Origin of the sequence: Actinacidiphila acididurans, assembly GCF_016918855.1 — a bacterium.
Classification (GTDB): Bacteria; Actinomycetota; Actinomycetes; order Streptomycetales; family Streptomycetaceae; genus Actinacidiphila; species Actinacidiphila acididurans.
Map to the genome: position 1 here is coordinate 57,363 of NZ_JADKYB010000009.1, position 57,350 is coordinate 114,712.

At 73.0% G+C, this 57,350-nt stretch carries 47 protein-coding genes (1 of these 47 only partly in view); 15 read left to right on the forward strand and 32 right to left on the reverse strand.

Annotation, left to right across the window (positions count from 1 at the left end):
• The first annotated feature begins 2,170 nt into the window (after positions 1-2,170).
• On the forward strand, positions 2,171-3,136 hold the full coding sequence (locus ITX44_RS18090; protein ID WP_205358303.1) for an LLM class flavin-dependent oxidoreductase: 966 nt from the start codon (positions 2,171-2,173) through the stop codon (positions 3,134-3,136).
• Between the two features lie 1,145 nt (positions 3,137-4,281).
• On the forward strand, positions 4,282-4,506 hold the full coding sequence (locus ITX44_RS18095; protein WP_205358304.1) for a hypothetical protein: 225 nt from the start codon (positions 4,282-4,284) through the stop codon (positions 4,504-4,506).
• A 1,059-nt stretch (positions 4,507-5,565) separates the two neighbouring features.
• Here the strand turns inward: ITX44_RS18095 and ITX44_RS18100 are convergent.
• The 4 genes from ITX44_RS18100 to ITX44_RS18115 form a co-directional block, all read right to left on the reverse strand.
• Positions 5,566-6,324, reverse strand: a complete 759-nt coding sequence (locus tag ITX44_RS18100; protein ID WP_205358305.1) for an isocitrate lyase/PEP mutase family protein — start codon at positions 6,322-6,324, stop codon at positions 5,566-5,568.
• A gap of 571 nt (positions 6,325-6,895) precedes the next feature.
• On the reverse strand, positions 6,896-7,183 hold the full coding sequence (locus tag ITX44_RS18105; protein ID WP_307795365.1) for a DUF6193 family natural product biosynthesis protein: 288 nt from the start codon (positions 7,181-7,183) through the stop codon (positions 6,896-6,898).
• A gap of 6 nt (positions 7,184-7,189) precedes the next feature.
• The gene (locus ITX44_RS18110) at positions 7,190-7,375 is read right to left on the reverse strand and encodes a hypothetical protein (protein ID WP_205358307.1); all 186 of its coding nucleotides are present in this window, start codon (positions 7,373-7,375) and stop codon (positions 7,190-7,192) included.
• A 485-nt stretch (positions 7,376-7,860) separates the two neighbouring features.
• Complete coding sequence (locus tag ITX44_RS18115; RefSeq protein WP_307795338.1) at positions 7,861-8,322, reverse strand: DUF6228 family protein; 462 nt, start codon at positions 8,320-8,322, stop codon at positions 7,861-7,863.
• 835 nt (positions 8,323-9,157) lie between these two features.
• Here ITX44_RS18115 and ITX44_RS18120 point away from each other — a divergent pair.
• The gene (locus ITX44_RS18120) at positions 9,158-10,243 is read left to right on the forward strand and encodes a methyltransferase (protein ID WP_205358308.1); all 1,086 of its coding nucleotides are present in this window, start codon (positions 9,158-9,160) and stop codon (positions 10,241-10,243) included.
• Positions 10,244-10,426: 183 nt separating this feature from the next.
• Here the strand turns inward: ITX44_RS18120 and ITX44_RS18125 are convergent, their stop codons facing one another.
• The 10 genes from ITX44_RS18125 to ITX44_RS18170 all read right to left on the reverse strand — a co-directional run bounded on the left by ITX44_RS18125 (position 10,427) and on the right by ITX44_RS18170 (position 22,088).
• Entirely contained in the window at positions 10,427-12,088 is a 1,662-nt protein-coding gene (locus tag ITX44_RS18125) for an FAD-dependent monooxygenase (protein WP_205358309.1), read from the reverse strand.
• A gap of 477 nt (positions 12,089-12,565) precedes the next feature.
• Positions 12,566-14,323 (reverse strand): FAD-dependent oxidoreductase, encoded by a 1,758-nt coding sequence (locus ITX44_RS18130; RefSeq protein WP_205358310.1) that lies wholly within the window; start codon positions 14,321-14,323, stop codon positions 12,566-12,568.
• Positions 14,324-14,325: 2 nt separating this feature from the next.
• The gene (locus ITX44_RS18135) at positions 14,326-15,267 is read right to left on the reverse strand and encodes an aromatase/cyclase (protein ID WP_205358311.1); all 942 of its coding nucleotides are present in this window, start codon (positions 15,265-15,267) and stop codon (positions 14,326-14,328) included.
• A gap of 157 nt (positions 15,268-15,424) precedes the next feature.
• On the reverse strand, positions 15,425-16,264 hold the full coding sequence (locus ITX44_RS18140) for an SDR family NAD(P)-dependent oxidoreductase (RefSeq protein ID WP_205358312.1): 840 nt from the start codon (positions 16,262-16,264) through the stop codon (positions 15,425-15,427).
• Between the two features lie 11 nt (positions 16,265-16,275).
• Positions 16,276-16,542: an acyl carrier protein gene (locus ITX44_RS18145; protein ID WP_205358313.1), complete on the reverse strand. Its 267-nt coding sequence runs from the start codon at positions 16,540-16,542 to the stop codon at positions 16,276-16,278.
• 89 nt (positions 16,543-16,631) lie between these two features.
• Positions 16,632-17,846 (reverse strand): ketosynthase chain-length factor, encoded by a 1,215-nt coding sequence (locus ITX44_RS18150; RefSeq protein WP_205358314.1) that lies wholly within the window; start codon positions 17,844-17,846, stop codon positions 16,632-16,634.
• Positions 17,843-19,114 (reverse strand): beta-ketoacyl-[acyl-carrier-protein] synthase family protein, encoded by a 1,272-nt coding sequence (locus tag ITX44_RS18155; RefSeq protein WP_205358315.1) that lies wholly within the window; start codon positions 19,112-19,114, stop codon positions 17,843-17,845. Before ITX44_RS18155 ends, ITX44_RS18150 begins: the two co-directional genes overlap by 4 nt.
• Positions 19,111-19,440 carry a TcmI family type II polyketide cyclase gene (locus tag ITX44_RS18160; RefSeq protein WP_205358316.1) on the reverse strand — a complete coding sequence of 110 codons (330 nt, stop codon included), beginning with the start codon at positions 19,438-19,440 and terminating at the stop codon, positions 19,111-19,113. The genes ITX44_RS18155 and ITX44_RS18160 overlap by 4 nt, the downstream gene beginning before the upstream one ends.
• A 188-nt stretch (positions 19,441-19,628) precedes the next feature.
• Entirely contained in the window at positions 19,629-20,321 is a 693-nt protein-coding gene (locus ITX44_RS18165; protein ID WP_205358317.1) for an antibiotic biosynthesis monooxygenase family protein, read from the reverse strand.
• Positions 20,322-20,447: 126 nt separating this feature from the next.
• A complete protein-coding gene (locus ITX44_RS18170; RefSeq protein WP_205358318.1) occupies positions 20,448-22,088 on the reverse strand; it encodes an FAD-dependent monooxygenase in 1,641 nt (546 codons plus the stop codon).
• A gap of 292 nt (positions 22,089-22,380) precedes the next feature.
• Between ITX44_RS18170 and ITX44_RS18175 the strand changes: the two genes are divergently transcribed.
• Positions 22,381-22,809: a nuclear transport factor 2 family protein gene (locus tag ITX44_RS18175; RefSeq protein ID WP_205358319.1), complete on the forward strand. Its 429-nt coding sequence runs from the start codon at positions 22,381-22,383 to the stop codon at positions 22,807-22,809.
• Positions 22,810-22,932: 123 nt separating this feature from the next.
• Here the strand turns inward: ITX44_RS18175 and ITX44_RS18180 are convergent, their stop codons facing one another.
• The gene (locus ITX44_RS18180) at positions 22,933-23,352 is read right to left on the reverse strand and encodes a pyridoxamine 5'-phosphate oxidase family protein (protein WP_205358320.1); all 420 of its coding nucleotides are present in this window, start codon (positions 23,350-23,352) and stop codon (positions 22,933-22,935) included.
• A 153-nt stretch (positions 23,353-23,505) separates the two neighbouring features.
• Positions 23,506-24,735 (reverse strand): FAD-dependent oxidoreductase, encoded by a 1,230-nt coding sequence (locus ITX44_RS18185; RefSeq protein WP_205358321.1) that lies wholly within the window; start codon positions 24,733-24,735, stop codon positions 23,506-23,508.
• A 731-nt stretch (positions 24,736-25,466) separates the two neighbouring features.
• Here ITX44_RS18185 and ITX44_RS18190 point away from each other — a divergent pair.
• The gene (locus ITX44_RS18190; protein WP_205358322.1) at positions 25,467-26,243 is read left to right on the forward strand and encodes an alpha/beta fold hydrolase; all 777 of its coding nucleotides are present in this window, start codon (positions 25,467-25,469) and stop codon (positions 26,241-26,243) included.
• A gap of 149 nt (positions 26,244-26,392) precedes the next feature.
• Here the strand turns inward: ITX44_RS18190 and ITX44_RS18195 are convergent, their stop codons facing one another.
• The 4 genes from ITX44_RS18195 to ITX44_RS18210 form a co-directional block, all read right to left on the reverse strand.
• Entirely contained in the window at positions 26,393-27,121 is a 729-nt protein-coding gene (locus ITX44_RS18195) for an SDR family NAD(P)-dependent oxidoreductase (protein ID WP_205358323.1), read from the reverse strand.
• A 2-nt stretch (positions 27,122-27,123) separates the two neighbouring features.
• Positions 27,124-28,839 carry an FAD-dependent monooxygenase gene (locus ITX44_RS18200; protein WP_205358324.1) on the reverse strand — a complete coding sequence of 572 codons (1,716 nt, stop codon included), beginning with the start codon at positions 28,837-28,839 and terminating at the stop codon, positions 27,124-27,126.
• Between the two features lie 66 nt (positions 28,840-28,905).
• On the reverse strand, positions 28,906-30,444 hold the full coding sequence (locus ITX44_RS18205; protein ID WP_205358325.1) for a nitrosuccinate lyase: 1,539 nt from the start codon (positions 30,442-30,444) through the stop codon (positions 28,906-28,908).
• Positions 30,441-32,621: an FAD/NAD(P)-binding protein gene (locus tag ITX44_RS18210; RefSeq protein ID WP_236060970.1), complete on the reverse strand. Its 2,181-nt coding sequence runs from the start codon at positions 32,619-32,621 to the stop codon at positions 30,441-30,443. The genes ITX44_RS18205 and ITX44_RS18210 overlap by 4 nt, the downstream gene beginning before the upstream one ends.
• A gap of 1,035 nt (positions 32,622-33,656) precedes the next feature.
• Here ITX44_RS18210 and ITX44_RS18215 point away from each other — a divergent pair.
• A complete protein-coding gene (locus ITX44_RS18215; protein WP_205358326.1) occupies positions 33,657-34,919 on the forward strand; it encodes a ParB/RepB/Spo0J family partition protein in 1,263 nt (420 codons plus the stop codon).
• A 285-nt stretch (positions 34,920-35,204) separates the two neighbouring features.
• On the opposite strand, the gene ITX44_RS18220 is transcribed toward ITX44_RS18215, so the two are convergent.
• A complete protein-coding gene (locus tag ITX44_RS18220; RefSeq protein ID WP_205358327.1) occupies positions 35,205-36,035 on the reverse strand; it encodes a response regulator transcription factor in 831 nt (276 codons plus the stop codon).
• Positions 36,036-37,690: 1,655 nt separating this feature from the next.
• Here ITX44_RS18220 and ITX44_RS18225 point away from each other — a divergent pair.
• On the forward strand, positions 37,691-38,506 hold the full coding sequence (locus tag ITX44_RS18225) for an AfsR/SARP family transcriptional regulator (protein WP_205358328.1): 816 nt from the start codon (positions 37,691-37,693) through the stop codon (positions 38,504-38,506).
• Positions 38,507-38,671: 165 nt separating this feature from the next.
• Here the strand turns inward: ITX44_RS18225 and ITX44_RS18230 are convergent, their stop codons facing one another.
• On the reverse strand, positions 38,672-39,709 hold the full coding sequence (locus tag ITX44_RS18230) for an AfsR/SARP family transcriptional regulator (protein ID WP_205358329.1): 1,038 nt from the start codon (positions 39,707-39,709) through the stop codon (positions 38,672-38,674).
• 658 nt (positions 39,710-40,367) lie between these two features.
• Here ITX44_RS18230 and ITX44_RS18235 point away from each other — a divergent pair.
• Positions 40,368-41,189, forward strand: coding sequence for an AfsR/SARP family transcriptional regulator (locus ITX44_RS18235; protein ID WP_205358330.1), 822 nt, complete (start codon positions 40,368-40,370; stop codon positions 41,187-41,189).
• 156 nt (positions 41,190-41,345) lie between these two features.
• Positions 41,346-42,116, forward strand: a complete 771-nt coding sequence (locus tag ITX44_RS18240) for a thioesterase II family protein (protein ID WP_205358331.1) — start codon at positions 41,346-41,348, stop codon at positions 42,114-42,116.
• A gap of 212 nt (positions 42,117-42,328) precedes the next feature.
• Here ITX44_RS18240 and ITX44_RS18245 read toward each other — a convergent pair whose 3' ends face one another.
• From ITX44_RS18245 to ITX44_RS18255, 3 genes are all read right to left on the reverse strand, one after another.
• Entirely contained in the window at positions 42,329-43,087 is a 759-nt protein-coding gene (locus ITX44_RS18245; RefSeq protein ID WP_205358332.1) for an SDR family oxidoreductase, read from the reverse strand.
• A 172-nt stretch (positions 43,088-43,259) separates the two neighbouring features.
• Complete coding sequence (locus ITX44_RS18250; protein ID WP_205358333.1) at positions 43,260-44,141, reverse strand: sigma-70 family RNA polymerase sigma factor; 882 nt, start codon at positions 44,139-44,141, stop codon at positions 43,260-43,262.
• A gap of 227 nt (positions 44,142-44,368) precedes the next feature.
• The gene (locus ITX44_RS18255; RefSeq protein WP_307795340.1) at positions 44,369-44,776 is read right to left on the reverse strand and encodes a DUF427 domain-containing protein; all 408 of its coding nucleotides are present in this window, start codon (positions 44,774-44,776) and stop codon (positions 44,369-44,371) included.
• 181 nt (positions 44,777-44,957) lie between these two features.
• Here ITX44_RS18255 and ITX44_RS18260 point away from each other — a divergent pair, with 181 nt between their 5' ends.
• Both ITX44_RS18260 and ITX44_RS41105 read left to right on the forward strand, forming a co-directional pair.
• Positions 44,958-45,515 carry a cupin domain-containing protein gene (locus ITX44_RS18260; RefSeq protein ID WP_205358335.1) on the forward strand — a complete coding sequence of 186 codons (558 nt, stop codon included), beginning with the start codon at positions 44,958-44,960 and terminating at the stop codon, positions 45,513-45,515.
• A 316-nt stretch (positions 45,516-45,831) separates the two neighbouring features.
• Positions 45,832-46,056 (forward strand): DUF6059 family protein, encoded by a 225-nt coding sequence (locus ITX44_RS41105; RefSeq protein WP_205358336.1) that lies wholly within the window; start codon positions 45,832-45,834, stop codon positions 46,054-46,056.
• A 900-nt stretch (positions 46,057-46,956) separates the two neighbouring features.
• On the opposite strand, the gene ITX44_RS18270 is transcribed toward ITX44_RS41105, so the two are convergent.
• Positions 46,957-48,450, reverse strand: a complete 1,494-nt coding sequence (locus tag ITX44_RS18270) for an FAD-dependent monooxygenase (RefSeq protein ID WP_205358337.1) — start codon at positions 48,448-48,450, stop codon at positions 46,957-46,959.
• 772 nt (positions 48,451-49,222) lie between these two features.
• Between ITX44_RS18270 and ITX44_RS18275 the strand changes: the two genes are divergently transcribed.
• Positions 49,223-50,320, forward strand: coding sequence for a ScyD/ScyE family protein (locus ITX44_RS18275; protein ID WP_205358338.1), 1,098 nt, complete (start codon positions 49,223-49,225; stop codon positions 50,318-50,320).
• A gap of 160 nt (positions 50,321-50,480) precedes the next feature.
• Here the strand turns inward: ITX44_RS18275 and tgmC are convergent, their stop codons facing one another.
• The 6 genes from tgmC to ITX44_RS18305 form a co-directional block, all read right to left on the reverse strand.
• Positions 50,481-51,644, reverse strand: a complete 1,164-nt coding sequence (gene tgmC / locus ITX44_RS18280; protein ID WP_205358339.1) for an ATP-grasp peptide maturase system methyltransferase — start codon at positions 51,642-51,644, stop codon at positions 50,481-50,483.
• Positions 51,641-52,600: an ATP-grasp ribosomal peptide maturase gene (tgmB, locus tag ITX44_RS18285; protein WP_205358340.1), complete on the reverse strand. Its 960-nt coding sequence runs from the start codon at positions 52,598-52,600 to the stop codon at positions 51,641-51,643. Before tgmB ends, tgmC begins: the two co-directional genes overlap by 4 nt.
• Before the next feature lie 4 nt (positions 52,601-52,604).
• Entirely contained in the window at positions 52,605-52,865 is a 261-nt protein-coding gene (gene tgmA / locus ITX44_RS18290) for a putative ATP-grasp-modified RiPP (RefSeq protein ID WP_205358341.1), read from the reverse strand.
• A gap of 99 nt (positions 52,866-52,964) precedes the next feature.
• Positions 52,965-53,708, reverse strand: a complete 744-nt coding sequence (locus ITX44_RS42645; protein ID WP_307795341.1) for a helix-turn-helix domain-containing protein — start codon at positions 53,706-53,708, stop codon at positions 52,965-52,967.
• Entirely contained in the window at positions 53,705-54,172 is a 468-nt protein-coding gene (locus ITX44_RS18300; RefSeq protein WP_205358342.1) for an ATP-binding protein, read from the reverse strand. The genes ITX44_RS42645 and ITX44_RS18300 overlap by 4 nt, the downstream gene beginning before the upstream one ends.
• A 195-nt stretch (positions 54,173-54,367) precedes the next feature.
• Positions 54,368-55,552, reverse strand: a complete 1,185-nt coding sequence (locus ITX44_RS18305; RefSeq protein ID WP_205358343.1) for a helix-turn-helix domain-containing protein — start codon at positions 55,550-55,552, stop codon at positions 54,368-54,370.
• Positions 55,553-55,775: 223 nt separating this feature from the next.
• On the opposite strand from ITX44_RS18305, the gene ITX44_RS18310 reads away from it, so the two are divergent.
• The 3 genes in view from ITX44_RS18310 to ITX44_RS18320 are tightly spaced (each overlapping or abutting the next) and all read left to right on the forward strand, a layout consistent with a single transcriptional unit that may run on beyond the window.
• A complete protein-coding gene (locus ITX44_RS18310; RefSeq protein WP_205358344.1) occupies positions 55,776-55,988 on the forward strand; it encodes a hypothetical protein in 213 nt (70 codons plus the stop codon).
• On the forward strand, positions 55,985-56,650 hold the full coding sequence (locus tag ITX44_RS18315; protein WP_205358345.1) for a cytochrome b N-terminal domain-containing protein: 666 nt from the start codon (positions 55,985-55,987) through the stop codon (positions 56,648-56,650). Before ITX44_RS18310 ends, ITX44_RS18315 begins: the two co-directional genes overlap by 4 nt.
• A protein-coding gene (locus tag ITX44_RS18320; RefSeq protein WP_205358346.1) for a hypothetical protein crosses the window boundary here: on the forward strand, positions 56,647-57,350 show its 5' portion. Its footprint extends 253 nt past the window's final position; 704 of the gene's 957 nt are visible here — the first part of the coding sequence; it begins with the start codon at positions 56,647-56,649; its stop codon lies beyond the right edge, outside the window. Before ITX44_RS18315 ends, ITX44_RS18320 begins: the two co-directional genes overlap by 4 nt.

A 57,350-nucleotide genomic window follows, 5' to 3' on the forward strand; every position in this document is an offset into this window, starting at 1 on the left:
GTAGTCGCACGGTGGCGTGCCGGAGAGGGTGGCATCCACGGCCGACGGTCCCTGCCGCACTGTCAGGACAGCCGGACGCCCCTCCCGCGGGGCGGGTTTTCCCGGGTTCACCCGGCCGCGGTTCAGTCAGTGTGGGGACGGCCCGGCCCCTGCTCGCGTTCGGCTGGGGTTCGCCGCTGCCCGCAGGGGGTCCGGCCGGGGGCCCCGAGCGGCGTAAGCCGGCTTTCGGGCGTTTGTGCTGGTATGGCGGCGGTTTCGGCGGCACGTGGAACCCCGGCCCCCGGGGCTCCGGGCATCTCGTGTCGTGTCCGGGCTGCGGCATGGGGGGTGTTCTTCTCGGGTGTCCTTCAACGGTCGTGCGCGCCCGGGCCGGCGGTGCCTGTCCGGGGCAGCTGCGCGGGCGGTGTGCATGCCGGTGGGGCGGTGGGTGCCGCGGGGGTTGCCCCGGCTGCCGCGGGTGGTTTCCGGCCGGGTCCGGGCCGGGTGGCGCGTGCCCGGGCGGGGCTGTGCTCGCCGGGGGCCGGGGTTGTTGGGGTTGTTGGGGGTGTTCAGCGGTGGTCTTCGACGGTAGAGCATGCGGTGGCCGGGTCCGGTGCGCAATTCGTGGGCGAGGCAGCGGCCGGTTGACCGTGTTCGGCCGGGGCCCTGGCAGGCGTCCTTGATGCGGTTCCACCGTTCGGGGCGCCGGCTGTCGGTGGTGGGGCGGGGGCTGATGCCGCCGGCCTCGCCCCGTATCAGGGGTGGGCGCGGGGTCCTTGATGAGCCGGCGGACGATCCGCAGGTCCACACGCCCGCGGGTGCAGAACCCAGCAGGTCCCGTGTTCGTCGAGGAGCGTGAGGGGGCCGCCCGGACGGTCCGGGTTCGCGGGGAACGGCTTCTACCCGGAAGTCTCCCGGCCACCGCGCTCAGCAGGCGACGGGCTTGCACGGGGCGGCCTGGAGCCGGCGCGCCCGCACCCCCGGCACCCGGCCGGGCACCGTGACCGTGACCGGGGCCGGCTCAGCCGAGAACCCGGGGGGACCGCCCCGGAGAGGGATCACGGCACGCGGCCCGGTCCCCTCCACCCCCGCTGCCTACCGCCCCCCCTCGCCGCCCCCCTCGCCGCCCCCCTCGCCGCCCCCGTCGCCGGACCGGTGTTCGTGCTCCGCCCGCACCGGCCCGCACCGGCCCGCACCGGTCCCCGGCGGCCCGTGCCGGCCGGCAGCGGCCTGCCCGGCCCGGGTGCTGGTGCGGTGAGGGTTCTGGCCGGGGGCGGGACGGCCGGCGCGGGGGCCGGTGCCGGTTCCGGTGAGGTCGGCGGCGACCGCGCGGGGTGTGGGGGGTCCGGGCCGGCTGCCGGGGCACTGGCCGGGTTTTGGCCGGGGTCAGCCGGGTTCTGCGGGCCGGGGGCCCTGAGTGCCGGGTGCGGGTGTCGTGGCGCGGTGTGTTGCTTCCCGGCCCGGCCCGGGAAGGTCCGGCCTGGGAAGGTCCGGCCTGGTCCGGCCTGGCCCGGCCCGGGAAGGTCCGGCCTGGTCCGGCCTGTTCTGGTCTGGTGCGGCTTGTCCCGCTGCGGGGTGCTTGCCCTCCGCCTGGTTCTTCTCTTCCTGGTTCCTCTCCCTTCCCTCTGGTTGCCGCTGGTTCCCCGGGTTTTTTTTCTGGCTTCGTTCGGGGCCGGGGGGGTGTGAGTGTGTGCTTTTCTCGGTGGCTGCTGTGTTACCGCCCTCCCAAGGGGTGGGTGTTGGGCGGTGTGGGGGTGGGGGTTTGCCGGGGGGTGGTGTGGATTGCCGGGGGTTTGCCTGGGGGTTGCCGGGATTGGTGGGTGCGGTGGGTGAGGGAAGCGGAATGGGGAATTCAGGTTTTGGGGGTCGGCGGGTGCGGGGGGATTTGGCGGTGGTGGGGTTTCGGGGTGGTTCCGGGGATTTGGTCCGTGGGGGCGGGCGGAGTGCCGAGTAGGGATCGGGAGTAGGGATCGGGTGGGGTGTGTGGGTGCGGGTGCGGGGTGTGTCGGGGGATTGCGGCGTGGGGATGTGCCGGTATGTGTCTGGGGGTGTGGTGGGGGTGTTGGTGGTGCGGCAATTTCGGGGGTGGAGCAGGGGGTGGTGGGGATGGCTGGAACCGCATCATGGAAGAAGTCGGGTCCGGGAACGTGCGGTAATACTCAAGGAAACCAGGTGACGGGAGGAGTCTAGAGTGAATCCTGAAATTGGTGTCGCGCTGCCGGTGCGGGAATTGTCGATTCTGCGTCCGGACAGTGCCGCGGCTCCGTTGATCAAGCTGGCGCAGCAGGTGGAGGAGCTCGGGTACGACTCGGTGTGGGTCGGTGACTCCTTTGTGACGCGGCACCGGCTGGAGCCGCTGACGCTGCTGGGGGCGATTTCGATGGTGACGAAGAATGTCACCATCGGTACGGCGGCGCTGACCGCGGTGCTGCGGGAGCCCAAGACGCTGGCGCACGCGATGGTGACGCTGGACCAGCTCAGCGGCGGGCGGCTGAAGATGGGTCTGGGCATGGGCGAGCCGCTGCCGGTGAACAACGAGTCGGACCAGGTCACCATGTCCTACACCGAGCGCATCGGGCGGGTGGACGAGGCGATCGCGGCGTTCAAGGCGGTGTGGCAGGGCCGCGACGACGATCTGAAGGGCGCGTACTACAACCTGTCCGAGCTGCGGCTGCAGGGCCCGCCGATGACGCCGGGGGGCCCGGGGATCTGGCTGGCCAGCAACGGCAAGCCCAAGGCGGTGCGGCGCACCGGGACGATGTACGACGGGTGGATGCCGGTCCACATCGACGCCGAGCAGTACGGGCGTTCCCTGCAGGGCATCCGCCAGGCCGCCGAGGACGCCGGCCGGGACCCCGACCTGATCGTCCCGTCCCTGTATGTGAACGTCAACATCGGTGCGGACAAGGCCGCCGGGGAGGCCGCCCTCAACGAGTACACCACCCGCTACTACCAGCTGCCCGTCACGACGATGGCGAACTACCAGAACTACTTCGGCGGCACCGAAAAGGAAATGATCGCGTTCCTGCGCGAATACATCGACGCGGGCTGCCGCCACATCGTCCTGCGGATCAACACCTTCACCGACTACGACCGCATCCTCACCACGATCGGCGAGAACGTCGTGCCCGCCATCCACAAGCTCGAAGTCGACTGACCCACCCGGTCGACCCGGCCCGTCCGATCCGCCCGGTCGGCATGGTCCGTCCGGCCTGTCGGGTCCGCATCTGTTCCACCCGGTTCATCTGATTCACCCGGCCTTTCCGGTCCACCCGGTCCGTCCGGTCCATCGGGTTCATCCGGTCCATCCCCGGGCGGGCACCCACCCCTCCCGGGGCGAACCAGCCTCCCCCCACGCACACCTTCATACGAAACGTCCGAGCCGATCCAACATTGCGGATCGCTCGGACTTTTCGGATTCCCCCGGACCCTTCCCCCGGACTCTTCCCCCGGGCTCTTCCCCCGGGATTCCCCGGACCGCCCTCCCGGTTCCGGGGCCGTCCTGTTTTCCCCCGGGCCCGCTCCCCAGCACGTTCCCCGGCCCGTTCTCGCGCCCCTGTTTTCGCCGGTTCTCCCCGCTTCCCCCGCTTCTCCCGGTTTCCCCGGTTTTCCGGGTCCCCCGGCCTGTCCGGGGTTTTTCTGCGCCGTCCCGGGACCGTTCTCAACTGTTCATCGTTGAACGAATTGCGGTGCGTTCGGGGTTGCGCGCAGTCAGGGCAGTCCGGGTATTCCTGACACCCCGTTACGCCCTGACACCCCCGTTACGCCCTGACACCCCGTTACGCCCCGACACTTTGTTACGTCCTGACACTCTGTTGCGTCCGGCCGGTCTGTTGCGGCCCGTCATGGGCGTGTGGTGCTGTGGCGGCCTGTTCGCCTGTTGCGGTCCGTGGGGGTTCGTGGCGGGGTGCGATACGGGGGATGGGGTACGTGCCCGTACCGTCGGTATCCCACTGGGCACGGCCAGAAGGTGCTGCGTCCCGCGTGGAGTGGCGTCCCCGGCATACGTGGCGGTCGTCCGGCGGTTCCTGCGCGGCAGGTGCGGCAGCAGACCCGGTACCGGCGAGCGGGCCGGACGGTGAGGTTCCATCCGGGGGGACCGACTCGTGATACGGCCCGTCAGGTCCTCGGGCATCGCGTGCCGTTGTCCGGCGTCTACGCTGTGACCTGGGGTCACGGCGTGATCGTTCGCTGTCTTCACCAGCCACGATGATCTTCGGCGGGCCGCACCGGTGCCCGGGCGCGCGGATCACGGCTCCCGGCCCTGGGCTGCCTGTCCGCGCGCGAGGACGGAGAGTTCTCATGAGTCTTTACGAGCTGAACGAACGGCAAGCCTTCCTGGCCATGTCCCGGTTCGTGTGGCAGTTCGCCGACCGCGCCGGGGACGACCTTCTCACGCTCCTGGGTGACATCGGCATCGAGGCGGACGGCAGGACCACGGACCCTGCCGCCTGGGAGGACTGGATGACGTGTGTGCGTTCGGTGGTCGGCGGCGAACAGGACCCGGCAGGTGGGTCGGCGGGATGAGGGCCCGGCGAGCGGGCCTCGGCACCGCGACAGCGAGCACACCCCGGGCACAAGATCACGGTCGGCGACTGCCGTACCAGGTTCTGTCCGGGTTCTGTCCGGCCGATCCTGGGGTGTGGAAGGGTGCTGTTCATGACTGATGTCCGAATTTGACTCCGGGGATTGTGTCGGTTGCGCTGAGTGTGTGGTCTGTCCGCGTTCATGCCACCAAGCGCCGTTGGAGGTGCGGGGAGGCCGAGTTCACCTGTCCGTGCTGCGGTGAAGGCCGGGCTCGGGAGGTGCTGCACGAAGCTGTGCTCATGCTGCCGCCGGGCGCCGCTGCCGAACTGCGGGCACAGGTGGGTGAGTCTGGATGAGGTGCTGCTCGGGCGAACGCATCACGAGCCCATGCCGGACCGGGAGTTGGCCTGGTGGCATCGCAGGTGCTGACCGTGTACGTGCCGTCCGACCGGCCGCTGAACATCGCTCGGCCCCGTCGGCACTGGTGTTCTCCCCGGGGATCCTGCCTGCGCGCACAGTCGCGTCCTGGCATGCCGCCGTCCTGAGGGAACCGCCGTGTTGCCTCACGGGACCGTGACTGCGCGGACCCCACGTTTCGGCAGGTCAGCACGATCCGTCGGCAGGCCACCCGGGGGACGGACCAGTGGCAGGCCGGACCCTCGCCGGCCGGGCGGTGTGCCGGGGCGGGTGGGGCGGGTGGGTCGGTTGTGTGGTGTGCCGTCGTCCCCGGGGCGATGGTTCGCTGCCCGGGGACGACGGCCGTGAGGGTGCCGCCGTGGCGGCGGGAGAGGCTGCCCGCAGCCCCTCCCCAGTCCCGCCACCCCTTCGGCCTCGCAACCCCACAGTCCCGTGGTGCCGGGGGCCTCGTGGTGCCCGGTGGCCCGCGGCTCCTTCAGGCTGGCGGCCCCGCGGTCCCACAGTCCTGCGGCGCCAGCGGCCTCCCGGCCTCCCGGCCTCCCGGCCTCCCGGCCTCCCGGCCTCCCGGCCTCCCGGTGGCCCGGTGGCCCGGTGGTGGGGTGGGCCGGGGGTCCGAGGGGGGTGGCGATCCCGGTCGGGGGGTTAGTTGCGGAGGGGTTCGATGGCGGTTTTGAGGTCGGCGAGGGCGGCGCGGTAGAAGCGGGGGCCGTAGGTGACGCGGGCGACGCCCATGGCGCGCAGGGTGGGCAGGTCGAGTTGGTCGCTGCTGTTGCCGTTGATGGGGGCGGGGATTTCGGCGACGAGGGTGGCCAGGTCGTCTTTCTGGCGGACGCCGATGGGGTAGATGCAGTCGGCGCCGGCTTCGCGGTAGAGGCGGCCGCGGCGGATCGCTTCGGCGACGCGCTGGTCCTCGGGGATGCCGGAGGGGGGCAGGAAGGTGTCGACGCGGGCGTTGATGACCAGGGGGATACCGGCGTCGTCGGCGGCGGAGCGGACGTCGGCGAGCCACTGGGCGTGGGCCTGGGCGTCGCTCAGGCCGCCGGCCTTGTGGTCGGTGTCCTCCAGGTTGCAGCCCACGGCGCCGGTTTCCAGGAGCCGGTCGACCAGTTCACGCGGCTGCAGGCCGTAGCCGGCTTCGGCGTCCACGGTGACCGGTACGGGGACGGCGCGGGCGATCCGGGCGGCGGCGGCGAACATTTCCTGCCAGGGGGCGCCCTCGCCGTCGGGCCAGCCCAGCATCGCCGAGATCGCGGCGCTGGCGGTGGCCACGGCGGGGAATCCCGCGTCGGCCACGACCTTGGCGCTGGCCGCGTCCCAGGCGTTGGGCAGTACGAGCATCTCTCCGCTGTGCAGCTCACGGAGCTTGTCGGCCAGAGTTTTCAGGTCCGCCGCGTCAGCCATCGAAAACCTCCACGTCACAACAGACGGCACGTCATAAAAAGGGCCAGGTCACGGTTCCCGCCCCGGCCCGCCCCGCCGGCCCTCGGCGGCCGGTGGTGCGGCCGCTTGTGGGTGCGGGTCGTGCATGGGGGGTGACCTCCGGGATGGATGGACACCGCCGGTGCCGGAAAATCGTCGGCCCGCAGGCCCGTCTCCCGGTCCCTGTGGCCGCACCGGCGTGTCACCGGCCGCAAAACGGCCCGCCGCGCCCCTTGCAGGGGGTTCGGCGTGCCGGCGCCGCAGGCAAGGGGCCGGCCGCGTACGGGTGGTTGACGGACAGCCAGCCGCCGTGACCGTGAGTGATGCTAGCACGGTGCGGGGCCCCCGCCCCGGCCGGCAACCCCCGGCCGGCCGCATCCCGCCCGCACCCACCGGCCCGCGGCTCCGCACGTATCCGTGCCTGCGTCTGTTCCCGCGTCATCTGTGCGTATCTGGGCCCTGTGCCGGTGTGCGGGGGTGCTGCCCTCGAGGGGTGCTGCCTTCGGCCGGGGGGCGGGGGACGGCACGGCCGGCGCATCCGGCCCCCTTTTTTTCAGCAGGCCGGGCCGCGGGCCGGGGGGATGACCGGGGCGGGGCCGGGAGGCAGCAGGCCGACGGCCATGGCCACCGCTTCCCCGGCGGTGGCGGCCTGGCCGGCCGGGGTGAAGGGGTGGCGCCGGTGGACGGTGAAGCCGCCGGTGTGCAGGGGGCGGATCGCGCCGCCGTGTACGGCCCAGGGGTAGCTGGTGCAGCTGCTGAACCACAACGTGAAGTGGCTGGTGAACGGGTACAGGCGCCGCAACTGCGGGGCCGCGCTTGCTGCCCGGAACACGGCGAGGATGTCCGGTCAGGGCGTCCCGGGCCTTCGGATCTCGTGCACCTCGCGCCGCCACTGCCATATCAGGGCAAGGCTCTGCCACCGGGCGTCGACGGTGTCGGCCGGACCGCGTCCGCGGGCTGCGGCCGTGTCGGGCAGGACGGGCCGGGCAGGCAGCGGCCGCCCCGCGGCCGAGGGCTGATTGCTCGTGTCCACCGTCACAGTCTCCTGCGGCCTGCCTGTTAACGGGACCGCGGCCGGGGCCGGACGCGGCGAGCCGTTACCACGGGCCCGGCCGGCCGAAGGGAACTGGCCGGGGGGCTGGGCGTCCTGCGGATCCAGGAGAGCCCAGGAGCCCAGGAGCCCAGGTGTTCAGGTGTCCAGGCGTGTCGGGCCGAGGGCGGTGCCGGTGATCGTCCGCCGCGGCACCCAGCGCCGTCCCCGGCACGGCGCCCACCCCGGCGCGGTGCCCCCCGGGTTCGGTGCCGGTCCGGGTACGTACCGGTGGCCGACCGGGCGGGGCTTGGCCTGGCTGCGCGGCTTGCGTCGCCTTGCCGATCCGCGGGGCGACGGGGGGAGTCTGCGGGCCGGGATGCACGGGGCTTGCGCAGGGGCCTGCCTGCTGCCTGCCGGGTCGTTCTCCGGCCGGTCGGCTTGCTGCGCCGGCCGCCTCGCGGGCGACCGGGACGCATATTGTCGGCTCAGGGCGGCGGCTCGGCCTCCAGGAAGCCGCGGATCTCGCCGGCCAGGTTGCGCATGTCCTCACCAGGAGCGTGTTCCGTCGTCACCTCGAAACGCCACTGGTCGTCGGGGAACCGGTCGTGCAGTCCCCAGACCAGGCGGACGCGCCGTCCTGCGTGATCTGCCGTCAGCGTCAGATCCCCTTCCAGCGAGCGCCAGGTCCGCGTACCGCTCCAGCCCCGGAAGTCCTCGGCCAGCCCGGTCAGGAAGACATCCAGTCCGTCACCGCGCCAGGTTCTCACCACGACCTGGATCTGTACCGCATCGCTGCGGGCTGTCACAAGGAAGTCCCGCATCGGATCGTCCCGCTCCTGGGGGAAGGACCGCGTCAGCCCGTGAAAGCGCAGGCCGACCGCTCCCGCGCCGCCCCCGCCCACACGGACGGCCGCACCCGTCCCGCCCTCCTCCTGCTGCTGCCGCACGGGAGCAGGCTACGGACCCGCAGACGGTCACCACCAGGGAATATCACCCGCTTGCGGACTACCGCTTCACGGTTCGCCGCCGCAAGGCCCGCGTGGGAAAAACACCGGGCCGGAAAGGGCAACCGGGCCGTTCGCCGATTCTTTCGGCCCGATTGTATTTCGTGACGGGTGCTGATTTCACGGTCACTCAATTGCCCCGGGTGGCGGTGCCGGGCCCGGGGGTGGCCGTCGCCGTGGCGGTGGTGGGGCTGCGTGGGTGCCGGGTGCCGGGGGGCCGGGACCGGTCGGCCTGCATGTGGTGGGGCGTCCCCTGTGCGGTTCGTGCTTCGCTCCGCCCTGTCCTGCCTGCCCTTCCCTGCCTTGCCTTGCCTTGCCCGGGCCTGTTGTGCCCATGTCCCGGGCCCGGTCCGGTCTCGTGTCTGGCCGATGGTGTGGGCGGGCCGTGTGCGCCGTCTGCCGGGTGGCTGGCGTGGGCTGCGGGGGCGGCCCGGGGTGCGGCCGTTGTCCGCCGTTGCGGGCTTCCGGGGGCTGTCGGGGAGGAATAGGACGGGGGGGGAATTCGGGGGGTTGTCGGGGGTCGAGCAGGGCTCCAGGGGGCGTCGAGACTTTTGCCTATCGTGGGACAGCGGGTCCCTTTGGCCGGCAGGGACGGAAAAAGAGAGTTCACGTCGGTTCACGCCGGAAGTGCACGCCGATTCACCCGCTCACGCCCCGCCCCCCACCCAGTCCACGTTCAGCGCACGTTCGGCTCGCGTCGTGTTCCTGGGCCGGTGGCCGGTTGGTGCCGGGTGGGGGTTGTTCAGGAATGTGTCCATGTCGTCGTACCGGAGGAAACATGCCCGCTTTGCCGCCCCCGTCAGTCGTCCGGGCCGTGGACAGTGCCCGGGCGGATCTGCAACGGGCTTCACGGGATCTGGCGCCGGCTCCGTTCGCGCTGCTGGAGCTGGTGATGGGTTCGATGGTCACGCAGGCGCTGTATGTGGCTGCGGAGTTGCGGATTGCCGAGGTGCTGGCCCAGGGGCCGTTGCCGCCGGCTGCGATTGCGCAGCGGGTGGAGGCCAGCCAGGACGCGGTGGCGCGGTTGCTGCGGCTGCTGGCCAGTTACCAGGTCTTCGAGCAGCGCGCCGACGGTACGTATGCGCTCACGCCGATGGCCGATGCGCTGCGCGCGGATCACCCGGTGTCGATGCGGGACATCGCGGTGCTGATGGGCCACCCGATCCACTGGGAGGACTGGAGCCAGCTCCTGGAGGCGGTGGTGACGGGCGAGCCGTCCTTGCCGAAGCTGCGCGGGATGGGGGCGTTTGAGTACCTGGAGCACAACGCGGAGTACGGTCAGGTGTTCATCAAGGGTATGGGGGCGATCTCGGACACCGAGACCGGGCCGGTGCTTTCGGCGTACGACTTCGCCGGTTTCGGCACGGTGGTGGACTTCTGCGGCGGCCGCGGCGGGCTGCTGGCCGGGATCCTCCAGCAGGCACCGCAGGTGCGGGGGATCCTGTCCGACCCGCGGGTCGCCGGCAACGGCGCGGCGCAGTTCCTGGCCGAGCAGGGCGTGGACGGGCGGTGCACCACCGTCGACGGGGGCCTGTTCGACCCGGTGGTCACCGGCGGCGACGCCTACGTCCTCAAGCACATCGTCCACGACTGGCCCGAGGAGCAGGCCCTGCAGATCCTGCGCAACGTGCGGGCGGCGATCAAACCGGACGGCAAGCTGCTGCTGATCGAGATGGTGCTCCCCGAGCAGGGCAACGCCCCCCACTCCGGCAAGCTCGTCGACATGTGGCTGATGCTCCTGGTCGGCGGCAAGGAACGCACCCCCTCCCAGTACACCGACCTGCTGGCCCGGGCCGGCTTCAAGCTCGAACGCATCGTGGAGACCGCCGCCGCGGTGTCCATCGTCGAGGCCATCCCCGTCTGACCTGTCCCGGCTTTTGTACGGGGGCGGCATGGGGTGGGGTGCCGGGGGCAGGCGGGCGGGTGGGACGGCGGCAGGGCAGAAAAAGGCGGGGCCGGGGCCCGTTGCGGGTACGCGCATCCTCGTACCCGGGATCGGGGCCCCGGCCCCGCGGCATGCGGACCGCACGGCGGGCCTGGTGGTGTGTCAGACGGAGGGGCCGAACCAGCGTTCCAGGGCGGCGTGCAGGTCTTTCAGGCCCGCGCCCCCGGCGGCCTCGGGGGTGCCGGCCCAGGCGACGTAGCCGTCGGGGCGGACCAGGACGGCGGTGGCACCGGCCAGGATCCGCGCCCAGCCGTCCTTCCCGTCCTCGGAGGTGAGGGTGAGGGTGGTGGTGTCGACGCGGCCGTGCCAGCCGGCTGCTTCCCGGCGTACGTCCGCGTTGTCGGCCAGGTCGAGCAGCACGCCGCGGGCGGCGTGGAGGAGCGACGCGATCCGGACCCCGCCGGCACCGTCGCCACTGCCGGCACCGTCGCCCGCACCGTTGCCGCCGTTGCCGGTGTTGCCGGTGTTGCCGGGGGCGGGGGTGAGGGGGCGTGGGGGGAAGCGGCGGCCGGTCAGGGGGTGGAGGGTCTCGTCCGGGCTGTCGCCGGAACGGTCGCGGGGGCCGTCGGGGGTGTCGGGGGTTTCGGTGGTGGGGTCGTAGCGCAGGTCGGTGTGGCTGACGATGCCGGCGAGGTGGCGTTTGACGTCGTCGTACTGGATGAGTTCGCGGAACAGTTCGCGCAGGGGTTCGGATTCGGTGCCGCCGAGGTAGACGGTGCCCTGGGCGCGGGTGTTCATCAGCAGGCGGCGGCCGGCGGCGTGGCGTTCGGTGTGGTAGGTGTCGAGCAGGTCGTGGGGGGCGTGGCCGCCGATGACGGCGGCGAGTTTCCAGCCGAGGTTGGCCGCGTCCTGGACGCCGGTGCTCAGGCCCTGGCCGCCGGCGGGCAGGTGGATGTGGGCGGCGTCGCCGGCCAGCAGGACGCGGCCGCGGCGGTAGGTGTCGGCCTGGCGGGTGGCGTCGGTGAAGGAGCTGACCCAGTCGGCGCGGGCGGCGGAGATGTCCTCGCCGGTGATGTGCTGCCAGGCGGCGGCGACTTCGGTGAAGGTGATGTCGTGCCCGCGGTCGGGGGCGGGGGTGCCGTCGGGGCAGACGATGATGCGGTCGACACCGGCGGTGAGGGGGGCGGCCATGACCATGCCGCGGGGGGTGCGTTCGCCCAGGGGGCGGTGGCGCAGGGGGACGCCGCTGATGTCGGCGAGATACATGCCGCGGGTGGCGTCGGTGCCGGGGAAGGCGAAGCCGGCCGCTGCCCGTACCCGGCTGGAGCCGCCGTCGCACCCGACCAGCCACCCCGCGGCCAGGCGGCGGGTGTGTCCGTGGGGGTCGCGGACGGTCAGGTGCACGGCGTCGCCGGTGAGGAAGCCGTCGTCCAGGGAGAGGAATTCCCAGCCGCGGCGGATGTCGGCGCCCAGTTCGCCGGCCCAGTCCTCCAGGACCTTCTCGGTCAGGGACTGGGGGATGCCGCGGGCCCCGAAGTGGGCGTCGGGCAGGGCGGTGAAGTCGAACACGGTCCCGCCGAAGTGACCCATCGGGGAGGTCTCGACGCTGGGCCCCTGCCCGAAGCGGGGCAGCAGTCCGCGGGCGTCGAAGATTTCCATGGCGCGGGCGGTGAAGCCCAGCCCGCGGGACTGCCCGGTGGGCGCGGCCAGTTTGTCCAGTACGACGACGCGTGCCCCGCCAAGGCGCAGTTCGCCGGCGAGCATCAGTCCGGTCGGTCCGGCGCCGACGACGATGACGTCGGCGTCCGCCGCTGTGGCTGCCATGGGATGTCCCTTCCAAGGTGACGGGCCCAAGGGGATGGGCGAAGAACTTCTGATGCGGCGCGGTGGTACGGCGCCGCGGTGCGGCCCTGGCCTGGTGCGGCGTGGTGGTGGACCGCCGGCCCGGTGCACGCGTTGCGTACGCGTGCACCGGGCCGGCGCTCCACCGGGCCGTGGCCGTGGCAGGGGCCGTGGCGGGGGCAGGGGCGCTGTGGTGCTGCGGTCGCGGGTCCGGGCCGGTGGGTACGGGCGCCCGCACAGCGCCCGCACCCACCGCTCGTCCCTGCCGGTCCGCATCCCGGTCCGCATCCCGGTCCGCATCCCGGTCCGGGCCGGTCGCTGCGGGGCCCCTGCCGGTCCTGCCGGGTGCGACCGGATACGTGTGCCGTTCGGGATGCCGTCCGGGGTGCCGTTCGGGGTGCCGTTCGGGGGGCCGGTGGTGGCCGGCCGGGGGCGGTGCCTCGGGGGAGTGTGCGCGGGTCAGGGGGTGGGCGGTCCGAACCAGTGGGTCAGGGCCTGGGTGAGTCCTTCGTCGCCCTTGCCGGTCCAGGCCACGTAGCCGTCGGGGCGGACCAGGAGGGCCTCGGCCACCCCCTCCAGCCCACCGGCCGGCCCACCACCCGGCCCACCGGCCGGCCCACCACCGGGCCCGCCGGCCGGCCCGCCGCCCGGCCCGCCCGTTGTGGTTGCGGTGTCCTGGATGCGGGCGGTGACGGTGGTGACGCGGTCCTGCCAGCCGGTGCATTGCAGGCCGTCGTGGCCGCCGCGCAGGTCGAGGAGGAGTCCGCCGCCGGGGCGCAGGAGGGCGGCGGTGGTGGCCAGGCCGTCGGCGGTGTGCAGGAGGGCGTGGGGCAGGCGGGTGCCGAGCAGGGGGTGGGGTTCGGTGCCGGGGGCGGGGGTGATGGGGTAGCGGATGTCCAGGCCGCTGATCATGCCGGCCAGGTGGGTACGGACGTCCTCGTGGGTGATGAGTTCGGCCAGCACCGCGCGCAGGGGTTCGACCTCGGGGCCGCCCAGGAGCATCAGGGCCTGGGCGCGGATGTTGGACAGCACGCGGGCGCCGACCGCGTGGCGTTCGGTGTGGTAGGTGTCCAGCAGGCCGGGGCCGGCGTGGCCGCGCACGACGGCGGCCAGTTTCCAGCCGAGGTTGACCGCGTCCTGCAGGCCCAGGTTCAGGGCCTGTCCGCCGATGGGCATCTGCCGGTGGGCGGCGTCCCCGGCGAACAGGATCCGCCCGTGCCGGTAGCGGGTCAGCAGCCGGGAGGCGTCACCGAAGGAGTTCACCCACAGCGGGGTGCCGCCGGAGATGTCCTCGCCGGTGACCTTCCGCCAGGCCGCGGTGATCTCCGCGAACGACACCCCCGCACCGGCCCCCGCACCGGCCTCCGCACCCGCATCCGCACCGGTGTCGGTGCCGGTGCGGGGGGTGGCGGGGGTGCCGAAGGCGTGGACCATGACGCGGGTGACGCCGTCGCCGCGGCGGGCGGCGATGGCCAGGCCGTCCTTGAGGCGCTGGAAGCGCCGGTCGGGGACGGTGATGCCGTCCACGTCGGCGCGCAGCAGTTCCCGGGCGGCGTCCTGGCCGGGGAAGTCGGCGCCGGTCAGGGCCCGTATCGTGCTGTCCTGGCCGTCGCAGGCCACCAGGTAGCGGGCCCGCACCGCGAGCCCCCCGTGCCCGGCCCCGCTGCCCCCTGAGCCGCCGGTGCCGTCGGTGCTGGTGGTGCTGGTGGTGTCGGGGGCGGTGTGGGTGGTGGCGTGGGCGGTGATGTGGTCGGGTTGCTGGGTGAGGTCGGTGACCTGGTAGCCGCAGCGGATGTCGGCGCCCAGGGCGATGGCCCATTCCTCCAGGACGGCTTCGGTTTTGGTCTGGGGGACCTTCCACTGGCCGGGGTGGGAGCTGGGCAGGGTCAGGTCCAGGGGGATGCCGCCGAAGTGGCCGCGTGGTTCGTTCGGGGGGGTCCCGAACTGGGGGAGCAGGCCGCGGGCGTCGAGGATTTCCATGGTGCGGGCGTGCAGGGTCGAGGCGCGGGAGGCGGTGGTGTGGACGTGGCGCTGTTCCAGCACCACCACCCGCACCCCGGCGCCGGCCAGTTCCCCGGCGAGCATCAGCCCGACCGGGCCGGCCCCGACGACCACGACGTCGGTCTCCTCGGCGGCCCCGGCGGCACCGGCGGCCCCGTCGGTGTGAGCACCGGTCCGGGGGCCGGCCTGAGGTGCGGGGTGGGGGGTGGTGGTCATGGTCAGGCCTTCGCTTCGGCGTAGGACTTGGCGTGGCCGAGGGTGGCGCGGCTGTTGGCCGACAGGGCGTCGGTGACGTAGGCGCGGGCGTCGGCGACGGTGGCGTCCTGGCCCAGGACGCGGGCGATGGTGGCGGTGTTGAGGGTGACGGTGTGCTGGGAGGAGGCGGTGGTGCCCTGGTCGGTTTCGGTGAAGGTCCATTCGCCGGTGTGCAGGGTCATCAGGGCCGGCAGGGTGACCTGCTTGTAGGTGATGCGGTGGTGGGGGAAGACCACGCGGTAGGACTTGGTGGTGTGGACGCTGCCGTCCTTGGCGCGGGTGTCCATCTGGAGTTCCTGCAGGCCGGGGGTGTCCTCGGTCAGGCGGGCCTGGGCCACGTGGGGCAGGCGCCGGGACCACAGGTGGGCGTCGTTGATGAAGTCGAAGACGTCCTTGGCGCTGCCGGCGACCTGGACGGTGTCGGTGAAGGAGAACGTCAGGTCGCCGGTGTCGGCGGCGTGGACCTGCTCGACGTTGGTCTTGAGGGCGGCCAGTTCGGCGGTGCTGTTCTTGTCCACGGCGCGTTCGATCCACAGCAGGTCGTGGGGGTCGTCGCCGATGGCCCGGTAGTCGTGCAGCAGCCGGACCCGGGAGCGGCCCTCGCCCTGGGGCTCGATGATCCAGGTGCCGCCCATGGCCGCCACCGGCGGCGCGCAGACTTCCTGGCGGAAGGTGATCCGCAAGCCGTCGGGGTCCAGGGTGCGGCGCGAGGTCCAGTTCTTGGCCTCTCCGTTGGCGGTGGCCCAGATCCGGATGCGTTCGCTGTCCGCGCCGGTGGCCTGGCGGTCGACGAAGATGGTGGGCGGGAAGATCCGCGGCCAGTTGGTCACGTCCGCGAGCAACCGGTAGACCGAGGCGGCCGGTGCGCCGATCGTGATCTCGTGCTCGACCTCACGCGTCGTCATGACCCTTGACTCCTTTGCCTGTCTGGGAGGTCTGTCCTCGACAAGTGCCGGGGGTTGTTTCGCCGGGGGCCCGGCCGCCGTGGTGCCGGCCGGGCGTACCGCGGGTGTGCCGCACACGTGTGCCGTAGGTGTGTGCTGCGGTCGTGCGGGGGGTGTGTCAGAAGTTGCCGAGGCCGCCGCAGACGTTCAGGGCCTGGGAGGTGATGGAGGCGGCGGTGTCGGAGGCGAGGTAGCCGACCAGGCCGGCGACTTCCTCGGGGGTGGAGTAGCGGCCGAGGGGGATTTTGGCCTGGAATTTTTCCAGGACGGTGTCCTCGGTGGTCTGCCAGGCGGCGGCGTAGCCCTGGCGGACGCGCTGGGCCATGGGGGTTTCGACGTAGCCGGGGCACACGGCGTTGACGGTGATGCCGGTGGGGGCCAGTTCGTTGCCCAGGGCCTTGGTGAAGCCGACCACGCCGTGCTTGGAGGCGGAGTAGGGGGCGCCGAGGACGACGCCCTGTTTGCCGGCGGTGGAGGCGATGTTGATGATCCGGCCGCGGTCCTTGCCCCGCATGCCGCCGGTGGTCAGCACGGCGCGGGTGACGCGGAAGACGCTGTTGAGGTTGGTCTCGATGACGTCGCTCCACAGGTCGTCGGCCAGGTCGGCGGTGATGCCGCCGCCGGAGCGGCCGGCGTTGTTGACCAGGACGTCGACGGTGCCGAAACGCTGCACGCAGGCGGCCACGAACGCCTCGACGGAGGCGGTGTCGCGCACGTCGACGACGGTGCCGTCGACGTCGAAGCCGGCGTCGGTGAGGTTCTTGACGGTCATGGCGACGTTCTCGGCGCTGCGGGCGCCGATCCACACGCGGTGGTCGCCGCCCAGGATCCGGGCGCTGGCCAGGCCGATGCCGGAGGTGGCGCCGGTGACGATCGCCACCTTCTTCACCCCGGGTGCCGTGGCGGGGCGCGGTGCCGTGGCGGGGGTGGGTGCGGTGGGTGCGGGGGTGGGTGTCATGGGGGGTTCCTTCACGCCGTGGTGGAGGTCAGGTGGGTGTTGACGGCGTCGATGAAGGCCCGCGGGGTGCGGGCGTCGTTGACGGCTTCCTCGTCCAGGGCGATGCCGTATTCGCGCTCCACGAGGCTGCCGGCCTCCAGCAGGGCCAGGGATTCGTAGCCCAGCGCATCGAAGTCGGTGTCGAGGATGTCGCCGTCCAGGTCGACGCCCTCGGCCACGCCCGCGGCCTGCCGCAGGGTGCGCTTGAGGTCGTCCAGGGTGAACGCTGTGCCGGCCATGGAAGTCGGCCCCTTTCATTGGCGGGTCGGATCGGGTCGGATCCGGTTCGGGTCGGAGAACGGGGTGCGGTGCGTGGGCTGTGCGGGGGTCAGTGGGTGGCGCGTACGACCATCGCGGAGTTGAAGCCGCCGGCGCCGCGGGCCAGGACCAGGGCGGTGCGCAAGGTCGCGGGGCGGGCGGCGGTGATGACCAGGTCCAGGGCGTAGTCGCGGCAGGGGTCGATGTGGACGGTGGGGGGGATGACGCCGTCCCGGATGGCCAGGAGGGCGGCGGCCAGGTCCAGGGGGCCGCTTCCGGAGTACAGGCGGCCGGTCATGGTCTTGGGCACGGTGACGGGGACAGCGCGCTGCCCGAAGACGGCGGTGATGGCCTCGGCTTCGGTGCGGTCGGCGGCGGGGTCGGCGGCGCCGTCGGCGAAGACCACGTCGACCTGGGCGGGGTCGAGGGCGGCGTCGGCCAGGGCGAGGGTGATGGCGGCGCGCAGGCCCGGTTCGCGGCCGCTGCCGGGGCGGGGGTCCATGGTGGCGCCGTAGCCGGCGATCTCGCCGTAGACGCGGGCGCCGCGGGCGCGGGCCGCCTCGCCGTCCTCGGTGATGAGGATGGCGCCGCCCTCGCCGGGCACGTAGCCGGCCGCGTCGCGGTCGAAGGGCAGGTAGGCGCCGGTGGGGTCGTCGCTGGTGGACAGTTTCCCGGTGGCCAGTTGCCCGACCCAGCCCCAGGGGCAGATGGAGGCGTCCACGGCGCCGGTGACGATCAGCGGGGTGCCCTTGCGGATCTGCCGGCGGGCCTGGGCGATGGCGTCCAGGCCGCCGGCGCCTTCGCTGACCACGACCCCGGAGGGGCCCTTCATGCCGTGCCGGATGGAGATCTGGCCGCTGTTGACGGCGTAGAACCAGGCGAAGGACTGGTAGGCGGAGACGTGGCCCGCGCCGCGGGCCCACAGGTTGCGCAGTTCGCCCTGCCCGAACTCGAACCCGCCGGCGGAGGAGGCGGTCATCACGCCCATGTCGAAGTCGGGCAGGTCGGCCGGGGTGATGCCGGCATCGGCCAGGGCCCAGTCGGCGGCCACCAGCGACAGGCGGGTGACGCGGTCGGTCTGGGGCAGCAGCCGGCTGGACAGGTGCTGCTCGGCCTGGAAACCGGGCACCTGCCCGGCGAGCTTGGCGGGGTAGGCGGAGGGGTCGAAGCGGGTGATGCGGGCGATGCCGTTCTTGCCGCCGCAGGTCGCCGACCACCAGTGGTCGGTGCCCAGGCCGTTGGGCGCGGTCACACCGATGCCGGTGACCACGGTGCGGGTGCTCATCGCGGGCTCCTCCAGGGGGCGGCCAGCACCATGGCGCTCTGGAACCCGCCGAAGCCGCTGCCGACGGTCAGCACCGCGTCGGTGCGCTGCTCGCGGGCGGTGATCGGCACGTAGTCCAGGTCGCACTCGGGGTCGGGCCGGTGCAGGTTGGCCGTGGGCGGCACCACGTCGTGCTCCATGGCCAGCGCGGACGCGGCGATCTCGATCGAGCCGATCGCCCCCAGGGAGTGCCCCACCATGGACTTGATGGAGCTCATCGGGGTGCGGTAGGCGTGCTCGCCCAGGCTGCGCTTGACCGCGGCGGTCTCGTGCCGGTCGTTCTGCTTGGTGCCCGAGCCGTGCGCGTTGACGTAGTCGACCTCGCCGGCGTTCAGCCGCGCCTCGTCCAGCGCGATGCGGATCGCCTCGGCCATCTCCGCCCCGTCCGGGCGCAAGCCCGTCATGTGGTAGGCGTTGGAGCGGGTGGCGTAGCCGGCGATCTCGGCGTAGACGTGGGTGCCGCGGGCGCGGGCGGCCTCCAGCTCCTCCAGCACGAAGAACGCCGCGCCCTCGCCCAGCACGAAACCGTTGCGGGTGGCGTCGAAGGGCCGCGAGGCCCGCTCGGGTTCGTCGTGCCGCGGCGTGGTCGCCTTGATCGCGTCGAAGCACGCCATCGTGATCGGGGAGATCGGCGCGTCGGAGGACCCGGCGACCACCACGTCCGCCGAGCCCTCCCGGATCAGCTCGGCGGCGTAGCCGACCGAGTCGATCCCGGAGGTGCAGCCGGTGGAGACCACCGTGCTGGGGCCCTGCGCGCCCACCGCCCACGCCACCTCGGTCGCGAACGAGCTGGGCACCATGTGGTTGTACAGGTGCGGGGGAGCGTAGGTGTGGTCCACCAGGTCCAGCCGGCCCCCGTCGGAGACCACCCGGTACTCCTGGTCCAGGCCCATCGTGGCACCCACCGCGCTGCCCACGGCCACCGCGACCCGGTACGGGTCCAGCGCGTCCAGGGACAGGCCGCTGTCGGCGACCGCGGTCCGGGCGGCGACCACCGCGAACTGCGCGGCCCGGTCCATGCGCCGGATCTCCTGCGGGGTCAGGCCGTGCGCGTACGGGTCGAAGTCGGCCTCGGCGGCAACTTGCGACCGGAACGGGGAGGGGTCGAAGAAGGTGATGCCGCGCGTGGCGGTGCGGCCGTTGCTCAGCAGGTCCCAGAAACGGTCCTTGCCGACACCACCGGGCGCGATCACCTCGATCCCGGTGATGACCACGCGTCGCCGGTTCAACGCGACGCCTCCCAGTGGTAGAAGCGCGTGGCCATCGCATCGGCCGGCGAGCGCCAGGTCGTGGGGTCGTACGCCTCGATGTACGGCTTGAGGTCGTCACTGATACGGATGAACCGCGGGTCGGTGCGGGCGGACTCGATCCGCTCCCCGCCGTCGCTCTCGTCGAAGTCCTGCAGGTGGAAGTACAGGCCCCGGTAGGAGAACAGCTGGCGGCGCCGGGTCCCCATACGGCCGGGCATCTCGGTCGCGTCGAACGCGGAGAACAGATCGGCCACCTCGGTACCGGAAGCCGGCGCCATCCGGGCGACGATCAGCGTGCTGTGCATGCGGTTTGACTCCTCAACGGTTGCGTGTCACAAGCGGGCCCGCGCGAACGCCGCACACCAAGAACAGGCAACGGGCGCACATCAACGGCGCACATCAACGGCGCACATCAACGGCGGATGTGTACGGCGGATGTGTGCGGCGGGTGTGCGCGGCGTCCGCGCGGGCCGCCGGGGGCAGGGTGCGGGTGTCAGCCGGCGGCGCGGGTGAGGACCACCCGGTAGGTGTTGGAGTCCACCGAGGTCGCCACCGCCTGGATACGGGCCTCGGCCTTCTGCCGGCCAGAAGGCCACTTGTCCTTGGGCAGCGCGAGGTGCGCGTCGTAGGACTGCTTGCTGTCCCACTGCTCGTAGCGCACCACGAACGCGCCGTCCACGCCGCGGGCCCGCAGGCCCTTGAAGACCGCCAGCGACCGGAAACCGGGGGCGTCGGTGATCCCGGCCTGGGCCGGGCCGAGCGCGTCGATGAGCTCGGCCTGGTTCTCCTGCGCCACCCCGTAGACGGTGATCGCGGTGTAGTCGTCACGGTCCGGGCTGACCTCCAGCACCCCGCCCAGCGACGGGTGGGTCAGGGTGTAGGCGATCTCGTTCTGCAGCAGCCGGATCGAGGTGGTGATCTCACCGAACACCGGCAGCGTGCGGTGCTTGAACTCCTCCCCGGCGTACCGCTTCTCCAGGTCCTCGCCGCTGCGCCACTGGATGAGGTTGGCCGTGCCGGGAGCGTCCACCCCCGAGTGCACGGTGGAGGACATCCACCCCTCGTACGCCGCCGCCTGGACGATCTTGGTCATCTCCTGGATCAGCGTGTCCTGCTTGTCCGGCGCGTCGGTGGTGAACAGGTTCAGAACCGTCAGGTGCTCGGCCTGAGTGGAGATGATGGGCATCGATACGTCTCTTCCTGTGAGGCCCCGGTGGGGCTGCGGGGTGAGGCTGTGCGGTGAGGCTTCTTGCAGGGCGTGCGGTGCGGTACGGGACGCGGGTTCGGCCCGGCGCCGCGCGCCAGGAACTGTTCAGGCGGTGGCGGGGCCGAACCAGCGGGCCAGCGCCTCGCCCAAGCCCCCGGTCGGGTCCTCGCCCAAGCCCCCGGTCGGGTCCTCGGCGTCGGCGTCGGGGCGTGCGGCCCAGGCGACGTAGCCGTCGGGGCGTACCAGCAGGGCGGCCGTCGGCGCCGCGTCCCCGGCACCGTCCTGCGAACCGTCGCCTGCGCCCTGGCCGTCGCCCTGGTGGAGGGGCTGGTCGAAGGGGTGGTCGAGGCGGTCCACGGTGACCAGGTCGACGCGGTCGGCCCAGCCGGCCGCGGCCCGGGCCAGAGCCCCGGAAAGCCCGCCGGAAAGGCCGCCGGAAGGGGCGCTGGTGCCGGTGAGGTCGAGCAGGACCGCGCGGCCGGGGTGGAGCAGGGTGAAGGCGGTGGTCTTCTCGCCGGCGACGACCAGGTCCCGGTCGGGCAGGCGCCGCCCCAGCAGCGGGTGATCTGCCGCACCGTCGGTGCCGTCCGTGCCGGTGACGTCGTGGCGGATGTCCAGGCCGGTGACCATGCCGGCCAGGTGGCGCCGTACGGCGGGGGAGATCTCGACCAGTTCGGTGAAGACCTCCCGCAGCGGGGCGACGTCCTGCCCGCCCAGATACAGCAGGCGCTGGGCGAGGGTGTTGGCCAGGATCCGTGCCCCGACCGGGTGGCGTTCGCTGTGGTAGGTGTCCAGCAGACCCTGGGGGGCCTGGTCCTTGACGGTCAGGGCGAGTTTCCAGCCGAGGTTGACCGCGTCCTGGACGCCCGCGCTCATGCCCTGCGCGCCGATGGGCAGGTGGATGTGCGCTGCGTCCCCGGCCAGCAGCACCCGGCCGCTGCGGTAGGTCTCGGCCTGCCGGCTGACGTCGGTGGTGGAGCTGACCCACAGCGGCCGCGCCCCGGACAGGTCCTCCCCGGACAGGCGCTCAAAGGCCTCGCGGACCTCCTCGAACGTGATCGGGGAGCCGGCCGGGCGCAGCGGGGCGGCGGCGTCGAAGTAGATGATGCGGGCGCGGTCCGGGCCGATCGGGATGACCATCACCATCCCGCCGGGCACCGGCTCGCCGCTGAACCGCGGCCGCAGCCGCACCCCCTCGACGTCGGCGAACCGCAGCTCGATGGCCGGCTCGGTGCCCGGGAACGCGATCCCGGCGAGCTTGCGCACCGCGCTGCGGGCGCCGTCGCAGCCCACCACGTACCGGGCCCTCAGCTCCGTCTCGCCCGCCGGGCCGCCCGCCCGAACGCTCACCCCGTCAGGACCGCTCCGAAGGCCGGTGACCTGAAGGCCGCGCCGTATGCGTGCGCCCAGGCCGGCCGCCCAGCCGCCCAGGACGGCTTCGGTGCGCGACTGCGGGATGCCGCGCGCGCCGTAGGAGCCGCCCTCGATGACCTGGTAGTCCAGCGGCACCCCGCCGAAGTGCCCGGCCGGGATGACCGCGATCTCGCCGAAACGCGCCGTCAGGCCGCGCTGCGCGAATTCCTCGATCGTACGTGCCGAAAATCCCAGGGCCCGCGAGAACTGCATCGGCTCCGGCAATGTGTCGAGAACCGTCACCGAGACTCCGTTGAGTCTCAATTCCCCCGCGAGCATGAGTCCGGTGGGACCTGCTCCCACCACCACGACATCCGCGTCAAAGGAGTTCATCTGCCCCTCTTCTCGCCTGCGTCCAGCCAGTATTGCCACCGCCGGCCGGGGCCGTAAATAGCGTTCGGTACAGGGTTTCGACGGGTAATGCCAGAGCCTTCGCGGGCACGTCAGACATTCGACAGACGCCCTTGCCGCACCCCGTGCCCCAGGCAGCATCCTGGGCGGCATGACCTTCACCCGGACACCCGAAGAATCACCCGCGCACAGCACCCGGGAAGCAACGGAAACACAGACGCAAACCCCGGAAACGGCAACGGAAACCGCGGCGGAACCTGTGGCGGAATCAGTGATGGTTGCGCGTGCCCTCGTGGCGGGGCTGCTCGACCGGTATTTCGTCACGCTGGACGACGAGGAACTCGACGACGCGTGGGCGGCGGGCCTGTTCACGCCGGAGGCGGTCGTGGCGTTCCCGATCAGCCGGCACGAGGGCCTTGCGGGCATGGCCGCCTACCACAGCGGCGCCCTGTCGGCGTTCGCCGCAACCCAGCACCTGGGCTCCCCGGCCGTGGTGGACATCAGCGGCGATCACGCCTGCCTGCGCGCCAATTTGATGTCCACCCACGTCCACCACGCCCGCAGCGACACCGGCGCCCCGCAGCTGTTCACCACCGGCACCTTCGTCGACGGCCGGGCGCGCCGTACCCCGGCCGGATGGCGCCTGTCGGAGCTGGTCTTCCGCCTGGTGTGGGCCAACGGCAGCCCCCAACGCGCGAACTGACCCCTGCCCGTACGCCCGGGCCGCGCGGGACCGTTCCCCGCGCGGCCCATTGCCGCACCCGCCGCACCCGCCGCACCCGCCGCACCCGCCGCAACGCAGCCGGCGCGGTGAGGTGTTCGGGGGTCAGGTGTTCAGGCTCAGGACGCGGTCCACGGCGATCTCGATGAGGACGCGGCCGGGGCGGTTGGGGGGCGCGGACCAGTAGCGGCGGGTGTAGCGGGTGACGCCCTCGTCGATGCGCTGCGGGTCCTGCACCACCTGGGCGGTGCCTTCCAGCGTCGCCCAGGCGAAGCCGTCGACCTGGCACAGCGCGGCCCGGGTGCCGGGGGCGGCCAGCAGGTTGCGGGCCTTGCGGGAGGAGAGCACCGTCAGCACCCGCGCCAGGCCGGCCTGCGCGTCCCAGGTGAACCGCACCGGCGCCACGTGGGGCGATCCGTCCGGCCGCAGCGTGGTCAACGCGGCCACGTACCGGGCGTCGTTCAAGAACGCCTCGAGCGACGCGGACACCGGTACGGGAGCCGGGGGCGGCGGGGGCAGCGACATCGTGGGCGCATTCCTTACGTGTCAGCGTGTGCCGGAACGTACAGCAGCAGCGTGCATCAGCACCGTGCAGCAGCAATGTGGAACAGCAGCGTGGAGCAGCAGTGTGCGTCGGGCCCGCGGGCCGGGTGTGGTGACGTGTACCAGGTCCGCGGGTCAGGCGTGGACCGTATCGGGGGCCGTGGCCGCGGTGACGGCCGTGACGGTGGTGTCCCAGTCGATGCGGTAGCCGAACTGCCAGGCCATCTTCTCGGGTTTGAGCATCTTCATCGCCACCGGGGTCAGCAGGTCGCGGACCTTGCGGGCCAGCGGGCTGGCCTTGCCGCGGTTGGTGCGGGTGGCCCGGGCGATGATCTTCTCCACGCGTTCGCGGCGCAGCTGCTCGTAGGCGGCGAACGCCTGGGGGTGGGGCAGGTCCCGCAGGCAGCGGGCCAGTTGGACCGCGGACTCCACCGCCAGTGAGGCGCCCTGTCCGGAACTGGGGGAGGCGGCGTGGACGGCGTCGCCGACCAGCACCATGCGGCCGCGGCTCCAGGTCGGCACGGTCGGGATGGTCTCCAGCGGGCCGGTGATCAGCAGGTCGGCCGGATCGGTGCGCTCCAGCATGCCCAGCGCCGGGGAACGGTCGTCGGCGAACGCCTCGCGCAGCACCGGCAGCCAGTTCCCGTTGCCCACCGCCCGGGCCTCGGCCACGGTCATCGCGGTGCGGTGGGGCAGGTTGGCGAACCATCCGCCGGAGCCGTCGGGGTGCACCAGGTGCCCGAAGGAGGCGCGTTTGCCGTACGTGACGTGCAGCCGGCCCTCGGTGGAGGGCAGGCCGGTCGCGGCCAGCGGCGCGGCGAAGCCCAGCAGCCCGGCGTAGTGCGGGCGCGGCGCGGCCGGATCGATGAGGCCGCGGACGCTCGAGCGGATCCCGTCGGTGCCGATCAGTACGTCCGCGAACGCCTCGCTGCCGTCGGCGAACCGCGCCCGTACCCCGTCGGCCTCCTCCTGCGCGGCCACCAGACGCCTGCCGTGCACGGTGGTGATGCCGCGGCGGGCGGCCTCCTCGTGCAGCACCCGGTACAGGTCGCCGCGCCACACGAACTGCGCGGCCGGCAGGTCCGCCGGGCCGGACAGGGCACCGAGCACCCTGCCGTTCCAGGTGTGCAGGACGGTGCCCTTCATCGGGGTGCCGACCGCGCGCACCACGTCGGCCGCGCCGATCGCCTCCAGCGCGTTCACGCCGTTGGGGGCCAGGCTCAGCCCGCCCCCGATGCCGTCGGCCGTCACGTCGTACGCCTCGAACACGGTGGCCTGGATGCCGGCCCGGCGCAGCGCCATCGCCACGACCGGGCCGGCGATGCCGCCGCCGATGACCAGGGCGGTACGGGTTGGGGAGGTCATAACTCCTGCCTTCGCCGGTAGCGGACTTGACCGCCGGACCGCCCGGATACGGCCGGGCCGGCACGAAAACCTCGGGAAGCTCTGGGAACGGCTGGAAGGGCCGGACCGCTGGGAGGGGCCGGGGGCCGTCAGGGCCCGGTGGCCGCGCCGTACGGGCGCCGGGCCGGCAAGGGGCCCGTCCGCCGCGGGGTACGGCCGGCTCCGGTGAGACTAGGCGGGCCCGCAGCGGGCCGACAACCGATCACCGCCCCGGCCTGAACACCCCACCCGCACCTCGCCCGCACCCCTCTCGCGCCCGGCCCGCGGCCCGGGGTCGGCGGTGTGCGACTGCTGCCTGGCCGCACTTGCACATCCGCCCCCCGGGCGGGCCGGGAAAACGCCGGAATTCCCTCTGGAACACGCCGGATCCGGGCAGCGGGGTGTCCGTCCGGGCCCGCCCGGGCGGTGTTGACACCCGCTCGAATCGGCGGGTACTTTCAGGTGGAATTATCCCGGTGCCGTGCTGTCGTACGGCTTTCCCCGACCAGAATTCCCGGCGATTCCGGAGTCCGGAACGTTTCCCGGTTTCCCGGTGTTCCGGGGCCGGCCGTCCCTCCCGCCGGCTCCCGCACCAGTTCCTGCACCAGTTCTGCACCGGTTCCGCGCCTGTTTCCCGCCCGCCGTATCGCGTGCCCTCTTTCCCGAAAAAAGGGGGCGTGACGCAATCACTGACATGCGAACAGGAGAGTGTGATGCGCAAGGTCGTTTCCCGGGACGGCACGACGATCGCTTACGAGAAGGCCGGTGACGGTCCGCCGGTCGTGCTGCTCGGCGGCGGATTCCGCGATCACACGGTGTTCACCTGGCTGGTGCCGCACATGACGCAGTCCTGCACGACCTACATCTACGACCGGCGCGGGCGCGGGGAGAGCGGGGACGCCCCGCAGTACGCGATCGAGCGGGAGGTCGAGGACATCGAGGCGCTGATCGCGCAGGCCGGCGGCGAGGCCGCGGTCTTCGGCGGGTCCAGCGGCGCGATCCTGGCGCTGGAGGCGGCGATGGCGGGGGTGAAGATGAGCAAGCTGGCGCTGCTGGAGCCGCCGTACCGGATGCCGGGCTTCCGCCGCCCGCCCGCGGACTTCCCCGTCCGCCTGCAGGCCCTGCTGGACCAGGACAAGCGCGGTGAGGCCGCGCAGTACTTCCTGGCCGAGCTCGTGGGCTTCTCCCAGGAGGAGATCGACGAGTGGCGGGCCAGTCCCATGTGGGCGTCCAACGAGGCCATGGCGCACACCCTGGTCTACGACACGGTCCTGTGCGGCGACGGGCGGCTGCCGGTGGAACGGCTTGCCCGTACCGACGTGGAGACCCTGGTCGTCTACAGCGACCACACCGGTGACTGGCTGTCGGCCGCCGCGAAGGCCACCGCGGCGGCGCTGCCGAACGGCCGGGGCGTGGAACTGCCCGGGGTGTGGCACAAGGTGCCCCCGGAGGTGCTCGGCCCGGCCCTGGTGGAGTTCTTCACCGCCTGAACCGGCCGCGGCCCCGCACCACACGGGCGCGAGACACCTGCGAGACGCACGTACGCCAGACACGTACGGGAAAAGGGGGGGGCGGGGACGCCGGGTGACCGGGCGTCCCCGCCCCCCCTTTGGTGTGTTGCTCGGGGCGGGGCAGGGGGTTACCAGGGGACGGGGCCGTTCTCGTCCTGGTTGGTGCCGGTGGGGCCGTCGGGGCCGAGGGTGGCCAGGCGCACCGCGATGCGGGCGCCCTGGGCGGCGGTTCGGGTGCCGCGGTGGCCGTTGAGGTCGGTGGCGGTGTAGCCGGGGTTGGCGGAGTTGACCTTGATGGCGGTGCCGCGCAGTTCCTTGGCGTAGGCCAGGGTCAGGAAGTTCAGGGCGGTCTTGGAGGACTGGTAGGTGACCTGGTTGTAGTCGGCGAAGCCGCCGTCGGGGTCGGCGTTCAGGGCCAGGGAGCCGGCGGCGCTGGAGAGGTTGACGATGCGGGCTGCGGGCGAGCGGCGCAGCAGGGGCAGCATGGCGTTGGTGACGGCCAGGACGCCGTGGACGTTGGTGTCGTACACGGCGCTCAGGTCGCCGGGGGTGGCCCCGCTGGGTGGGCCGAAGAAACCGCCGGTGACGCCGGCGTTGTTGACCAGGACGTCCAGCCGGCCGAAGCGGCCGTCGATGTCCTTGGCCGCGGCGGTGATCGTGGCCTGGTCGGTGACGTCCAGGAGCAGCGGCACCGCGGTGATGCCGGCCGCGGCAAGGTCGCCGGCCGCCGCCCGGCCGCGCCCGGCGTCGCGGCAGCCGAGGACCACCACGGCGCCCAGCGTGCCGAGTTGGCGGGCGATCTCCAGGCCCAGGCCCTTGTTGGCGCCGGTGATCAGGGCGATCCGTTGCCCGGACATGCTCATTCCTCCCCGTCCGCGGCGGTCTGGTCCCCGGCGGTCCCGGCTGCCCGGCTCGTGGTGGTGGGGTGGCCGAACCAGCGGGTGAGGGCGGTGGTCAGGCCGTCGGTGGGGTGGTCCTTGGTGCCGACCCAGGCGATGTAGCCGTCGGGGCGGATCAGGAGGGCTTCGGCGCCGTCGAAGGTGTCGGGCACGCCGGCGGGCAGCGGGGTGGCGCACACCGTGTCCACGCGGTCGGCCCAGGGGGCGGCCGCGGTGGCCACGTCGGTGGTGCCGGCCAGGTCCAGGACGACGCCGCGGGCGGTGTGCAGCAGTTCCGGGGTGCGGCGGCAGGAAAGGGTCCCGGAGTCGTCGACCAGTTCCCGGTCCGGCAGCCGCCGCCCCAGCAGCGGATGGTCATCCTCGACACCCCCACCGCCGCCCCCATCAGCACTGCCGTTTTCGTCGGTGCCGGTGACGTCGTAGCGGATGTCCAGGCCGGTGACCATGCCGATCAGGTGGCGGCGCACGTCGGGGTAGGCGGCCAGTTCGGCGAACACCTCGCGCAGGGGCTGCATCTCCGGGCCGCTGATGTACAAGGTGCGCTGGGTGAGGGTGTTGACCAGGACGCGGGCGCCGACGGGGTGGCGTTCGCTGTGGTAGGTGTCCAGCAGGCCGCGGGGGGCGCGGCCGTGGACTTCGGCGGCCAGTTTCCAGCCGAGGTTGACCGCGTCCTGGATGCCGGCGCTCATGCCCTGGCCGCCGATGGGCAGGTGGATGTGGGCGGCGTCGCCGGCCAGCAGGACGCGGCCGCGCCGGTAGGTGTCGGCCTGCCGGGTGGTGTCGGTGAAGCGGCCGATCCAGCGCGGGGTGCCGCCGCTGATGTCCTCGCCGGTCAGGCGCTGCCAGGCGGCGGCGACTTCCTCGAAGGAGGGCGCGCCGGTCTCGTCGGGGCGGGGGACCACGCCGCGTTCGTGGTAGGTGACGCGGAAGATGTCCTGGCCCTGCTGGAAGGCCAGCACCAGGCCGCCGGGCACCCGTTCGCCGTTGGGCCGCGGCCGCACCGTGCAGCCGACGACCTCGGCGAAGGACATCTCCAGGGTCGCGTCGTGTCCGGGGAAGGCGAAGCCGCCCAGCTTGCGGACCGTGCTGCGGCCGCCGTCGCAGCCCACCAGCCAGCTCGCGCGCAGCCGCCGCACCCCGCCGGGGCCGGCGGCCGTGACCTCCACCGTGTCCTGGCCGGCGGTGAATCCGGTGACCTGCCAGCCGCGGCGGATGTCGGCGCCCAACTCCCGTGCCCACGCGGTCAGTACCGCAACCGTCAGCGACTGGGGCACCCCCTTGGCGCCGTAGGAGCCGCCCTCCACCTCGCGGTAGTCCAGCCGGACTCCGCCGAAGTGGCCGATCGGGATGGTCTCGAAGCCGCCGAACCGCGGCAGCAGCCCGCGCTGGTCGAACACCTCGATGGTGCGGGCGGTGAACCCCAGCGCCCGTGACTGGTCGGTGGGATCGCTCTCCTTTTCCAGGACCACGCACCGCACCCCGGCCAGCCGCAGCTCTCCGGCGAGCATCACCCCCACCGGCCCGGCGCCCACGATGATCACGTCCGTATCGGTCACGCCACCGGTCACGCCACCGGTCACGCCATCGGTCACGTCGTCGGGTACGGCGCCGGTAGCGTCATCGGGTACGGGGCCGGTGGTGCCGGTTGCTGTCGGGTGCGTTGCGGTGCCGGTCATGGCCAACCTCTCGTACGCGTGCGGACGGATCGGCGCGCAAGGCGCGGGAACAGTGCGGGTGGTGCGTCACGGCCGGGCCGCCGGCCCGGAACCCGTATCGGTGCCGGTGCCGGTGTGGTGGGCCAGGGCGTGGTCGACCAGGGTGGTCGCGGCGCCGGTGTAGGCGGCCGGGTCGAGCAGGGTGTCCAGGTCGGCGCGGGTGAACACGGCGGCGACCGGGGGGAGTTCGGCCAGGACCGCGGCAAGCGGGCGGCCGGTGGCGGCGGCGCGGGCCGAGGCGTCGGCGAGGGTCTGTTTGGCGGCGGCCTTGCCCAGGTGGGGGGCGAGCAGGGCCGAGACGCGTTCGGAGACGAGTTGTCCGCCGGTGGCGCCGGTGTTGGCGCGCATCCGGGCCGCGTCGACGCTCAGGCCGCGGGCCAGTTCGAGGGCGGCGTGGGCGGCGCCGCCGGTCAGCCGCAGGCATTCGCGCAGCGGCTGCCACTCGGCGTGCCACACCCCGGCCGAGCGTTCGTCCTCGGTGGCCATGGCCTGGGTGAGCACCGCGGCCAGTGCCGGGACCTGCAGGGCGGCCGAGCGGATCAAGGTGGCCAGGACCGGGTTGCGTTTGTGGGGCATCGCCGAGGACGCGCCGCGGCCGGCCGCGGTCGGCTCGGTCACCTCACCGATCTCGGTACGGGTGAGCACCAGCACGTCCGCGGCGATCTTGCCCAGGGCGCCGGTGGTGTGGGCCAGGGCGGCGGCCAGGTCCGCGAGCGGGGTGCGCAGCGCGTGCCAGGGCAGGACCGGGACCGCAAGGCCCGTCTCGTCGGCGAAGACCGCGACCAGGTCGAGCATGTCGGTGCCGCCGGCGCCCGGCCCGGCGTACTGCAGATAGCCCGCCAGGGTCCCGGCCGCGCCGCCCAGCGACACCGGCAGCCCCTGCTCGGCGACCCGCTCCAGGCGGTCGGCGGCCTGAAGGACCACCTGCCGCCAGCCGGCCGCCTTCAGCCCGAACGTGGTGGGCACCGCGTGCAGGGCCAGGGTGCGCCCGGCCATCACCGTGTCCCGGTGCTCCGCCGCGAGCTGTCCCAGCACACCGGCCAGGGCCCGCAGGTCCGCGCCGATCAGCCGCAGCGCCCGGGCGGCCACCAGCATCGCGCCGGTGTCGAAGATGTCCTGGCTGGTCGAGCCGCGGTGCACGTACTCCGCGGCCTGCGGGGAACGTTCGGCCACCACCGCCGACAGCGCCGCGACCAGGCCCACCACCGGATTGGCGGTCTCCCGGGCGGCCAGCGCCAGCGCCCGCACGTCCAGCAGCTCCGCCCGCGCCGCGGCGGTGACGGCGTCCGCCGCCTCCTTGGGCACCGTCCCGCACCGGGCCTGGGCCCGTACCAGCGCGGCCTCCGCGTCCAGCATCGCCTGCAGCCACGCGCCGTCCCCCACCGCCGCCTCCACCGCGGTGCCCACCCGCACCGGGGACAGCAGCCCCGCGTCCGCGTACGCCGGCAGCACCCCGGCCCTACCGGGATCCCTACCGGGATCCCTACCGGGATCCCTACCGGGATCCCTACCGGGGCCGGTCGTGTCCGGGCCGGTCGTGGTGTGTGCCGCATTGTGCGTCGTCATGCTGGTGCCCCCGCTCCGGTGGCCGGGCCCAACGCGCCCCGACCACCCCCGTCGTGTCCGTCGTGTCCGTCGTGACTGTTCGTGCCGTGCTCGCTGCGTACGTTCTGGGGGTGCGTGCCGTGGCGTGCGGGCGATGCGGACTGCCCGGAGGGCGTCGGCTCGGGCAGGGCCAGGACGGCGGCGGCGATCGCGTCGGAGTCCTCCAGGGTCACCGAGCCCACGCCGGGGCGGATGCCGGCGGCGGTCACCCAGTGCACGGACTCGGTGGGCACGCCGTAGGCGAAACGCCGCGGGTGCGCGGCTCCGGAGGCGTCCAGCAGGTGGTACGGGCGGGGGGTGACGGCAAGTCCGCCGGTCTCGTAGTCCTGGCCGTCGGCTCCGGTCACGGTGTACGGGCGGCACTGGCCGGTGCGCAGCAGGTGGCTCATCAGCGGGTCGGCGGTGCGGCGCAGGTCGGTCTCGGGCAGGCGGCCCTCGATCAGCGCGGTGGCGCGTACCGCCACGTCCGGGATCGCCCTGGAGGTGCCCAGGAAGCACGGGCCGCCCGGCCCGCCGGGGTCGGCGGTGATCCGTATGCCCGGGCCGGTGACCTGCAGGACGCCGGCGTCCATCAGCGCGGCCATCTCCTCGATACGGGAGGCGGGCGGGCCGATCGACAGGTAGGCGTTGAGCGGGGTGTACCACTGGTCGAGTTCGTCGCGGTGCGAGGCGGCGTCCAGGCCGCCGTGGTCGACCGCGAGCCGTACCTCGTTGCGCAGGTCCCGCAGCAGGTCCAGGGCGGCCTTGAACGGGCCGCTGACGTTGCCCTCGCGGGCCATGGCCACGTCCCGGTCCAGGTAGCCGCGCAGCCAGGTCCGGAAAGAGGCCAGGTTGTACAGGGCGTGCGGCTGGTAGGGGCGGGCCACCTTCTGCCAGTCCCAGCGCTCGTGCGCGCCGATCCCGGCCTGCCCCAGCACCTCCTCCTCCGCGTCGCCGGGTTCGGCGGCCAGATAGTGGGCGGCGAACTGCGCGGCCTTCTCCGGCCCGTGGCGGCGGGTGATCAGCGTCTCGTAGTAGACGCTCTGCACTTCCTTGGCGATCAGCGGCCACAGGTCGGTGGAGAAGCGCACCGGAGCACAGCAGGCGGCGCGCTCGCGCAGGGCGGCCACGTACTGCGCGGTCAGCAGCCGCGGCAGGTAACGGCCGTGCGGGCCCTTCTCGTTCTCCCCGCGCGCCTGGTACGGCACCCCGCGCCGCGACCCGGCGTGGATCACCGGCTCCCGGCCCGAGGGCCGGTAGACCAGCCGCCCGCCGCCGTCCCGGACGAAGACGCCGCCGCGGGCGTGGGTGAACAGGGCCAGGTAGTCGAAGAAGTTCAGGCCCAGCCCGCGCAGCAGCACCTCCTGGCCCGGCGCGATCACCGACAGGTCCACATCGGCCGGGTTGGCCGGGGCGATGTAGGTCAGGCCGTGCCGCGCGGCGAAGCCGGCCAGCTCCCGCTCGGCCGCGCTCGGCCGGGCCGGCACATGACCTTGCGCCAGCACCACCGCCGACAGCCCGGTCAGCCGCGTGCCGTCCTCCAGCACCACCGTCTGCCCGCCCCAGCCATCGGCCCCACCGGCTCCGGCTTCACCGTCCCGGCCGGTCCCGTTGTCCTGGCCGTTCTCGAGGCGCACCGCCCGCACCGGATGCACCCGCACCGTCACATGCGCGGCCGCGTTCTGGATCACGTGCCCGAACGCCCAGGTCAGGTACTGCCCGTACAGGACACGCGTGGGGTACGTGTCCGGCCCCAGGGCCCGCGCCTCGGCCAGCACCTGCGCGCTCGGCGGCACCGCGGCGGGGCCGGCTGCCGTATCGGGGGCCGTGGCCCCTGCCGGTACGGGGCCGGTGGTGGGGCGGGCGGCGAGGTCCTTGGCCCACTGGTACAGGCTCGGCCCCTCCTCCAGCGGCCCCTCGATGCTGACGCTGTCGTCGGTGAACACCGTCACCTGGGAGGCGACGGTGTTCATCAGCAGGTGCCGGGACTGCGAGGGCCGCCACACCCGGCCCGAGCCGGGCGGGTCGGGGTCGACGACATGAACGGTGACCCGGCTCCAGCGCGGGGACTTGCGTTCCTGCGCGCACAGCCGTTCCAGTACGGACAGCCCGCGCGGTCCGGCACCGACGAGGCACACTTCCATGCGTCCGCTGCTCAACAAGGACACTCCGCTCGGCAGACGGGGACGGCGGGCCCGCGCCGGGCGCCGTGTCGGCGGCCGTCCGGCGCCCGGCGCCGTCCCCGAAGGTCTTGGTCGATTCCCGGTGTTCGGGCCGGAAGGAGTCCGCGCCGAACGCATCCGGGCTGAACGAATCCGCGCTGAACGAGTCCGGGTTGAACGAGGCGGCCGCCGTCACCGGCGGCACCGCAGCGGCCGTGGCCGGCCGGTGCGCTCTGCGCGTCCGGCGTCCCAGGGCCCGACCGCACAGCGCCTCCCTCGCTTGCGAAAACCGTCGGCCGCCGCGCTCGACCGCGGCTGGGATCCCGCTGGACGGGCCCGCCGGCGGCGTACGCGCCTGCCGTACGGCGTGACAGGGCCGCCGTACGGCAGGCGCCGCCGCACGGGATCACCGCGCGGCCGCCGCCGTACGCCGGGCGCCGCCGCACCGGGGTCGCCGCTGCGGCAGGCCGCCGTACGCCACGGGCCGCCGGTGCGGGGTTGCCGCACCGGCCGGCCCATCACGCCAGGCGCCATGGCCACCAGGGTCGAAGAGACGCCGTGAGTCCCGTTGGAGCCCCGCTCGAACGCCCCTGCCCCGCGGGCGCGGGAAAGTCCGCACGTCACAGCGCTACGCTCCGCCCCGGCCCCGGCTTGGCCCCTGTCCCGCCGCGAGGCGCCCGGAGGCGTCAGCCGCCCGTCAGCGCCGTATCAGCCCGCATTGGAAAGGTCCTGACGGGCCCCCAAGGCCCCGGCCGGCCGCCCCGGCCCCGCCCGGAGCGGACACGCCGTACGACAGACGGCGGCCCGCCAACGACCCGCAGCGAACACCGGCGGCCGCCGGCCGCCGTCAACTGTCGGGGCGGCCGCTCTCGGCAGCCGGTGGAGGGCTCCCGGAGGGCCGCTCGAGCGCCGCCGGAACGCCGCCGGAGGGCAGGGCCCTGCCGGCGGCGGGCCGCCCGCGGCCGATAGCGCCTGCCCGACGGCCCTGCTCAGACGATCACTTACGACCACGCGCGCCAACGAGGAGTCGCGGTGAGTGCCCATCAGGTCGTGCCCGTGCCCCGGCGGACCCGCTTCGACGCGGAAGCCGTCCCCGTACCAGCCCCCGTACCAGCCCCCGAACCGGCCCCCGTACGGGCCCTGGAACCCGCGGCCCCTCCCGTCCCCGTCCTGGGCAGCGGCTGCGACAGCCTGCCGGGTGCCGGTGCGGGTGCGGGGTCCGCCGCGAGTTCGGAGAGCCTGCTCGCGCTGCGCGACACGATGCTGCATCAGGCGCCGGTGGAGGTGGTGCGGGTTTCGGAGGTCACCGTCGCCTACACCCCGCGGGGCGGGGGAGTGGACGGGCAGTGGGCGCATGAGCTGGCGGAGCTGGAGACGCAGTTGCCGCCGATCCTGGTGCACCGGCCCACCATGACGGTCATCGACGGGCAGCACCGGCTGCGGGCGGCCCGGATCCGGGGCCGGGACCGTATCGAGGCGCGGTTCTTCGACGGTTCCGCGCAGGACGCCGCGCTGCTGGCGGTGGCGGTGAACGTGGCCCAGGGCCGGCCGCTGTCGCAGCCGGACCGGATCGCGGCGGTCGAACGCATCGTCGCCGTGCACCCGCACTGGTCGGACCGGGCGATCGCGGCGATCGCGGGGCTGTCGGCGAAGAAGGTCTCCGAGATACGGCAGCGCGCCGGCGGCCCGGGCGGCGGCGAGCGGCGGATCGGCCTGGACGGCCGGGCCCGGCCGCTGAACACCGCGCAGGGCCGCGAACTGGCCGGAAAGCTGCTGCGCGCCGACCCCACCGCTTCCCTGCGCACCGTGGCCCGCAAGGCCGGCATCTCCCCGGCGACCGTCGCCGACGTACGCGACCGGCTGCTGCGGGGCGAGGACCCGGTCACCCCGCGCCAGCGGGGCCTGGCCGGCGGGCGGGGCCCGCGCGAGCGCGGGCAGGCCGAACGGGCCGGCGAACCCCGCTCGCCCGGCGAACTGTTCATGATCTTCGACTCGCTGCGCCGGGACCCCTCGCTGCGGCTGACCGAGGCCGGCCGCACCGTGCTGCGGATGCTGGAGGCCTGCTCGCTGATGGCCCGTGACCGCCGCCGGATCATCGCCAGCCTCCCGCCGCACTGCACCGGCCAGATGGCCGCCCTGGTCAGCGGCTACTCCGACCTGTGGCGGCTGTTCGCCGACGAACTGCGCGCCTGGGAAGAGAACCAGGAACGCGACGGGGAGGACGGGGAACACGAGCGCGGCGCCGTGCCCGGCAGCGGGAGCGGCCGCGGCGGGGCGGCGTCCCGCCCCTGGTGACCGGCCGCCGCACCGCCGCACCGCCGGGCCGCCGGGACCACCGGGCCGCCGCCGGCCCTGACGCCACAACCGCTCACCGCCGGGCCGCCGGAGCAGTCACCGGCGGCCCTGCCGGCACCGTCACCCCGCCCCCACCGGCCTTACCGCCTCCACCGGCTGACCGGCCCTACCGGTCTTGCCGTGTCCGTGCCGACAGCCGCGCCCTTGTGGCGGGTTCCCCTGAGCGGGACCCGCCACAAGGGCGCGGTTTTTCAGCTGACGGCGCCCGGGGGGCGCCCGGAAGGGTTATCCGTTGCCCATCTGGAAACCGACCCCGCGCACCGTCACGATCCAGCCACTGCCGCCCAGCTTGCCGCGCAGGCTGCTGACGTGGGTGTCCACGGTGCGCCGTGACCAGGTGTCGCCCCACACCTGCTGGAGCAGCTGCTTGCGGGGGATGACGGTGTCGGGGTGGGAGGCCAGCAGGCACAGCAGGTCGAATTCCTTGCGGGTCAGCGCGACTTCCTGGTCGTCGACGGTGACCTCGCGGGAGTTGACGTCGATGTGCAGGCGGCCGCGCTCGATCTCCTTGAACGCCAGCGGCTGCCACTGCACGCGGCGCATGACGGCTTCGATGCGGGCCAGCAGTTCCCGCAGCCCGTAGGGGCGGGTGACGTAGTCGTCGGCGCCGGCCTGCAGGCCCAGCACGCAGTCCAGTTCGGACTGGCGGGCGGTGACGATGATGACCGGCACCCGGCTGACCGCGCGGATCGCCCGGCACACCTCCAGGCCGTCCAGGTCGGGCAGTTCCAGGCCCAGCAGCACCAGGTCGGCGTCCCGGTGGGCCTGCAGCGCCGCGGCGCCCTGCCGGATCCCGGTGGCCTCGTGCCCGTGCCGGCGCAACTGGTTGACCAGGTACTCCGACTGCTCGGCGTCCCCGACCACGACCAGGATGCGCCGCGCGGCCTGCCCGGCCGCACCCGGCCGCGGCGCCGTGCCCGGCACCCCGTCCCTGACCGGATTGAGCGCGGTGACCGGGCTGACTGAGCTGACGGGGCTGACGGGGCTGACCGGGCGGACGGCGCGCGCGGCGACCGCGTGCGGCTCCAGCAGCGCCTGTGACGGATTGTGAGTCATGCCTCCCCCGGGGGTCCTGCCCGGCCCGGCACGCGGACCGGCACGGACTGACGCGGACTGAACGCGGATCGAACGCGGACTGACGCGGACGGATGTGCTCCGACGTGCTCCGATACGGACTGACGTGCTCCGATACGGACTGATGCGGGCTGACGCGGACTGATGCGGGCTGATGTGGACTGTCGCGGGCTGGTGTGGACTGTCGTGGTCTGAGGTCGGGTCGTGCGGATACGGGACGTGCGTGCGTGCGGCGGCCGGGCCGCGGGACGCGGCGCCGGGCCGCATCCCGCGCGGGCCCGGCGCGGTGGTGCGGGACGGGCCGTGGGGCCTGGTTCGGCGGATGTGCGGGACGGGGTGCGGGAGGGGCGGCCGCGCGGCTCGTGTCCGGTGCGCGGCGGGCCCGGGCCCCGCGTTCCGCCGGGGACGTTACCGACCGGCGGTCGAGTCCTGATACAGCGTGGTCGACGGGCCCGGTCGGGCCGCAGGGGAGCGGTTTTCGGCCGGATCGACCGGCAACTGGCCTGCCCGTGAGCGGCAGTTGTGAGGTTGCTCACACCGCGGATGTTGAACGGCGAACGGATAGCGGCCGTACGAGTGGGCGAGCAGGGGAGAGCGGGGAAGGTCTCCCCTGCCTCGGTCGGGCGGCGGGAGGCCGGATGAAATGCCTGGTCCGGGAGTCGGCGCCGGCGTCTGCGGCGCCCGCCCGGGGCGATGCGGGCCACCGCCGGGGCCACCGCCGGGCGGCGACACGCGCGCGCCGTACGGTTGTTGACGACGCGAGGGGCCCGTCCCATTCTGGGGTGGGCCCCGCGGGGACGGGCCGGCCGTCACCGTGCGGCGCTCCCCGCACCCGCCTCATCCCGCATGTTCCGCGACACATCCTGCGACCACGCCCCGGCGGGCCCCCCACGGCCGGGACGTACCGGACCGCGGCGCGGCCCTCTTGCGCCGTGCCGGACCGGGCAGGCACCACCACCGCGGCAGGCGCAACAGCCCGCCCGCACCGCACGGTTCCCCTCTGTGCCATCACCGTCCGCCGAGCCCTCCCCGCCCGGCGCGTGACGCCCGCACCGCACCGGTCCGCCGGTGCACCCTGCGGCCGCACCGCGCGGCCCGGGCGGTGCGCGGCACCGGGCCGACCCGCCCGCCACAGCGGTCCGCCCACCGGCGGAAAACAATTCGCACACCGCAGGGGATCAATTCTTTAAAAGCCCATTCGCAGCCTGAAGTCGATATTCTGTTTCCGTCCTCCCGGTGTTCTCCCGGGGCCGCCGGAGGTCGGTTGATTTTGCCTGTCCGGATAGGGGAAAGTGTTGGCCTGAGGTGGGGGCGGGACCCCGAAAACACCCGCAACGGTGCAGGGTGCCCCATAGTAGAGAGGGCTGCTCAACCCGCTTAATCCCGCCGATTCCCGGGTAAAAGGCACCGGTTTGCCCGTATTTATTAGCTCCCGGTGGCAGGTTCAAACCTCGGGCGGGCGGGGGAAAGGTGACGGGAAGTGAGTCCCGAAGTGATCGCCAGGTCTCTAACTCGTGAGCATTGACAAACCGACCTGGCTGTTTTTCCATTGAGCGGTCCGTTTTAGTTGAGGTGCGGGCGCCCGGCAGCGGGATCCGTACTGGCCGGACCACCGGCCTTGGACGAACGGGGGAAACGTGGACATCGGAGTGCTCGGCGCGCTGACAGTACGGGAGAACGAGGTCTCGATCGCGCCGACGGCACCAAAACCCAGGCGGGTGCTGGCGCTGCTGGCACTCCACGCCAATCAGGTCGTCCCGGTGGGCACGCTCATCGAGGAGCTGTGGGGAGCCAACCCGCCGCGCAGCGCACGCACCACGCTGCAGACCTACGTCCTGCAACTGCGCGAACTCATCGCCGGCGCCCTCGCGCAGGGCGAGGACCGCAAGGTCACCGCCAAGGACATCCTGAGCACCCATCCGGGCGGCTACCGGCTGGAGACCAGCGGCGGCAGCGTCGACTTCCGCGAGTTCGACCGCCGGGCCGCGGCCGGCTACCGGGCCATGGCCGCCGACGACTACGCCGGCGCCGCCCGCCGGCTGGCCGACGCGCTGGCCCTGTGGAGCGGGCCGGCCCTGGGCGACATCCAGGCCGGCAGCCAGATCGAGATGGAGATCAGACGCCTGGAGGAATCCAGATTGTGCGTGCTGGACCAGCGCATCGAGGCCGACCTGCGACTGGGCCGCCACCGTGAACTGCTCTCCGAACTGACCGTCCTGGTCAACCAGTACCGCATGCACGAGAGCCTGCACGGCCAGTTCATGCTCGCCCTGCACCGCTCCGGGCGCCGCGGCGAGGCGCTCAACGTCTACCAGCGGCTGCGTTCCACCCTGGTCTCCGAACTGGGCCTGGAACCCTCGGCCGCCCTCATCCGCCTGCAGCGCTCCATCCTGATGACCCGCCCCCAGCCCGTGGCCACCACCGGCGGCAAGATCCGCCTGGCCACCCGCTGACCCCGCACCACCCGCACGGTTTCCGGCCCGGCCGACGTACCTGAGAGAGCATCAGATCCGCCCCGGAAGCCCCGTGGCCCGTACGCCGCCCCCCGGCGGTCCGCCGACCGTCCGGCGTACGGCCACCCCTCACCCCACCCGCAAGGACGGTGCGGTGGCGGGGGCTCACATCCCGGTGGTACGGCGGGCGGTGAGGCGCTCCAGGCGGGTGACCAGGTCCTGCTGCTCCTGCGAGAGAGCCTCGATACGGCGCCGCAGCCGGGCCACCTCGTCCCGCAGCATGTGCACGCTCACCTCACCGCCGGCCCCCGCACCGCCGCCGGCACCGGCAGCCGAACTCCCGTCAGGAGCAGCGGCCCTACCCCTTTCCGCCCCCGCACCCGCGGCTGCGGCTGTACCGGGTGGGGGTGCCGGCGGGGTGCCGGGTGTGCGGCGGGCGGGGGCCGGGTCCCGGTGGTGGAGGATCGCCTCCATGCGGGTGCGCAGTCCCGGGCCCGGTTCCACGCCCAGGTCGTGGACCAGCCGGCGCCGTACCCGCTCGTAGGCGCCCAGGGCCTCGGCCTGCCGCCCGCACCGGTACAGCGCGGTCATCAAAAGTTCGTGGAAGCGTTCCCGCAGCGGGTGGGCCACGGTCAGTTCCTCCAGTTCGCCGGTGATGCGCTCGCACTGTCCTGCGCGCAGACACGCGTCGTACAGGCTCTCCAGCGCCGCCAGCCGGCTCTCCTCCAGCAGCGAGGCCTCCGCCGCGCAGATCGTGCCGCGCCCGCTGCCCTCCAGGGCGGGCCCGCGCCACAGCGCGAGCGCCGAGCGCAGCAATTGCGCGGCGCGGCCGGGATCGGCGCCCGCCTGGCGGGCCTGGGCGACCAGGTGGTGGAAGCGCTGTGCGTCGGTGTCCGCGCAGCCGGCCCGCAGCGCGTAACCCGTCGGACGGGTCACCAGCCACTCGTGCTGCGGCCGGCACGCGCCGGGGGCCGCCGGCAGCAGCCGGCGCAGCCGCGCCACATGGGCCTGCAGGGCGTTGGCGGCGCCCGCCGGCGGGCGGTCGCCCCACAGCTCGTCGACCAGCCGGTCGGCGGGCACCACCTGACCGGCCCGCACCACCAGCGCGCCCAGCAGCGCCCGCTGCTTGGCGCCGGCCGGGGCGATCCGCACACCGGACCGCTCGTCGCAGATCTGGACGGAACCAAGGATCAAAAACTCCATCTCGCCCTTCCCCCGGGAAATTCGACGAGTTCACGGCGGGGCCGGACCGCAGATGACCCCGTAAATAACCGCTGGTCCTTCCTCGCGGCCGACAATAGGCGCCCCCGCCCTTCCGCGGCGGATTCACCAGCGCCGTACAGGGCGTCGTAGAAGAATCCTTGAGGCCGATTCAGGCGCCGATGCACCGCCCTCCACTTGTCCGGCCACCCCCCGCCGGACCCCCGCCGGACCCCCGCCGGACCGCCCCCGCACGGCCGCGGGACCGTCCCCGGATCGGCGCCCGCCCGCCCCCGGCCCGGCCCCCGGTCCGCAGCGCCCCTGCTCGCGCACCTGGCCGCGCACCTGGCCGTGCACCTGGCCGTGCGCGCGGCGCGGCCCGCGGGTGGTTGGACGCCCGGCGTGCCGGCGGTATTTCCACGGGGTAACGGCCAGTTCACAGGGGTTATGTCAGAGGATTGTCAGCGTGATGTCAGTGGTCAATTACAAAGTTCACTCAAGAAGCACTCAAGACGATCTGAGGGGCCGATGGGCAGCGGGTAAGGTTCCCCTTGTCCGCCGATAGGGGCCCCACCACAAATAGCCGGGAGGCGACAGTATCAACGTGACTCGAACGCCCGGCTCGGGAACCGATTACGGCTGACAAGGACCGGAGGGAATCATGAAGGTAAGAGTCCTGGGAGCACTGGACGCCGAAGTCAACGGAACGTCCATTGTCCCGACCGCCAGAAAGCCCCGCCAGATCCTCGCCCTGCTCGCCCTCTACCCGGGCCGGGTCGTGCCCGTGCCCACCTTGATGGAGGAGATCTGGGGGACCGAGCTGCCGCAGAGCTCGCTGACCACACTGCAGACCTACATCCTGCAATTGCGGCGGATGCTCGCCACCGCCATGGGCCCGGAACCGGCCGGCTCGGCCAAGGAGGTCCTGGCCACCCGCTACGGCGGCTACACCCTGCAGATCCCCACCGAGGCCGTCGACGTCTACACCTACGAACGCCTGGTCGCAGAGGGCCGCAAGGCCTTCGACGAGGGCGAGGACCAGCGTGCCGCGCAGGCCCTGCGCAAGGCCCTGGACCTGTGGGAGGGACCCGCGCTGGTCGACGTGCGGGTCGGGCCGATCCTGGACATCGAGGTCATGCGGCTGGAGGAGAGCCGCCTGGTCGCCCGGGAGCGGCGGATCGACGCCGAACTGCGGCTGGGCCGGCACGTGGAACTGATCGCCGAACTCACCGACCTGATCGCCCGCCACCCCCAGCACGAGGGACTGCACTCCCAGGCCATGGTCGCCCTGTACCGCTCGGGCCGGCAGGCCTCCGCGCTGGACGTCTACCGCCGGCTGCGCCAGCGCCTGATCACCGAACTGGGCGTCGAACCCTCCCCGCAACTGCAGCGCATGCACCAGGCGATGCTCGCCGTCGACCCCCGCCTGGACGTGGTCGCAGGCCCCCGCCGCACCTCCACCTTCGACCTGTACGCGGCCTGACCGGCAGCCCGCCCCCCGCCGCTTTCGCCGCCCGTGCGCCGGCGGGGGCGTCCCGACCGACCGGCCCCGCCCCGCTGCTGCGTTGCCACCGGTGTGCCCGCGGCCGGCGGGCGTCCCGACGTCGCGAACGCTGCTTACTGTTGCGAAGGGTGATCGATGCTTCCCGCTCCCGACGCCGTACCGGCCGACCCGGGCCGGATCCGGCTGCACCTGTTCGCCCATGCCGGGGCCGGCGCGGCGGTCTACCGCCGCTGGCCCGATCAGGTCGGGCCGGCCGCGCAGGCGGTGGCGCTGCCGCTGCCCGGGCGCGAGGGCCGCAGGCGCGAGCAGCGCCTGACCGACCGGGCCGCCCTGGTCGCCGACCTGCTGCCGGCCGTGCTGGAGACCGCGCGCGCCGGACCGTACGCGCTGTACGGCCACAGTCTGGGCGCGCTCGTCGCCTACACCCTCACCCGGGCAGTGGCCGCCTGCCGGGCCCCGGCGCCGCTGTTCCTGGCGGTCGGCGCCTGCCTGCCCCCGCACGCCCCGGCGCCGCTTTCCGGTGCGGCCGACCTGCCCGACGAGCACCTGCTGCCACTGCTGGAGCAGTTGGGCCCGCTGCCCCGCGGCAGCGCCGCCGGCCCCGGCGGGCTGTGGCGGCGCAGTGTCCTGCCGGTGCTGCGGGACGACCTGCGGCTGGCCGACGCGCTGCGGGCGGCCGCCGCGGACCCTGCCTGCGGCGGCCCGGTGGACGTGCCCGTCCTGGTCTTCGCCGGCAGCCACGACCCGATGGCCCCGCCCCGGGAACTGGAGGGCTGGCGGCGCTGGTCCACCGCGCCGGTCACCGTCCGCACCGTGACCGGCGGCCACTTCTTCGCCGCCGGCCCCGACCTGCCCGCCCTGCTCGCCCGGGCCTGCCACGCCCACGCCGCCGCACCGCCCCGGTGAGCCGCAGCCGCACCAGCCGCACCGCCCCGCAGCCGTGCGGCCGTTCCCCGGCCCGCAGGGGCCCCGCGCCCCCGGTGCGGCGGCCGGTGCGCGGGCCCGGCCGCCGCCCGGGTTACGGCTCGGGCGGCGCGGTGCCGGGCGGTGCCGGGCGGTGCCGGGCGGCACCGGCCGGCTGCGGGCGCGGCTTCGAGGGCCGGGAAGCCGGTGGTGGGTCAGTTGATGTGCGCGGCCAGGTACTCCTCCCAGGTCAGCTTGCCGACCTGGGCCTCGAGGTTGAGGTTGTCGGCGGCGCGGTAGGCCTTGCCGGCCTTTCCGGGCATCCGCATCGGCATCATCGGGCGGCGCTTGCCGAGCGCCTGCAGGTAGCCGCGGGCCAGGTCGCCCATGCCGTAGACCTTCGGGCCGGCCAGGTCCGGGACCAGTCCGGCGGGCTGGCCCAGGGTCAGGTCGACCAGGCGGTCGGCGACCTCGCGGGCGTCGACCGGCTGGAACCGCAGGCCGCCGGGCACGGGCACGACCGGCATCTTGGTCATCTTGGAGACGACGTTGAAGACCAGGTCGTGGAACTGGGCCGCGCGCAGCGTCGTCCAGGGCAGTCCGGATCCGGCCACGGCCTGCTCGGCACCGTGCTTGGCCCGGAAGTAGCCCAGCGGCACCTTGTCGGCGGCGATCACGGAGATGTACACCATGTGCTTCACGTCGGCGCGCACGGCGGCCTGCACCAGGTTCTGGGCGACCTTGTCGTCGCCCTTGGGGCCGCCGGCCAGGTGCAGGACGGTCTCCACGCCCTGCAGGGCCGGGTCCAGGCCCTCGCCCTTGAGCAGGTCGGCATTGACGTACTCGACGCCGTTGATGGGGTCCTTGCCGGTGCGGCTGAGCACCCGTACCTCGCGGCCGGCCTGCAGCAGGAGGGGAACGACATGCTTGCCCAGCGTGCCCGTTCCGCCCGTGACCAGGATGGGTGACGTCATCGTTTCTCCACACTCGTTGCTCGTCCGGGAGCCGGTCTCCCGGCCACATCAGCGCGGTTCGCTGCCTTCGCCTGTATGACACCTGCCGCGGCGCGAATGTGACCGGATCCGCCACCCGTACGGGGAAGTCCTGCGCGAGCCCGTACGGGACCGGTCGTCGCGGTGCCCGGGGTCAGGCGTCCAGGACGGCCAGGTCCAGGCCGCGCAGCCGGTCGGGGTGGGCGATCACGTCGATCTCGGTGATCATGTCGTCGTCGATGCCGAAGCCCAGCACCAGGAACAGCTTGCCCAGGGGGGCCATCACCAGCCCGACGGCGCCGTTGACCAGGGCCGGCTGGGTGAAGCGGACCCGCTCGGAGGCGGCGAACGCGCCCTGGGCCACGGCGCGGGGGCCGTGCAGCACCACCGGGGCGGCGGTGGGCCCGGCCTCCTTGTCGGCGCGCAGCACCACGTCGGGGTGGAGCAGGGCCACCAGGGCCTCGAAGTCCCCGCCGCGGGAGGCGGCCGTGAACGCCTCCACCACCTGGCGCTGGCGGGTCAGGTCCGCGTCAGGGACCGGCACGCCGCCGCGCACCCGGCGCCGGGCCCGGCTGACCAGCTGCCGGGCGGCGGCCGGGGTCCGGTCGATCATCGGCCCGATCTCGTCGAAGGGCACCGCGAACATGTCGTGCAGCACGAACGCCAGGCGTTCGCTGGGGCTGAGGGACTCCAGCACCACCAGCAGCGCCAGGCCGACCGAATCGGCCAGCAGCGCCTCCTGCTCGGGGTTGCCGCCGTCCTCCTTGCCCAGCACCGGATCGGGGGTGTGCGGCTCGAAGGGCTCCTCACGGCGCCGCTCACGGGCCCGCAGCATGTTCAGGCACACCCGCGCCACCACCGTGGTCAGCCACCCGGCCAGGTTCTCCACGCTGTCGGTGTCGGCACGCACCACCCGCAGCCAGGCCTCCTGGACCGCGTCGTCGGCCTCACTGAGCGAGCCGAGCATCCGGTAGGCCACCGACCGCAACAGCGTCCGGTGCTCCTCGAAGCGGTCGGTCAGCCACACCTCGTCCATCGGTCACATGCCTTCCCTTTGTACGGCGTCACCACCACGACCCCGCAAACACCGCCGATGTGACCGGCCGCCCGAAATCCCCGCCGCGCCCGGGGGCACCCCAACCTACCCGCCCCGGTCCGCGCACCGTCTGCGTACCGTCTGCGCACCGTCTGCGTACCGTGTCCGGCCGGGCCCCCGTACCCGGCCGGACGCAGGCCGACCCCCGTTACGGCCGCCCCCGGCTGTTACGCGGTCGGCTCCGGTTGCGTGGTCGGTTCGGGGGCGGGTTCCACGGTCAGGTCGACGTGCTGCGGGTAGAACGCCACGTATCCGGCGATCGCGGCGGCGATGGGCTTGGGCGTCTTGTAGGACCAGACCGCGTCGGGGACCTCGCCGTCGTCGGTGATCAGTGCGTAGTACGAGGCCTGTCCCTTGTAGGCGCAGGTGGTGCTGGTCGGGGTGGGGTGCAGCACGCCGGGCGCGACGGCGTCCGGCGGCAGGTACTGCACCGGCGGGTGGTCCGCCTCGCGCAGCGTCAGGGCCCGGGTGGTGTCGGCGATGATCCGGCCGCCGGCCCGCACCACGACCCGGCCCGCGGTGGGTTCCACGGTGATGGGGTGGTCGGGATCCGGCTTGGCGACGGTTTGCGGCACGTGTGCTCTCCCCTCGTCGGCCCGGCGGCCCGCGCGCGCCGGGATGCACTGTGCGGGATCGTCCGCTGGAGACGCTAACCGGGGGCGGGGGGCGTTCAACTGTGGCCGTGCGGCGCAGTCGAACGCGGGCGCGAGTGGGCTACATCTGTGGGGCGTTGGAGCCGACCTGAGAGAGGATCCCATGACGAGCATCGTTCTTGCCGGGCAACGCCCCCCGGGCCGCCGCGGGTTCGAGATCGTGTTGTCGAGCGAGATGACCGGGGGTACGGCGGCGCTGGTGGAGGCGCGCGTGGACCCGGCCATGTCCGGGCCGCCGCTGCACACCCACTCCGCGTCGGAGGAAACGTACTTCGTCGTCTCCGGCTCCCTGATCCTCCAGGTGGGCGAGGAGGTCGTGGAACTCGGCGCGGGCGGCCTGGCGCACATCACCCGCGGCACCGAGCACACCTGGTCCACCCCCGCCTCGCACGGCGCGCACTTCCTGACCCTGCACCTGCCGGGCGGCTACGAGAACTACCACCCCACCGCGCTGCAGGCCGAGAAGGACAAGGGCGGCCCGCTGGTGCAGGACGACCTGTTCGAACTGGCGGCCCGCTTCGACTGGAAGATGGCCGGCACCTCCCCGCGCCGGCTGACCCCGCTGGGCGTCCTCGTCCCGGCCGGCCAGGCCGACGCCGAGGCCGAGGCCGCCCGCGCGGACTACCTGGCCTCCCAGGGCCAGGCCGCACCCGTCGCCTGACGCACGCGCCTGACGCACTGTCAGTACCGCCCGTACGCCTGCCGGCGGCACCGGCGTCGTGTGGTCGGCCCCGGGCGGCCGGCACGCAGCCACACCCTGCCCGGCCCTGGACGCGTACGGCGCCGGGCCGACCACCACGGCAAAGCCGGGACCCGCGCGGTCCCGGCTTCGCCGCTTTGCGCCCCCGGCGTGCGCGGCAGGCGGTCACGCCCGCCACTCCGGTGGTTCTCCACCGTTTTTCCGCCGCCCGTCCGCCGCCGCGCCCGATGGTGGGCGGGTGCCCCAGGCCGCGCCGCCGCCCCACGTGAGGTGACCCGTGAAACAGTCCTTCACCCGCCGTGTGCTGTTCCGGATCTACGACGCCCTGCGGGTGTTCGGCACGATCTACACCGGCGTGGAGCCCGAAAGCCTGGCCGCCGCCGGCGGCCTGCCCTCCCCCCGACTGACCGGCCCGTCCCCCGCCCACCCCGAACGCCTCACCCCGGAAATCCCGCTCACCGCCCTGGAACTGGCGCTGCTGCGCGAACTGAACCACCGCTGAGGCCTTGCGGCCGCACCGCCACAGGGCCACGCCTGGCAAGCCGCACATCACATGTGGCACCCGCACATTCCGCATGCCGCAAGCTGCGTGCCGCAAGCCGTACTTCCGCGACCTGGGCGCCGCAGGCCGTGAGTCCGCAATCCGTAAGACCGCAGCCTGGGCGTCGCATTCACGTATCCCGCGACGTGTGCGCCGCAGCGTGGGCCTCGGCAGTCCGTAAGGTCCCAGCCTGGGTGCCGCGTTCCGTCAAGCCGCAGTCCGTACGGTGCGGCCTGTGCGCCGCAGTCCGTGAAGCCGCGGCCTGGACGCCGCACTGTGGGCGTCTGCAAGCGGTGCGTCGCAGCCTGTATGCCGCAACGTGTGCGCCGCAGTTCGCAGAACCGCACTGTGGGCGCCGCGACTTGGGCGCCGGCAACCCGTGCGCTGCAGCTCGTACGCCGCACCGCCCGTGCCCCGCACTCTGCGCCCGGCAACCTGGGCGTTCGCTGCCCGTACGCCGCAGCCTGGGCATCCCAGCCCGTAAGACCGCAGTGCGCAAGGCGGCAGCCCGTACGGTGCAGCCTGGGTGCCGCAGCCCGTAGGACGGCAGCGAGCAGGGCGCCAGTTCGTAGGCCGCAGCCTGGGCTCTCCAGCCGGTACGCCCTCAGCGCGTAGGACGGCAGCCCGTACAACCGCAGTCCGGTTACGGCAACCTGGGCGCCCGCAACTCGCATGTCGCAGCCGGTGAGGCCGCAGTGCGCAAGACGCCGGGCCCGTACGCCGCAGCCTGGGGATCGCAGCCCGTAGGGCGGTAGCCCGTATCCCGCGGCCTGGATACGGCAGTTCGTGCGCCGCAGCCCGTACGTGACAGGGGGAGGGGGACCGCGACGGTCCCCCTCCCCCTTGCGTGCCCGGGGCGGGTCAGGCCGTGGCGGTGACGCGGGCGGCGCCGAACCAGCGGTCCAGGGCCGCTTCCAGGTCGCCGGGCTCGGGTGCGGCCCAGGCGATGTAGCCGTCGGGGCGGATCAGGACCGCGTGGGGGGCGGGACCGGCGCCGTCGCCGCCGGGTGCGGCCCAGGTGCCGGTGACCACGTCGACGCGGCCGGCCCAGCCGGCCTCGACGCGGGCGGCGTGGCCGGCGGGGGCGGTGGTGTCGATGAACACGCCGCGGCCGGGGCGCAGCAGGTCGCCCACCCGGGTGCGGGCGCCGCCGGGCAGGTGGAGTTCGCGGGCGGGCGGCATGCGCAGGCCCAGCAGGGGGTGGCCGCCGGGGCCCATGTCGTAGCGGACCGTCAGCCCGCTGACCATGCCGGCGAAGTGGGTCGCGGTGTCCTTGTGGGTCATCAGCTCGCCCAGCACCGCGCGCAGCGGGTCGATGTCCTGGCCGGTGAGGTAGAGCATCGAGGCGGCGTGGGTGTTGCGCAGCAACTGCTCGCCCAGCGGGTGGCGTTCGCTGTGGTAGGTGTCCAGCAGGCGCTGCGGGGCGCGGCCGGTGGCGACCGCGGCCAGTTTCCAGCCGAGGTTGGCCGCGTCCTGGATGCCGGTGCTCAGCCCCCAGCCGGCCAGCGGGGGAGTGGCGTGCGCGGCGTCCCCGGCCAGCAGCACCCGGCCACGGCGGTAGTCGGCGGCAAGGCCCGCGGCGTTGTCGAACGCGGCCGTCCAGCGGGCACTGCCGTGGTGGATGGACTCGCCCGTCATCCGCTGCCAGGCGTCGGCCACGTCCTTGAACGTCACGTCGTCACTGCTCGCCGGCGGCTTGAGGCTCTTGTCGTGGACCAGGACCCGGTAGTAGCCGTCGCCCAGGCTCACCGACAGGATCATGTGGCCGCCCGGGATGCGCTCGCCGGTGGGCCGCTGGCGCAGCTCCACACCGGTGACGTCGGCCATGTACATCCCGCGGGTGGCCGCCCAGCCCGGCGCCGGGATCCCGGCCGCGGCCCGCACCGCCCCGTTCGGCCCGTCGCAGCCCACCACGTACCGGGCCCGCTCCTCCAGCCGCCCCTGCGGCCCGTCGAGGACGACCGTGACGCCGTCGGCGTCCTGCGTCAGGTCCACCGCCGCGCAGCCGCGGTGGACCGGCACCCCCAGCTCCGAAAGCCGGCCCGCCAGCACCTCCTCGGTCCGCGACTGCGGCAGCCCCAGCACCCCGTGATGGCTCTCGTCCAGCATCCCCAGATCCACCGGCACCCCGCCGAAGTGGCCGCCGCGGCCCCACCGCAGCTCCCCGAGCCGGTCCAGCAGCCCGCGCTGGTCCAGCAGTTCGGCGACCCGCTTGGTGAAGCCCAGCGCACGCGACTCCCCGGACGGCGCGGCCAGCTTGTCGTAGACCACGACGTCCGCGCCGCCCAGGCGCAGTTCACCGGCCAGCATCAGCCCGACGGGCCCGGCACCGACGACTATGACGCGACTGTTCATTTTCCTGCTCTCCCGTTCGACAAGGCTGGAAAAGTCATGGAAAGACGTGGGAAGGAATGGAAAAGGCAAGAAGAATAGGGGAATTGCGGTGCGGAAAGGCGAAGGGGCGATACCGGCGGGGGGCACCGGGCGTCAACGTACCGGCCGAGCAGGTGCGGCACAACGTGCCGCAACACCGCCCGCCGCAGGTGGCCGGGCACGTCCGCCCCGGTACACCGCCCGCCCCCGCCCCCGCCCCAGGGCCGCTGCACCGCACGCCGAGCCGTGGTCGAGCGCGGCGCGAGCACGGCCCCGGGCGGCCTCGAACGGTCCTGCGGCAACGCCGGTTGCGGGCGGGGCGGGCGAATTCCCGTCAACGGAGGGGCCCTTGCGGAAAACACGGCGCGGGATTTCCGTATCCGGCGGGTCCGGGAAAGGGACGTCGCGGGCGCGGAGGAAGACCGGGGGAGGATCCGGGGAGGTCCCGCGGGAGGTCCCGGGAAAAGCGGGGGGAAAGCCGGGGGAATGCGGAGGTGTTTCGGGCCGGTGTCGGCGGTGTGACGGGTGGGGCGGGCCGGGCGGTGCGTGCCGTGTGCCCCGCTGCACGTTGCTTGGTCCCAACTCCCCCCAGTTCAGGGGCAGTTGCACGATGGCCGGAGGAGGGGTTGCGGGGGCGGTGTTCAAGTGCGGAATGAGCAAAGCAGTCGTACACACCGGGGGACTCACCTATGGTGTCGCAGGTCTCGAGCGCTCCCCGATCAAAAAAAGGGGAGCACATTAACGGAGGAGAGGCATGTTCAGTTCACGCGGTTCGTGGAAGAGAGTGCTGGTGGCCGCGGGTGCGGCCGTCGCCGTCGCCGCCCCGTTGTCGCTGTCGGCGGGCACGGCCCACGCGGTCACCGGCATGACCCGCACGACGACCTTGAAGGTCCTGGCCTCCGGCCTGAACAACCCCCGCGGGATCACGGTGCTGCCCGACGGCACGATCCTGGTCGCCGAGTCCGGGGCCGGCGACCCCAACTGCGCGGCCGGCCAGACGTGTGCGGGCCTGACCGGCTCGGTCTACGCCGTGCACGGCGGTTTCCAGGGCCGGGTCGTCACCGGCCTGGCCTCCACCGCCACCGGCCCGGCCACCCCCGGCGCCTCGGTCAGCGCCGCCGGCCCCAACGCCGTGGTGCCCGACCCCAAGGGCGGCTACGACGTCCTGAGCGAGTTCGGCGGCACGGACGACTCGCGCGCAGCGCTCGGCCCGAACGGCGCGACCCTGGGCACGCTGCTGCGTACCTGCGACCACACGGTGCTGGCCGACCCGGTCGACTACGAGACCAAGGTCAACCCCGACGGTGAGGACGTGCACTCCAACCCGTGGGGGCTGCTGCCCAGCGGACCGGACTTCCTGATCACCGAGGCCGGCGCGAACGATCTGCTGCGCGCGCACCCCGACGGCAGCATCACCACCGACTACGTCTTCCCGCACAACACCGCCGCCACCGGCTCGCAGCAGGCCGTGCCCACCGGCATCGTGCGGGCCGCCGACGGGACGATCTACATCTCGGACATGAGCGCCACCACTCCCGGGGCCGCCCGGATCTGGCAGATCAAGCCCGGCCAGGCCCCGCAGGTCTTCCTCACCGGCTTCAGCAACCTGGTCTCGCTGGCCCTGGACCACTCCGGGAACCTGTTCGCCCTGTCCTTCACCGCCCAGCTCGGCGCCCCGCCGCTGCCCGGCTCCCTGAGCAAGATCAACCTCGCGACCAAGCAGGTCACCCAGATCCCCACCGGCATCCTGCTCCAGCAGCCCACCGGCCTGGGCATCGGCCCGGACAACGAGGTCTACGTCACCAACAACTCCAACGGCACCAGCGGCCAGCTCGTCCGCGTCCTGTACTGAGCGCCCGCCCCGTTCGGGGCCGGCCTGTGCCTGAAGCGATCTTCTCCCGCCCGGTGGAGGACACCCTTCCTCCACCGGGCGGGCGTGCCTGCCGGGCGGGCGTGCCTGCCGGGCGGGCGTGCCCTGCCGGGCGGGCCCGGGCCGACCGCCTCGTCGCCGGTCAGGCCAGGCGGTGCTCCCAGCGCAGCGACGGGTTGCCCTCGATCCAGTAGGTGTGGGAGGCGGCGGTGATCCGCAGCCGCACCGTGTCGATGTCGGGGCTGCCGGCGTCCTGCCACGCGAGGAGGGCCTCCTCGATGTCGTCCCACAGGGCCACGGGGCCGCCCTGGCGGACCGTCCAGCCGCTGCCGCCGGCGGTGAACTGGGCGAAGGACTCGCGCTCCGGGTCGAAGACGTACAAGAGCTTGGTCCCGTCGCTGCGAGTGGCACGCACGAGTTGTGCCCCGGGCGCGGCGAGCTGGGCGAGGAAGGCGGGCATCCAGCCGTCCAGCACGGTGGGCGGCGCCTTCGTGTCCCTCTCGCCGTCCGCGTAGGCCGTGCGGGCGGACAGGTCGCCGGCCACCGGCACCACGGCCTGGGCCCGTGCCTGCATGAACGAGGACCGGCCGATGATCCGGCCCTGCGCGTTGCCGTTCCCGTCCACGGTGACCTTGGCCAGGCCGGTTCCGTACGGCCAGGAGCCCACGGTGCTCAGGACGATTCCGCCGGGCCTGGTCTGCCGGACCCAGGTGTGCGGAATACGGCGGACGGCGCAGGTGGCGATCACGCGGTCGTACGGCGCGTTCCGGGGATGCCCGAGGAGGCCGTCGCCGGTGACGGTCCACGTCGAGAAGCCCGCCGTTTCCAGTGCGGCATCCGCCCGCTGCGCCACCTCGGGGTCCACCTCGATCGTGGTCACGTTGTCCGCACCCAGGCAGTGGCACATCAAAGCCGCGGAGTAGCCGGTGCCCGTGCCGATCTCCAGCACGCGATGGCCGGCCTCCGCCTCCAGGCTCTCGATCATGCCGACCACCGTGGCAGGGGTGGTGGAGGAAGACGTGGGCACGCCCTGAACGGGGCCACTGGCCTGGTCGGCGGTGAGGTGCCCGTCGAGCTGGGTGGTCAGGGTGTCGTAGCTGTACGCGATCTTCAGCCACTCGCCCGGGTCGGTGCCGGCCGCGGTGACGGGCCGCCAGGCACCGCCTTCGTCGAGGAACACGCCGGGGTGAAGGAACAGCTCGCGCGGTACGGCCTCGACGGCCGCGCGCAGCCGCGGGGACGTGAGAACCCCGTTGTGCGCCAGCAGTGCGGCCAGGTGGCGGCGCTGGGGGGCGGAGTCGTTCACGAATCATCTCCTTGGGTGAGCAGATCGGCGAAAGCCGAGGACATCGGAAGGCCGGTTTCCGTCTCCAGCCACCCCCACTGGCCGTTCGGGTTCAACTCCAGCCACCAGTAGTCGCCCCTCCGGTCCACGGCGAGGTCGAAGCTCCCCGATGCCAGGCCGAGCCGCTCCAGACAGGCGAGAAGCGCCGTGTTCACCCGGTCGGGCAGGTGTTCCACGGTGTAGGTGAGGGCGCTGTAGTCCTTGCGCCAGTCCAGCAGGCCGGATTCGATGCGTACGGCGAAGGTGTGCCGACCGACCACCAGAACCCGCACGTCGGCAACCTTGTCCATGCGGACCTGGAACAGGTGTGGCGCCACGCGCACGCTCTCGTCGATCTCATCGGCGGTGACCGGCTCCGCCCACCCTGTCACCGGAACTCCGTTCCGCGCGTAGGGGGTCCACCGTAACGTCTTGTAGAGCACTTCATCGTGGGCGCCGATGAACTCTCGTGCCTCGTCCGGGTCGTTGGTCACCAAAGTCGGCGGCACGGCAAGGCCGAGCCGCTGAGCGAGGGCGAGCTGCGCGGGCTTGTAGTCGGCGGCGGCGATGCGCAGGGGGTGATTGACCCAGAGCGGGCAGTCCGTTGCGTACAGGGCGCCTGCGAGCCCGAAGCGGACCTGGGCAGCCGCGAATCGGGCGTCGTCCGGCTCCAGGTGGGAGAAGGCAGGCCATTCGGGGCGGCGCCAGTACACCGCTCGCAGTCGGGTCAGGTCGGCGGTTCTCGACGGGGTGCGCACCTGCCCGACCACCGGGGCCGAGCAGGTGCCGAACCGAGCCGAGACCGTCAGGCCGGTGCCGATGTCGGCGGGGTTGAACCTGACCACCGGCACGTTCCGCCGGTTGAGTTCGGTGATCACCATGTCGGCGGTCAGGTCGTCCGCCTCGGTGACCACCAGAACCGGCCTCTCCTCGGCCATGTCGTCAGTCCTGCTCGGAGTCCTGGTCGTGGCCCTGGTCGTTCCTGGAGTCCGAGTTCGTGGTGGTCGAGGTCTCGGTGCCCTTGCTGGTGCCGTGTTTGCCCATCTCGACCACCTGGCCGGCGCGGTCGCGGAACACGCCGAGCTGCGTGTCGGGGTCGATGGTGACCGAGGCGTGCGGGCGCTGGACGGTGGTCGGGTAGGGCGCGAGGCGGCCGGCGCCCCAGGGGCGGCTCGCGGTCGGCTGTTCGACGACGGTCGTCACTGGATCTCCTCGAAGCGGAGTGGAAGGTGAAGTGAAGCGGATGGATGCGCCGCGGGGCCGATCCTGGCTGTCCGTCGCCACGGACAGGCCCGCAATTGATCAGTCCCGCGGTGCGGTGACGGTGTCGGTGCGTTTTCGTTCCAGCGCCACCACGGGGCAGTTCAGGGCCTCGGCGATCCGGGGCAGGACGGCGGGGGTCGCGCTTCTCCAACCGGACTCGATCTCGTTCATGAGCTGTTCCGAGATCCCGACCCGCTGGGCGAGGGCCCGCTTGGTCAGCCCCGCTTTCTCGCGGGCCCAGGTCACGGCCTGCGGTTCCTGGCGCAGAACGCGGGGCGCCGACCGGACCCGGCCGGTCGCCGCGACGTCCGCTGCCGTCCCGGCTGTGTCCGCTGCGGGTGTGGGGTGGTGGCGGGACCAGTCGGCGCGTGCCGCCTCCAGGGCGGGGCCCACCTGATGGATGAGCGCATGGCCCAGGGTGCGCAGGCGCTGGCCGAAGTCCGTTATCCCCTGCGGGTCCAGGCCCTTGAGCCAGAAGTCGTCCACGAGTTGCACGTCGGCGACCGGGATGCGGGGCTCGTCGCTCTGCCCGAACGGTTTGCAGGTGAGGGTGACGGCCAGGACGGCGGCCTGCTCGGCGGGGTCCTGGCCGTGGACGACCGGCAGGATCAGGCCGCCCGTGTCGGTTTCGAGGACCACATCGGCCAGCACGGCATCGAGGTGTTCGGGCCGCACCCCGTCCCGGCTGGGGTCGCTGTCGGCCCAGTCCGGCAGGTGGTCGCGTACGGTCAGCCCGCTGGTGGTCGTGACAGCCCAGCTACGGGCCTTGGCCGTTGGGGTCACCGGAGCACCCCCGCAGCGGCATCAACAGCAGGGTCGGTACCGTCATCAGCGCAGATGGCCCAGACGGCTTTCCCGGGCCCGTTCCGGTCGCCGATCCCCCAGTGCCCTCCGGTCAGCACGTCCACCAGCAGCAGGCCACGCCCGGACTCCTCGTCGTCGGGCGCCTCCCGCAGCTCCGGCTTGCTGTCGCTGGAGTCGTGCACCTCGATCCGCACCCCGCACTCCAGCCGCTCGAACCGCGTGAAGACCAGATGCCCGTACGGGGGGTGCGCATGGGCCACGGCATTGGTGACCAGCTCGGATACGACCAGTCCGGCCGTGTCCGTCAGGTGCGACAGCCCCCAGGCGCAGAGGTGATCGGCGAGGAAACGCCGCGCCCCGCCCACCGAGCGGGGAGCGGGCGGCCACGTTCTCTCGACAACCGGACGATCCTCAGCCAGAGCCTGCGGCGTACCAGGGATCATCACGCCACCCCCGGGAACCCGAAGGGGCGGCGGATAAACTCGTGCATGTCAGCGTTCCTCTGAAGCGTTGGCCACGCCCCCGGACCGGTCGCACGGTCGCGGGGGTCCATTACTGGCTTTAGCGTGCCGACATGTGAAGGCCGGAACTATCAGTGCTCACTGATAGCCCCGGCCAATGCTTGACTCCACGTCATGTCATGCGCCGAGCCACGAACCGTAATTGCTGAACGATTCCGGCATTCGGCGCTTGGCCGATTCGAGTCCTGCGTAGGTCTCCCGCACAATGGGGTGGTAGCGGGTCTGCTGCGGGGCAAGTTTGCGCGCCTCCCGCAGGCTTTTGAACGAGGCCTCGGTATTCCCCGTCCACATCTGGGCCCAGGCCACCTCGGCGTGGTGGTGCGCCAGCCGGGAAGGCGGCCAGTCGTTCGAAATGGCCATCTCCTGAGCCGCCTGCACGGCCTCGGGATACAGATCCAGTTCCGCCAGGACGCTCACCCGGTGTGCACCGACGTTCGTCGGCCCGAACGAAAGCCAGTGCACCCGCTCGGCCGGGCCGGTGCGCTCGGCGATGCGCCGGGCTTCGCCCAGATACCCTTCCGCCGAGTCCCTGTCCCGGTCCCTGCCGGCCAGCACCGCGGCTCCCAGGTGCAGTTGGCCGGTGACCACATCACGCACCCGGCCGGCCTCGGCCTGCTCCAGCGTGGACATCCCCAGCCCGATGAGCCGCTTGCCGGTCCGATAGTCACTGGCCCGCAGGTACGCCAGCGCCCGCAGATACTGGCGCATGCCGCCCAGGACAGGGTCGGAGGCACGCTGTGCCGCCCAGTCCATCCGGTCCAGCGCCACCGTGCACAGATCGTAGAAACCCAGTTTCGTCGTCACGTCGTACGCGGTCCGATACGTACTGGCCAGCAATCGCCAGTGCCGATCGCTCGGGCTCATGTACGCCGTTGCCGTGGCCTCGTGAATCAGACCGGGAAGAACGGTCGCCACCTGCTTGATGTCGGTGGCCCGCACCCCAGCGCACAGTTCCTCCGCGTGAGCTTCCAACTCCTGCGTCGGGCGCGGCGTCACATCCGGATCCGGCCCGAGGTCGTAGATGTTCAGCGCCTCCCGGATCGGCTGGATCAACCCGTCCAACTGATCCTGCCGCAACTCCTCCAGGTAGGGCTGTCCCGTGAGTTCTGTGACCGGCACCGACAAGGCCCTGGCAAGCGCGCCGATAACGGAAGGACTCGCGGGCATGGCACCCTGCTCCACCTTCGTCAAAGTGCTGTACGAAACGTGGGAGAGATCGGACAGTTCCCGCTGCGTCAACTTACGCACTTTGCGCGCACGAGCGATGCGCCTGCCCGTGAGTTCCTCGATGTGCGGGGGCATATTCGTCTCCGTTCTGCATCGACACCAGAACGGTACCCGGTCCCGGGCCGGAGCCCGGGGCGCGCTCACGTCCCCACCCCGCCCCCTCCGAACCCCGCACCCCTCGACCCCGCCCACTCCGGATTGAGCCGTTCGGCTCATGGCCCGGGCATGCCGGGCGGCCGGACGTCCCGCGAGGCGTTCTACTTGATCTTGGCCGCTGACAGCCGAGAGGAGTCGCCTCATGGCGGGACACCCGCACTCCGTCGAAGAAGGGGCCGTACGGTTCGTCGCCGCGCCCGTCGATCTGGGCGGCACCGGGCACTACGTGCACTGGGGCGTGGTGCAGCTGTCCGTCGCCAACCTGGTGGTCATCGGGCTCATGCTGGTCGTTTTCGTCGCGGCCCTGCTCCTGCCCTTCCCCCGGGGCCGGGGTCAGGGCCGGGGCCGGGGATGAGCGGAGAAGGGGCGGCCGGCGGGGGCTGGACCGGGGCGCTGCGGCGGCGGGCGACGCGGGCACTGCCACCGGACAAGCTGCTGCCGGACGCCCAGCCCGCGTACATGGCCTCGTGGATCTACGTCTTCGGCGTGCTCACCCTGGCCGCCCTGATGATCGTCCTGGTCAGCGGCGGTGTGCTGGCGCTGAAGGGGCCCGCGTGGTGGCACGTGTCGGGGACCGGCAGATACGTGAACAGCCTGCACCTGTGGAGCGTCGAGCTGTTCATGTTCTTCATGGTCGTCCATCTGTGGGGCAAGTTCTTCATGGCCGCCTGGCGGGGCCGGCGGGCACTGACCTGGGTCACCGGCGTCGTGTGCTTCCTGGTGGCGATCGGCACCGCGTTCACCGGCTACCTGGTCCAGCAGAACTTCGACTCCCAGTGGATCGCCGGCCAGGCCAAGGACGGCCTCAACTCGGTCGGCATCGGCGCGTTCTTCAACGTACTGGACTTCGGCCAGATGCTGATGTGGCACATCCTCCTGCTGCCCTTCGCCCTCGGCGCGCTGACGGCCTGGCACGTCCTGCTGGTGCGGCTGCGCGGAATCGTGCCGCCGATCGACGCCACCACCCCTCCCGCCACCCCTCCCGCGCCGGCGGCCACGCGGGAAGCGGCGGGATGAAGCGGCGCCACCGCCGTCCGTCCGCCCCGGACCCGGCCGCCTTCCCCACCAGGACGTACGACCTGCTCAAAGAGTTCACGATCGCGTCGGCCGTGGTCGCGCTGCTGACCGTGGGCCTGGCCGCCGTGTTCTCCTCGCCCGACGTCAAGCCGGTGACCCTGGCCTCCTGGGCACGCGCCGACGGGACCGACTTCACGGCGACCGCCGTGACCGAACTCGGCGGCACCAGCACCACAGCCACCTACGGGCCGCCGTACAACCACACACCGGACGCGGCACAAAAGATCGGCCCCGTGAGCCTGCAGAACGCCGCGGGGGTCCGCATCCGGGTCGACACCGCGAACGACTTCGTGCTGCGCCCCCTGCGCCAGGCCCCCGAACCGCCCGCCGTCACCGCGGCCCTGACCACCTGGACGGCCGCCGCCCCGGCCCGGCAACGGGCATGGACCTCGGCCTACTCCGACGCCCTGGCCAAGGCCAACGGCGCCGCCCCGGCACGGGGCGACTTCGGCCCCGTACCCGTCCTGGTCGCACGCCTGCGGGAACTGGCCCGCGCCGGCGCCCTGGACGGCCAGCTCCAGGCACAGGGCACGTTCTACCAGACCGACTACACCCGCCCGCTGCTCTTCCTGTCCGACGGCTCCCACCTGGAGTCCCTGGCACGTGCCCAGCACCTCAAGGGCGACCAGTGGGGGATGAT

Bases quoted from the DNA above. Each gene is read 5' to 3' on its own strand.
- ITX44_RS18135 (WP_205358311.1), bottom strand. From the start codon at position 15,267: ATGACGACGCGTGAGGTCGAGCACGAGATCACGATCGGCGCACCGGCC.
- ITX44_RS18125 (WP_205358309.1), bottom strand. From the start codon at position 12,088: ATGGCAGCCACAGCGGCGGACGCCGACGTCATCGTCGTCGGCGCCGGA.
- tgmB (WP_205358340.1), bottom strand. From the start codon at position 52,600: ATGGCCGAGGAGAGGCCGGTTCTGGTGGTCACCGAGGCGGACGACCTG.
- ITX44_RS18235 (WP_205358330.1), top strand. From the start codon at position 40,368: ATGAAGGTAAGAGTCCTGGGAGCACTGGACGCCGAAGTCAACGGAACG.
- ITX44_RS18250 (WP_205358333.1), bottom strand. From the start codon at position 44,141: ATGGACGAGGTGTGGCTGACCGACCGCTTCGAGGAGCACCGGACGCTG.
- ITX44_RS18270 (WP_205358337.1), bottom strand. From the start codon at position 48,450: ATGAACAGTCGCGTCATAGTCGTCGGTGCCGGGCCCGTCGGGCTGATG.
- ITX44_RS18160 (WP_205358316.1), bottom strand. From the start codon at position 19,440: ATGCACAGCACGCTGATCGTCGCCCGGATGGCGCCGGCTTCCGGTACC.
- ITX44_RS18305 (WP_205358343.1), bottom strand. From the start codon at position 55,552: ATGCCCCCGCACATCGAGGAACTCACGGGCAGGCGCATCGCTCGTGCG.
- ITX44_RS18315 (WP_205358345.1), top strand. From the start codon at position 55,985: ATGAGCGGAGAAGGGGCGGCCGGCGGGGGCTGGACCGGGGCGCTGCGG.
- ITX44_RS18195 (WP_205358323.1), bottom strand. From the start codon at position 27,121: ATGTCCGGGCAACGGATCGCCCTGATCACCGGCGCCAACAAGGGCCTG.
- ITX44_RS18095 (WP_205358304.1), top strand. From the start codon at position 4,282: ATGAGTCTTTACGAGCTGAACGAACGGCAAGCCTTCCTGGCCATGTCC.
- ITX44_RS18310 (WP_205358344.1), top strand. From the start codon at position 55,776: ATGGCGGGACACCCGCACTCCGTCGAAGAAGGGGCCGTACGGTTCGTC.
- ITX44_RS18190 (WP_205358322.1), top strand. From the start codon at position 25,467: ATGCGCAAGGTCGTTTCCCGGGACGGCACGACGATCGCTTACGAGAAG.
- ITX44_RS18240 (WP_205358331.1), top strand. From the start codon at position 41,346: ATGCTTCCCGCTCCCGACGCCGTACCGGCCGACCCGGGCCGGATCCGG.
- ITX44_RS18170 (WP_205358318.1), bottom strand. From the start codon at position 22,088: ATGAACTCCTTTGACGCGGATGTCGTGGTGGTGGGAGCAGGTCCCACC.
- ITX44_RS18300 (WP_205358342.1), bottom strand. From the start codon at position 54,172: ATGATCCCTGGTACGCCGCAGGCTCTGGCTGAGGATCGTCCGGTTGTC.
- ITX44_RS18130 (WP_205358310.1), bottom strand. From the start codon at position 14,323: ATGACCACCACCCCCCACCCCGCACCTCAGGCCGGCCCCCGGACCGGT.
- ITX44_RS18150 (WP_205358314.1), bottom strand. From the start codon at position 17,846: ATGAGCACCCGCACCGTGGTCACCGGCATCGGTGTGACCGCGCCCAAC.
- ITX44_RS18165 (WP_205358317.1), bottom strand. From the start codon at position 20,321: ATGCCCATCATCTCCACTCAGGCCGAGCACCTGACGGTTCTGAACCTG.
- ITX44_RS18180 (WP_205358320.1), bottom strand. From the start codon at position 23,352: ATGTCGCTGCCCCCGCCGCCCCCGGCTCCCGTACCGGTGTCCGCGTCG.
- ITX44_RS18220 (WP_205358327.1), bottom strand. From the start codon at position 36,035: ATGACTCACAATCCGTCACAGGCGCTGCTGGAGCCGCACGCGGTCGCC.
- ITX44_RS18205 (WP_205358325.1), bottom strand. From the start codon at position 30,444: ATGACGACGCACAATGCGGCACACACCACGACCGGCCCGGACACGACC.
- ITX44_RS18100 (WP_205358305.1), bottom strand. From the start codon at position 6,324: ATGGCTGACGCGGCGGACCTGAAAACTCTGGCCGACAAGCTCCGTGAG.
- ITX44_RS18275 (WP_205358338.1), top strand. From the start codon at position 49,223: ATGTTCAGTTCACGCGGTTCGTGGAAGAGAGTGCTGGTGGCCGCGGGT.
- ITX44_RS18175 (WP_205358319.1), top strand. From the start codon at position 22,381: ATGGTTGCGCGTGCCCTCGTGGCGGGGCTGCTCGACCGGTATTTCGTC.
- ITX44_RS18260 (WP_205358335.1), top strand. From the start codon at position 44,958: ATGACGAGCATCGTTCTTGCCGGGCAACGCCCCCCGGGCCGCCGCGGG.
- ITX44_RS18230 (WP_205358329.1), bottom strand. From the start codon at position 39,709: ATGGAGTTTTTGATCCTTGGTTCCGTCCAGATCTGCGACGAGCGGTCC.
- ITX44_RS18185 (WP_205358321.1), bottom strand. From the start codon at position 24,735: ATGACCTCCCCAACCCGTACCGCCCTGGTCATCGGCGGCGGCATCGCC.
- ITX44_RS18120 (WP_205358308.1), top strand. From the start codon at position 9,158: ATGCCCGCTTTGCCGCCCCCGTCAGTCGTCCGGGCCGTGGACAGTGCC.
- ITX44_RS18140 (WP_205358312.1), bottom strand. From the start codon at position 16,264: ATGACACCCACCCCCGCACCCACCGCACCCACCCCCGCCACGGCACCG.
- ITX44_RS18245 (WP_205358332.1), bottom strand. From the start codon at position 43,087: ATGACGTCACCCATCCTGGTCACGGGCGGAACGGGCACGCTGGGCAAG.
- ITX44_RS18145 (WP_205358313.1), bottom strand. From the start codon at position 16,542: ATGGCCGGCACAGCGTTCACCCTGGACGACCTCAAGCGCACCCTGCGG.
- ITX44_RS18200 (WP_205358324.1), bottom strand. From the start codon at position 28,839: ATGACCGGCACCGCAACGCACCCGACAGCAACCGGCACCACCGGCCCC.